Raw genomic sequence first — 57106 nt, forward strand, 5'->3', positions numbered from 1 at the left:
CTTATAGTGGAAAAGAAAATCTGAAAATTGCCAGCGAACAGGATATAAAAATTGTTGCAAAGTTAAATCCATCCATTACACAAGGATGTAGGAAAGAAAAAGACCAGTTTGATTACAATAAGGATGCTGACAGATTTGTTTGTCCTGCCGGGCATTTAGCCATCAGAAAAGCCCGTCAGAACAGAAAGAATGTCGGCAAAAATCAAGCTGATGTATATTATTTTGATGTTGAAAAATGTAAAGTTTGCCCATTAAGAGAAGGTTGTTACAAAGACGGAGCAAAATCTAAAACCTACTCGGTTTCTATAAAATCAGAATTACACCAAGAACAGATGGCTTTTCAGGAAAGTGATTATTACAAAGAAAAGTCGAAACACCGGTATAAAATTGAAGCCAAAAACAGTGAACTTAAAAATGTTCATGGTTACAAAAGAGCCACTTCTTATGGAATAGAAAACATGCAAATGCAGGGAGCATTGGCTATTTTCGCAGTCAATTTGAAGAGGATCCTGAAATTAATCTAAGAAAAAGAGAACAAAATCATCATCTTTAAAACTCAGCTCCAATTAAATCAAAACAAGCTTTACAAAACCCATTAAATTTAGAACTCCAAAAAATGTAAAGAGCTTATTACCGATTTTAAAGTCGTGTAATAAGCTCTTAATTCTTGTCTGAAATTAAATCTTATTCAAAATGAAGATGGTTTTTCAGTGACCTCCAAATCAGGTGGCTTTTCGTGTATAAGGCATTCACTATTATTTTGAATTAAGCTTCTTAAATTTCCAGTAGGATACCGCTGAAATCAATACCATAAAGGCTAATCCCAGATATACCCACAACGGAACAGGAACAGGATCTCCTTTGGCGTAAGAATGCAATCCGCTCAGGTAATAGTTCACCCCGAAATAGGTCATCACCATGGAGCAGAAAGCGAATAAAGTTGCCACATGGAAAGCCCAACGGCTTCTAAGTCCCGGTACCAACCTCATGTGAAGTACAAAAGCATAGACCATGATGGAGATAAAAGCCCAAGTTTCTTTGGGATCCCAGCTCCAATATCTTCCCCAAGATTCATTGGCCCAAACGCCTCCTAAGAAATTACCCACGGTTAAAGCAAAAAGTCCTATGGTCAATGACATTTCCGAAACAATACCCAATTCTTTCAAAGTAGTATCGTGGTGTTTGGTGTACAAACCTTTGGAAGAAACGATGTAGAAGAACAGGGAAATGATCGCTATAATCATGGAGAGGGCAAAGAAACCGTAACTGGAGGTAATGATGGCGACATGAATAATCAACCAATACGATTTAAGTACCGGAGCCAGCGGAGTAATCTGAGGATCCAAAGCCGAACCTCCGTGTGCAAATCCCATCATGATCACCGCAACCATAAATCCGGCTGCCGGAATCAAGGCATTGGAGTTGCGGTACAACATCAAACCGGCGGTGATACCTACCCAAGAGATGAAAACAATGGCTTCGTAACCGTTGCTCCAAGGAGCATGTCCGGAAATGTACCATCGTGCTACCAATCCGGCAAAGTGTGCCAAGTAACCGACTATACCTACTGCGATAAGAACATTCAGTACGGTTTTTAATATTTTATTGGATTTAAACAATTCTATAAATCCTAAGATCAACAACAAACCTCCAATTATCGAATAGAAAATAAGAAGTTTTAGATTGATGTTTACTTGGTTCATGAAAACCTCTACATCGACCTTGGTTTTGGAAGGGACAACATTTTTCCCCCATTTTTGTTGATAGTCGGATAGTTTTTGAAGGGCATCGTCGGCTTGCTTCCAATTGCCGTCTCTTGTGGCGTCCAAAACGCTCAAGAAATACGGAGCCATGGTGCTTTGTGCCTCGTCATCGGGTTGTAATTCTTCGTTCAGCCACGAGTTCCAACGGTGGTTAGGGTCGTTTTTCACGGGAATAATTCTCATGAACTGACCGGTGAAAAATTCGTTGAAAACCTGAACTCTGTCGTTCACGGCGATCACTTCTTTGTCGTAGTTGGTCTGCTCCGAAGCTTTCTTACGGAACGCCGTGTTGTAATCGTCTTCCAAGACATAATGCAAACCGCCGTTGGCATCGGGAGGGAAAAGATTCATGAGAGAGGTGTATCCGTCGGCATTGGCTTTTGCTTTTTTCAACAGTTCTTCTCCACCTTTACTTCCAATTTTGATGAGCGGTACCATGGACCAACTCGGCGTATCGGTAGATACGGACAAAAACCATTGGTTGGCGGTCAATACCTTTCCGCTTTCGGATTTGAATTCGTCTTTTTTGTATAATTTTCTAAGAACATCCAAAGCTTGAGTGTTCATAGGGACAATTCTACCGTCGTAGTTTTGCACCAAAAGGTAACTGAATTTATCGGCGTGTTCCTTGGTTATTTTGTTTCTGGAGATGATCTCATCTGCCGTAATCACTCGAGAGGCTGCCAAAGGTTTTGCCGCTTGTTTTTGCTCTGGCTGTGCTTGGCTTTGTGCCGCAGGGACATCGTGGTTGTGTCCGGAGTGATCTTGTCCATCGTTTGGATCATGAACTTCTGTCTTAGGATTGGCTTTGCCATCGATGGTACCGTGCATGTCAATTTCTTGCGCATTCAACACCAAACTGAACACCAACAACAGTACGGTAAGACCTCTTTTTTTACTTACATCTTTCAGCATTTTATTTAATTTCCAAAAATGAGTTCCTTTCCAGAAGAAGCTGACAAACATTCCTAAAAATAACAATCCGTAACCGATGTAGGTAATGAGAGTCCCCCAAAAATCGTGGTTTACAGAAAGTCGAGTACCTTTTCTGTCCGGGTCAAAGCTGGCTTGAAAAAAACGGTATCCGTCGTAGTTTAGGATGTGGTTCATGTAGATTTTATAAGGGGTTTGCTTGCCTTTGTCCACGATGCTTACATGACTTTCATAGGCACTTGGCGATTGGGATCCCGGATAGGTTTCCATCACAAATTTGTCCAATTTTAGGGAAAATGGTGTGGTGTACACTTTGGGACCGTATCCCACCATCATGTTCATACCGTCCATGGACACTTGTTTGTATGCATTGGGATTGCCTTTTTCTACAACGAGATCGACCATTTTTTTAGACTTAGGGCCTTCAATTTCAATGGTCAGCTGGTCGTTTAGGTTTTCGTCTTTTTTCTTGTCGCCTTCCACAGCGATCAATTTTCCGGTTCTGATGCCTTCTGGGACAACAATTTTCAGTTCGTTGATGGTGTACAAACTTCTCAACACCAAAGGTTGAAATTCATTGGCCTTGGTGTTTCCCGTTGCTTGGGTAGCCATGGTCATGAATTGCGATTCAACTGGAGTTTTCAGCAACAATTCGTTGTTTTCTTTTTCAAACTCGATGGCGCCTTCAATATTTCTATTGAAAGTAACCAAAGTCCCTTGGATGTTTTTGGCTTCACCGGATTTTAGGTAAAAATTCTCACGGCCAGACTGTCCGGCAACCACAAAATGCAGGTATTCTGTTTTTTCGGCACCGGCAACCAAGCTGTCTTTTTTTCTTTGAATATAATCAACGGCTCTTACTTTAATTTTTTTGCCATGAAAATCATAATTGGCTTTAAAGTTTTTATGAAGAGGCGTGATCAGGTACGGTATGTCTTGATAGCTGAGGACATCGCCCTTTTCTTCAATTTGAATTTTGAAAAAATCTTTACTCGATACAATTTCGTTAGAGGATTCGCCTTCGCGGATGTGCATTTGTCCTTCATAACTGATGTATCGCGTGATGGCTCCACCTATAAAAATAAGAATGAATGCCAAGTGGAAAGTCAAAACCGCCCATTTTTCCTTTTTCCAAAGTCGGTATCTGGCAATGTTCCCTACAAAATTGATGATCAGTAACAACATGACCAACTCAAACCATTTGGCTTCATAAATCAAAGCTTTGGCCGAAGGAGTCCCGTAGTCGTTTTCAAGAAATGTAGCATAAGCCATTGCAAAGGCGTAAACCAAGATGAGAACCGCCATGGTTCTGGTAGAAACGAGAATCTTGTATATCTTGTCCATAAGAAAAAAATAAAGATTTGTAAAATTTTTTGATGTGCAAAAATACAGAAGGAAAAACGATTAAAAGAATTTATAAGGTTAATTTATTCTAAATTAAACCGAATTATGTCAATAGTTTTTATCTATAATGAATTTTTAAGAAGTCTTAAAAAAGTAAAAAAAAGTCTTTTATGCTTTTTTTAATTCAGTAATCGAATGAAATTATTGATACCTTTTGTGCTCTTTATTCTTTGTGAATTTAGAAATAATGGGTTTGAATAGTGCTCTATATTTCTCAATATCAAAAAGTTGAGAGTCGGTGAGTGCTTTGTAGGTGAGCCAAGACCCGAACGGCAAAAGGATCATGTTGGGCAACCATGCCGCAAGATAAGGGTTGATGGTACCGTTCCAAGCGATATTCTCAACGGACAGGTTCATGATGTAGAAGATGATAAAAATCACAATGGCAATAATCACCGGAAGTCCCATCCCTCCTTTTCGGATGATGGATCCCAAACTGGCTCCAATTAAAAAGAAGATAACGCAAGTTACCGAATACGCAATGATGCGCTGTTGGTACATGATGACTTTTGAATAGTACTTTAAAATAGGAAGTATTTCGGCTTTCTTGGATTCAGAAGTCATTTTTAGCGTTTCAATTTTTTGATAGGCTGCAAGCAGAACTTCATTTTTTTTCTGTTGTTCTATTTTTTCTAAATCAAACTGTGGGGAAATTTGATTTTTGTTTTTGGATTTGGTTTTGTCGATGTATTCCACATAACTGTTGGTTTGCGCCACCAATTCGGTATTGATGTTTTTAAAATTCTGTCGACTGTCTTTTACCGTTTGTGCAATGGTACCGTTCAGTTCATTGTAGGTCTGAAAACGATAGTCATCGGTAATTTTTTCGTCATCAATGGCTTTCTTAAGAATTTCACTGATGTCGAAATGAGAAACCAAGGTGTCAAATTTTATGGCTTGATCGGGTTGCCTTCTTCTGGAATTTACGGTTTGGTTAGAGACCATATCCTCGAAAACATAACCGTTGTACAATTCCAATTTCAGGTAATTGCTGTTGCTGGCTGGCACAAATCGTCCTTTTTTAGCCAAAATAGATTGCTGGTTTTCAAAAGCATAGGCTTTTTTATGAATGAAAATTCCTTCCAATTCGGTAGCGTTTTCACCATAGACTTTGTCAAATTTTACCAAATATCCAGGAATTTGATCGATAAATTGTCCCGGTGTAAAGTTGAGAGCCGGTTTGGTCGATGCAATATTATACAACATGTTTTTCGCCTTTCTTTGGAAGTCGGGTATGATGTTGTTAGAAAAGAAAAACAGCAAAATGGACAGCAAGATAGAAACGAAAAACAAAGGCATCATCGTCCTGGTGAGCGAGGTCCCTGAGGCTTTTAGTGCGGCCAATTCGTACCTTTCGCCCAGATCACCAAAGGTCATGATGGAGGCCAAAAGTATGGTGAGCGGCATAACCAAAGAGATGACGCTGACTCCCAGATAAAACAAAAGTTTGATAATTTCCCAATAGCTCAACCCTTTGCCCATGAACTGGCTCAACTGTATCCAGATGATGTTCACAATAAATATGAAGAACAAAACACTGAATATGAAAAGAAAGGGACCAAAAAAGGTTTTTATGATGTATCGGTCGATTATTTTTAACATGGGGCAAAATTATAAAAAAAAGCCACAACGACTTGCTTTGTGACTTATACTTTTATGGAAAAAAATCTACAATTCTGTAATGATGTAGTTTTTGAATTTATTTTTATCAAAGCTGAACATGGCGGGCGACAACTTTTGATTTTCTTTGTAGCCTTGGATCTCTATCACGGCAATGTCCTTGTTTTTCCCGTGTTGTTCCAATTTTACAATCTGTTTTTTAGCTCCGTTGATGTAGAGATAGACGGCATCCAAACCGTTGGATTTTATGGGATCCAATTTGATGACATCCGTGTTGATGCCTTTCACCATTTTTTTGCCTTCGTAACTTACATTGTATTCTTTTCTGTAGTTGGAAAGGTAGTTGATGGGGGAGAACATTGCTGCATTGGCATTGGGCTTGGCAATGGTTACTTCCATGTCTTCTTCGTTGATGTTGTATATTTTTTGGCCATCGAAAATTTGTTCGGTGCCCATGATTTTCAACTTGTACTTGTCGCCTGAAGCGTAATAAATTCCCGGTTCGACTTTAGAAACCTTACCGTTGGTACCGGATCCAAATGAAAATTTGAAGTACGAATTTTTCTTGGCGTTGTAACTGGTCGTCACCGCATCGAGGATGGTTTTGGATTTGTCATCGATTTTTTGGGCAAAAGACCAAGTTGTCGCTCCGACTACCGATACCGTAAGGATTATTTTTTTGAAGAATGCTGTCATAATAAATTAAAATATCTGTTGTGGTTTTTCAAAAATCGTTCCACAAAAGGGTGGTGAGGGTAGTGTTTGTGATTATTTTAACATTTATTTTGTTTGAAAAAAATGCGATTAACCTTTTAGTTCCTCTAAGAAATTTTCCAAAGAATTCAGATCCGAGATCATCACCTCTCTGGCTTTGGCTCCGTTGAATCCTCCAACAATTCCAGAGGCTTCCAACTGATCCATGATTCTTCCCGCACGATTGTAGCCCAGTTTCAGCTGTCTTTGCAACATCGAGGTCGATCCTTGTTGGGTAGAAACCACTATTCTGGCTGCTTCTTCAAAAAGTGCATCTTTCTCGTTCGGGTCAAATCCTACGGTGCTGGCTTGGTTTTCTTCATTCGGAACTTCTGGCAATACAAATGCAGAGGCATATCCTTTTTGTTCCCCGATAAAGTCAACAATCTTCTCGACCTCCGGAGTGTCCACAAATGCACATTGCAAACGAAGGATTTCATTTCCATTAAAATAAAGCATGTCTCCTTTTCCAATCAATTGATCGGCTCCTGGAGAGTCTAAAATCGTTCTGGAATCGACCGAAGAAATTACTCTAAACGCAGCTCTTGCCGGGAAGTTGGCTTTGATCATCCCGGTAATTACATTTACCGAAGGTCTTTGTGTAGCCACAATCAGGTGTATGCCTACCGCTCTTGCCAGCTGTGCCAATCGGGCGATTGGATGTTCCACCTCTTTCCCTGCCGTCATAATCAGGTCGGCAAACTCGTCCACCACCAAAACAATGTAAGGCAAGTATCGATGTCCGTTTTCTGGATTGAGTTTTCTTTCGGAGAATTTTTTATTGTATTCTTTTATCGTTCTACAGAACGCATTTTTCAGCAATTCGTATCGGGTATCCATCTCGATGCACAAGGAGTTGAGCGTGTTGATTACCTTGTGGGTATCGGTGATGATGGCATCTTCGGCATCGGGCAATTTGGCCAAATAATGCCTCTCTATTTTTGAGTAGAGTGTAAGTTCAACTTTTTTAGGATCGACCATCACGAATTTCAATTCGCTAGGGTGTTTTTTGTACAACAACGAAGTAAGTATGGCATTGATCCCCACGGATTTTCCTTGTCCTGTAGCTCCTGCCATCAATAGGTGAGGCATTTTTGCCAAATCGGCCATGAAAATTTCGTTGGAGATGGTTTTTCCAAAAACAACAGGCAAATCCATATCGGTATTTTGGAACTTGTGCGAGTTGAGAACACTGCGCATGGAGACCATGGACGGATTTTTTCTTGGTACCTCAATTCCAATCGTTCCTTTGCCGGGCATGGGTGCGATGATCCTAATCCCAAGTGCCGAAAGGTTCAGAGCGATGTCGTCTTGTAATTTTTTTATGGAATTTACTCGGATTCCGTCTTCTGGGACTATTTCGTATAAAGTTACCGTTGGACCAATGGTTGCCTTAATTTGTTTGATGCCTACATTGAAATTCTTGAGAAGTCCAACAATTTTATTTTTATTTTCTTCTAACTCTTCTTGGTTGATGGAGATTTCCTCATTTCCATAATCTTTCAGTAAATCGGCGGTGGGGAATTGAAATCCAGCCAAATCCAAACGGTGGTCGTAAAGTCCGTGTTTTTCCACCAAATCGTTGGATTTTTGTTCGGGATCCAAAACCTCATCTTTTACTTCGGCAATTTCCACTTCGAAACCAACAGCTTCCGAAATGTTGGCAGCTTGTGGTTTTGGGTTGGTGTTTTGAGGTTCGGTTGTTTTTACAGGCGAAGGTGTCATTTCTACCACCGTAGAAGTTGGTGCAACAGCTTCTTCAAAAGAGGTGTTGTTGGGTGTTTTAATCTCGAAAGACGATGGACTTTCTTTTGTTTTGTCAAAAGGACTGGGTCTTTTTTCAACAATTTGCTGGGTCGTTTCAGATTCTTTTTCTTCAACATCATTTTCTTCATCCACATCAAAATATTCTTCAGTTTCGGATTTTGGCATCATGGATTTTACCCTTCCAACGGTTTGTTCATTGATATCGTCTAATTTTTGCTTAACGGTACTGGGTCTTAGATTGAATTCTAAAACAAAATACAAGAGAATGCTGAATACCAAAGCTACCCAAAGCCCTACGGAGCCAATGATGGACTCCAGGTAATCCATTATTTGATAGCCGTACACTCCACTGTAAGCGCCTTCGCCCTTGGTAATGGCTGCAATGAAAATGGGCAGCCAACAGATGAAAAATAAAGAATGTCCCAGGGTTTTCCAAGGTTTGAAGAAATTTTTCTTCATGATGAGGGTTCCCCATACAAACAGTAAGAAGGCAACAACAAAAGCGGCTAAACCAAAGGTGTCGAATACAAAGACATTGCCTAGCCAGTCGCCTAATTTGCCAAACCAACTGGTCGATCTTACCGTTTTATCCAATAATGCACCTCTCAAGCTTTGGTTGGCTTGCCAATTTTTCAGGAATGAAAAAAAGGAAATAACCATTACAACTGAGGTTGTAATTAAGGTTAAACCAAAAAATATTCTGGATTTCGAGAGGTAATTCGATGCCGTTTCGGCTTTGGTTTTTGTGGTAGATGTGTTTTTTTCCATAGTATCAATGATGGCAAATTTAAAGAAAAAATAACATGAAATTGAATTTGGAAATTATATTTTTTTAACTCTACGACTGTTGAAATAAAATATTTTTTGTTTTGATTTTTGGATAAAAAAACAAGTTCTTCACTTTCAAACTCATGCATCAAACATCGCGGATAAAATCTTCGTACTCCAAGAAAAACGCTTCGAAGGCGGACATTTTTTCGTTGAAAAATTCGAAAATTACAGGCCAAGAGTTTTTGTTGAAAACCGAAACCGAATCGATACCAATCCAAATTCTGGAGATGATTTTTTGATTGTTTAGGACATAAGTGTCGTCCTTTACAAACTCGCCAAGATAGTCTTGAAGTTGGTCTTCCAAAGACCAAATCTTATTATAATAAGCCTCCCGGAATAGTTCGTCCTTCATCTCTATGTCCAAAGAGACTTCGGCTTTTTTGTTATCGACATAAAACTTGAAAGCAAAATCTTTTATTTTGGTATCGTAGAGCATCCATTTTCTCGGAAAACTCTTTCCGAATGCGGTCCAGAACTCTTTTTTTAATTGTGCGGCTTCTTCTTTACTAAACATTTTGCAAATATTTTAAATAAATTTGAGTTTTCTATTACTTTTGCAAAAAATTTTCACATGCAGCATTTACACATTGTCGCTTTATTGCGTTTTAGGGAAAATCATTTAGAAGAAGCCAAAAAATTATTGACCCAATTGGTTACCGAAACCAGAAAAGAACCGGGTTGTTTGCAATACGATTTGATCGAAGACCGAGAGAAAAAAGCCACTTTTTTTATAGTTGAACGATGGGAGAGTCACGACCACCATGCCGAACATGGCAACGCTCCGCACCTGAGTTTTTTCCGTACTCAATCCATGCCGATGATCAAAGAAAGTACAGAAGTCTATCACGGTTACAAAATGTTTTAATGCAAGGGATATAAATAAGAACCCCTCCAACATCGTGTTAGAGGGGTTCTTTCTTTATAAAAAGTGTAGTGTGTCGTTCTTATTTTGCAGATACAGAGATTTGCATATCGATGTCGTCTTTTAGCAAGACATCTTGCATGGAGATTTTGTAAGAAACATCAAATTTTTGTCTGTCCCAAGCAAATTTGTTGGAAGCAATGGTTACAAGTCCTTTGTTGTTGGTAATGGTTGCAGGGAAAGAAACAACATTGGTTTTTCCTTTGATGGTCAAGTTACCGGTTACCAAATAATTGTATTTTTTATCGTTGTTTTTCTTTACAGAAGTAATTTTATAAGAAGCTGTAGGGTGCTTGTCAACTTCGAAGAAATCTCCGTTTTTCAAGTGGTTGTCCAATTTTGTTTTGTACTCACCGCTAAGGTCAGTTGTATTGATGGTATTCATGTCAAACACGAAAGATCCTCCCACTACTTGGTTTCCTTTCATCACAATGTTTCCGGATTTTACACCTAAAGTTCCGGTGTGAGAAGAGGCTTCGGTTTTAGCCAATTTGTAACCCCACCACTGGATGTTGGACGATACTACTTTTTTTGCTTGACCAAATGCCAAAGTTCCTGTAAGAACCGCTAGTAATGCTAACTTTTTCATTTTTTAATATTATTTTAATTTTTTTGTTGCCGCAAATTTATCAACTATTGTACGAATGCTCTGTTGATCTATGTTAAGAAATGATTTTTTGACATGACAAAAATCAAGTTTGATATGGATTTGATATGGCTAAAAGGGGTGGACGAAAAAATCCACCTCATATAAATAAGGTGGATGAATTGTTATCCGAATTGTATTTCAAGAGAACTTATTCCGGTTTGTAGGAGTCCTTCAAGGTTACCGTTCTGTTGAAAACCAATTTGTTGTCTGTAGAATCTTGGTCTTTGGTGAAATACCCAATTCTTTGAAACTGCAGAGGTTCTTCGACTTTTACATTTTTCAGTTCAGGCTCGGCATAGGCTGTGGTCAGCACCAAAGATTCTGGATTGATGTAGTCTAAAAAGTCGGTTTCTTTTTCGGCATCCGGTTGTTCTACCGTAAATAATCGATCGTACAATCTAACATCTACAGGCAAGGCGTGTTCTGCCGAAACCCAATGCAGCGTTCCTTTTACTTTTCTAAGGCTTTCTTCTGTACCGCTTCCGGATTTGGATTTTTCATCATACGATGCAAATATGGTCGTGATGTTGCCTTCTTGATCTTTTTCTACTCTTTCCGCTTTGATGATGTAGGCCGATTTCAAACGAACTTCGCCCCCCAACTTTAATCTGAAAAATTTATTGTTGGCTTCTTCCTTAAAGTCTTCTCTCTCGATGTACAACACTTTGGAGAAAGGTACTTTTCTTGTTCCTGCGTTAGGATCTTCAGGGTTGTTTTCTGTATCCAACCATTCTTCGTGGTTTTCAGGATAGTTTTCGATCACCAATTTCACGGGATCCATAACCACCATCATTCTTTTGGATACTTTGTTCAGGTCTTCTCTTACGCAGAATTCCAAAAGTTGAATGTCGATCAAATTTTCTCTTTTTGCTACTCCCACTTTTTCAATAAAATTGCGGATGGCTTTTGGAGTGTACCCTTTTCTTCTCATTCCGGAGATGGTCGGCATTCTTGGGTCGTCCCAACCGGTTACGGCATTTTCGGCCACCAATCGTTGCAATTTTCTTTTGGAAGTGATCATGTAGGTCACATTCATCCTGGCAAATTCTCTTTGCTTGTTTTTAACTTTAGATTCGTCATAGACCTGATCCAGATACCAGTTGTACAGAGGTCTGTGGTTTTCGAATTCCAAAGAACAAAGCGAGTGCGAAATTTGCTCCAGATAATCACTCTCTCCATGAGCCCAGTCGTACATCGGATAGATTTTCCATTCGGTACCCGTTCTGTGGTGCGGTCTTTTCAGGATTCTGTACATCACAGGATCTCTCATGTTCATGTTAGGGGAAGTCATATCGATTTTTGCACGAAGCGACATAGAGCCTTCTTCAAATTCTCCGTCTTTCATTTTTTGGAACAAGTCCAAAGATTCTTCGATCGGTCTATTTCTGTACGGGCTTTCAACTCCAGGTTCGGTAGGATTTTTTCTTTGTTCGGTGATCAATTCAGACGCTTGTTCGTCCACATAGGCTTTTCCGTCCTTGATCAGTTGTACGGCCCAGTCGTAAAGTTGTGAAAAATAATCTGAGGCATACAATTCTTTATCCCATTGGAAACCCAACCATGCGACATCTTTCTTGATGGAATCCACAAATTCTTGTTCTTCTTTCTCGGGGTTGGTGTCATCAAAACGAAGGTTGACCGGTGCATTGTATTTTAGTCCCAAACCAAAATTAATGCAAATGGCTTTGGTGTGTCCTACATGCAGGTATCCGTTGGGTTCTGGTGGGAAACGAAAACGCAATTGCTCTCTTCCCAAACCGTTGGCCAAATCTTCTTCTATAATTTGTTCAATAAAATTTAAAGGTTTTTTTTCTATATCCATGGATAAAAATATTGTAGCGCAAAGGTAATAAAAACAAGTTTGAAAGTGAAAAGTAAAATCAGGCTTTTTCCTAGTCAAAAAAACAGGTATAGCCTTTATATTTGTTAGAAACTAAAACCCATAACCATGTCTATTTTTATCCTCAGCAACCGAAAAATTGTTAGAAATAAAGGCGAAAAGCAAGATTCTTTTTCTAACGACGAATATTCTTTACCCAATTTTAGAATTGCACGATGCAACATTGATCAGATACCGGATTCGAAAAATATTAAAAAGAAGGATTATAAAAACCGAGCCATTTTGGATTATAAAATTCTCTCCGAACCCGAAGATTATGGATATTCTAAAGTTTTGGATCTTTTATTGAAAGAAAAAGGGCTCAAGAACAGCCCGATAATTGCCGATAACCTCGGCGGAACGCAAAGGATGTTTTACGAATTGTACAAATCCATGGTGAACGCAGGCAAGAAATCTCGTGATGTCATGATTTTTATTCATGGATATGCCTATACTTTCGATGATGAGCTAAAAGCAATTTTGGATCTCAAGAAAATGTTTATAGACAATAAAAATACACCGATTGAAAATATTATTTTCATTTCATGGCCGGCCTCCAGCACGGTGTTCCCATTGACTTATTTCGATGATAAAATGATGAGCATCAACAGTGGACATTCTCTAATGCGTTTGTTTTATTTGTACACCCAATTTTTGAAGGAGATTTTTTCCAATAAAGACTTGGTGCCGTGCAATCAAAAAATACATTTGGTAGCCCATTCCATGGGGAATAGAGTGCTACAAAGCATGCTGTACAGTCTGAAAACGGAAAACATCAGTCGTGTCATCGATCAGGTAATCTTGATGAATGCCGATGTTACGGCTCGAGTGTTTGAAGAGTCCGAAGAATCCTTTTGTAAACTACCCAAATTAGCGAATAGAATTTCTATCTATATCAACAAGAAAGATTTGGTGCTGAATATTTCGCAATTTTCTAAAAATATCCTCTCACCGAGATTGGGGAAATCCGGACCTAGCAATTTTGAAAAACTGAAAGATGTGGTTTCGGTCATCGATTGTACCCATGCCAAAAACGACCTCAATTCATCCCTGAAAATGGAGTTGGGAGAACATTGGGGATATCTTTCCAGTTCATCGGTTCAGAAAGATATTTATGAAAACCTGAAAGGCACAGAAAAAACGCTGATTGCGAATCGAAAAAATATTGACGGCTCTACATTCGAGTTGTTGGCTTAAATTATTTTTTTGAAATACAATTGATCGCCTTCCAAATCGAGTTTGGAATCAAAATTATTGGTGTACAATGCTCCTGTCCCTAAACCTTGTGGCATGGGATTGTTTTTGGTGAATGTGTACTGGGCAATGGCATTCAGTCCGATGTTGCTTTCCAAAGCCGAAGTGATCCACCAGCCGATGTTTCGTTTTTCTGCAAGACCAATCCACTCGTCACAACTGGAGAAACCTCCTACCAATGCGGGTTTTAGGATGATGTATTGGGGTCTGATTTCCTCTAAAAGTTTAATTTTCTGTTCAAAATTTACTATGCCAATCAATTCTTCATCCAATGCGATTGAGGTGGGAGTGGTCGCGCAAAGCTTCTGCATATCCTCGATCTGACCGGCTTTTATGGGTTGTTCTATGGAATGGATTTTCAATTCTGCTAAGTCGTTAAGTACTTCTTTGGCTTGTTCAACTGAAAATCCACCGTTGGCATCCACACGGATTTCTAAAATGTTTTTGTTGTAACGGTTGCGCAATTCCTTTAGAATTTTCTTTTCTGCAGGCCAATCGACCCCGATCTTTAGCTTGATGCAATCAAAACCTTTGGATAATTTATCTTCAATTTGTTCGGTCATAAAATCAACCGACCCCATCCAGATCAATCCATTAATTTTTATGGCCTTATTTTGGGTGGTGAATGCTGAAGGGAAATACAAATCTCCTCCGTGTTTTAGGTTGAGGAAGGCTTGTTCCCATCCGAAAATAATGGAAGGATATTGGATCAGCTCTTTTTGTATGAACGCCTTATTTTGATTGATGTTTTCGCAAAGCCACTGCAGTTTTTCTTCATAATCGGGTAGGTCATCGCAGCTCAATCCTCGGAAAAGAGCACATTCTCCAATTCCTCTTTTGCCTTCGTGTTCTATGGTCAGAATGAAGGTTTCTTTGGTGTGCAGGATGCCTCTGGAGGTGCCGCTGGCTTGTTTGAATTGTAAACTATAAGGTTGAAAACGGGCTTTCATTTGGATAAAATTTAAAAAGAATTTCCAAAGCCAAGCTTTGGAAATTTTGTATTGTAATGAGCAAATTATTAATCTTTTACGGCATCCATTCTCATGAACTCTTCTGCTTTTTCTACCATTTTTTTAGATCCACAGAAGAAAGGAACTCTTTGGTGCAATTCGCTAGGTTCAATTTCCATAATTCTGTTAAACCCATCGCTGGCAATTCCGCCGGCTTGTTCTGTGATGAAGGCCATAGGATTGCATTCGTACAACAATCGTAATTTTCCGTTTGGTGCATTGGCGTAAGAAGGGTAGATGTATATCCCACCTTTGATCATGTTTCTATGGAAATCCGACACTAAAGAACCGATGTATCTTGAGGTGTAAGGCCTGTCACCTTCCATCATTTGGCAGTATTTCAAATAGTTTTTCACCCCTTGTGGGAATTTTATGTAATTTCCCTCGTTGATGGAGTATATTTTACCTTCTTCTGGGAATTTCATATTCGGGTGAGAGAGGTAATAGGTTCCCAAGCCTGGATCCAGTGTAAAACCGTTCACCCCGTTTCCTGTTGTAAAAACAATCATGGTCGATGATCCGTACACCACATAACCTGCAGCTACTTGCTGGGTTCCTTTTTGTAAGAAATCTTTCAGTTCAACAGGAGTTCCGGGTTCAGTAACTCTTCTGTAAATGGAGAAAATGGTACCCACAGAAACATTTACATCGATGTTTGAAGATCCGTCCAAAGGATCGATAAGAACAACATATTTGCTCATATCACCGTTGGCAGTGCTTTTTATTTCAATAAAATCATCGTTTTCTTCGGAGGCAATTCCACAAACGACTTCTCTTTGAGAAAGGGCTGCGATAAAAATTTCGTTGGCAATGACATCCAGTTTTTGTTGTTGCTCACCTTGTATGTTGGTGTTTCCTGCAACTCCTATGATGTTGGCAATCCCGGCTTTATTTACTTCTCTGTTTACAACTTTCGAGGCCAATCGTATGGCTGAAAGCAATCGAGAAAGTTCACCTGTAGAGTATTGAAAATCCTCTTGTTTGTCAATAATAAATTCGCCCAGCGTTTGTAAAGAATCGTCCATGAATCGTTTTTTTTTCAGAATTTTCCAAAATTCGTAAAATTTCACAATACAAAACAACTTATTTTCTAACTAATGATACATTTCATGTCCTTAGACAAAATGAATGTCGGAGTAGCAGAGTCTAATTTGTTTTCGGAGTGCTGATTACTATGATCGATAAGAGTTGTTTGGGATTTAAACTTATTCGTAATTATTCGTTTTTTTTATAAATGTTTTTGCATTAATTGGTAATTTTTAGCTTAATTTTAAATCTAAATTTTTATTTTTGAAGATTAAATTAAAAATTTCAAATCCAGAAAGTCGCAAACAGGTGATTTGCAAACAACTACAATGAAAGTATTCAAATTTGGTGGTGCATCGGTTAAAGATGCAGAAAGTATTAAAAATGTATCCTTGGTTTTGGAAAATCAAGGATTTGAAAATTGTCTGTTGGTGGTTTCCGCAATGGGGAAGACGACCAACGCTTTAGAATCGGTTGTCGAACTTTATTTTGATAAGAAGGACTATCACGATGCAATACAAACCATCAAAGTCAAACACATTGAAATTGCCGAGGGCCTTTTCCCAAAGGAACATCCTGTTTTCTCGGAAATAGCCTTGTTTTTTGACGATGTCGAATCTTTTTTAAGAAGAAACAAATCCCCAAATTTCAACTTTGTTTATGACCAAGTGGTGAGTTGTGGAGAAATGATTTCTTCTAAAATATTAAGCGAATACCTGAACGATATTCAGTTTTCTAACCAATGGTTGGATGCTAGAGATTTTATAAAAACCGATAACAATTACCGTGAAGGAACCATTGATTGGGAACTGACCACGGAAAATATTGAAGCATTGAATCCCAATTTGTGCTATGTAACACAAGGGTTTATCGGATCCGAGGAGAATAGCTTTTCCGTAACCTTGGGAAGGGAAGGATCCGACTATTCGGCAGCTGTTTTTGCATATTGTATGAATGCCGATTCCATGACGATTTGGAAAGATGTGCCCGGTGTGATGACAGGAGATCCCAGAAAGTTTGATCGTGTGTCTTTGCTTTCAAACATTTCGTATGAAGAAGCCATTGAAATGGCATATTACGGTGCATCGGTTATTCACCCCAAAACCTTGCAGCCGCTGCAACAAAAAAACATTCCTTTTTATGTGAAATCTTTTCTGAATCCAACAGAAGCAGGGACTAAAATTGGAAATTCTGAAAACAACCAAAAAGAAGAGTCGTACATATTGAAAGAAAATCAGCTTTTATTTCATATCGATACCAGAGATTTTTCTTTTATCGCAGAAGAGCACATGAGTGAGATTTTCTCCTATTTGGCACAATACAAAATCAAGGTGTCACTGATGCAGAATTCGGCGATTTCTCTTGCACTTTGTTTGGAAGATAAATTTGGGAATTATGAGCTGTTTTCCAAGAATTTAGAAAATAATTTCAATATAAAAGTGTATAAAAATGTTTCATTATTCACGGTAAGAAATGTAAGAATGGAAACCATAGACCAATTTTACAAAGGAAAAACCATCTTATTGGAGCAGATTTCTAGACAGACCTTACAAATGATCATTCAATCTTAAACACAACGATGAGCCTAGTTACCAAACAAGACTTGATAAAAGCAGCCGGACTAAATAAAATAGGATTTTTAAAAAATCCTGTGGCTTCGGCATTGATGAAGTTATCCAAGATTAATGAAGTCAACACGCTTTACGACAAATTAAAAGACAAAAAAGGTAAAGATTTCTTTGAGTCTTTTGTAAAAGAAAGAGATTTACAATACATCGTTTTTGAGGAAGATTTGGCTAAAATCCCAAAAACAGGCCCTTTTATTCTGGTCTCTAACCATCCGTTGGGTGCGATTGATGGGATATTGATGTGTAAAATATTGAGCGAAATTCGACCTGACTTCAAAGTGATGGGGAATTTTTTATTGTCCAAAATAAAACCTATGGAGCCGTATGTTATTGCGGTAAATCCTTTTGAAGGAAGAAAAGAATTGCACAGCTCTGCCAACGGGATGCGCGAAACGCTAAAACACCTTCAGGACGGAGGTTGTATCGGGATATTCCCGGCCGGTGAGGTATCTAACAAAAACAATCCTTACGGTGAGGTTTTAGATAAAGACTGGGAAAAGCCAGCGCTGAAGCTGATAAAAATGGCGAAAGTGCCTGTGGTTCCTATGTATTTTCATGCTGTAAACTCTCCGTTGTTCTATAATATGGCCAAGTTGCATCCGGATTTGCAAACCCTACTTTTACCATCGGAAATGATGAATAAAAGAGAAGAACCGATCCGAGTTAGAATCGGTAAATCGGTTTCTGTAAAAGTGATGGAAGAGCAAGAAAGCATTGATGAACTGGGACAATTCCTGAAAGGAAAGGTCTATATGCTTCAATCTTATTTTGACCGTAGAAAGTCGGTTTCTGAAATATTAAAATTACCCAATTTGAAACTGAACTTTTCTCTAAATAAATCTGAAAATATCGTTCAGAACATCATTGACGAAACTCCTAAAGAAGATATTGTAAAAGAAGTCAATCGGTTGAAAAATACCGATAAAATGCTGTTTAGCAACGGAAATTACGATGTCTATTTTACCCGTTATGACGAAATTCCGTCCGTCATGAGGGAGATCGGAAGGCAGAGGGAACTTACATTTCGTGATGTAGGCGAAGGAAGCAATATGCCGTTTGATTTGGACGAATATGATAAACACTACCACCACATGTTTCTTTGGGACAATAACGAAGAAAAAATTGCGGGTGCTTACCGCATGGGATTGGGTTGTGAGATCATGAAAAAAATGGGTATTGATGGGTTTTATACCGCTTCTTTATTCGAATTTGATCAGGAATTGCAGCCGTTTTTCCGTAAGGTGATCGAGATGGGAAGAGCATATATTTCCAAGGAGTATCAGCAAAAGCCATTGCCTTTATTCTTGTTGTGGAGGGGGATTATTCATGTTTGTCTTAGAAATCCCGAACACAAATTCCTAATGGGTGGTGTGAGTATTTCCAATAAATTTTCAGAATTTTCAAAATCCTTGATTATTGAATTTATGCGATCGCATTATTACGATTCGGCAGTGGCTCAATATGTGCACCCAAAAAATGAATTCAAAGTAAAGTTAAGGGAAAGAGATCGTAATTTGTTTTTTGACGAATTGGAGGCCGATCTGAATAAATTGGATAGGATGATCGATGATCTGGAACCGGAAATGAGACTGCCGGTTCTTATTAAAAAGTATATCAAACAGAACGCAAAGGTCATTTCCTTTAATGTAGATCCCAGCTTCAACGATGCTATTGATGGATTGATGTACATTCGCATCAGTGAAATCCCTGAAAGTACTTTGAAACCGGTTTTGGAAGAGATAAGCGAACAGATTTCTAGAGAACAAGAAAATAATTCTGTTGATAATCAGTAGTTTTTATAAAATTTACAGAAAACAGTTGCAAGTTAGGGCAAAAGGTAATACTTTTGCCGCACGATAAATCAGAACAGGCTGTTTGTCTTAATGGTTTCTTAGCTCAGTTGGTAGAGCAACGGATTGAAAATCCGTGTGTCCCTGGTTCGATTCCTGGAGAAACCACAAACCACTCTTTTTTAAGGGTGGTTTTTTGTATTTTAATATATTCTAAAATTTGTAAATTCGCTCCTCGTAATAATAGTATGAAAACAGCAATAAGTGCATTAATGCTCATGGCTTCCGTCTGGAATTTCGCGCAAGGAATTAAATTTGAAGAAAATGCAAGCTTCAAATCCGTTTTAGAAAAAGCCAAGAAAGAGAAGAAAATCATTTTTATAGATGCTTACGCCTCATGGTGCGGTCCGTGTAAAATGATGACCAAAAATATTTTTCCACTAAAAACCGTGGGCGATTATTACAATAAAAACTTCATCAATTTGGCGATGGATATGGAAAAAGGAGAGGGAATGGGTATAGCACAAAAATACGGAGTAACCTCCTATCCGACTTATCTTTTTGTAAATGGAAATGGAGATCTCGTGCACAAGGATTTGGGCTATATGGAGGCCGATGCATTTGTAAAAGCCGGGGAAGAAGCGCAAAATACCCTAAAGCTTGGCAGTTTGAAAGAACGGTTCGAAAAAGGGGAATCGTCGCCGGATTTCTTAAAAAAAATAATCAAACAATATTACCAATCGGATTACGATTTGGCAAAAAAAGCATCCGAAAAATATTTTGCTCAAAAGTCGGGTGCACTCGATCAAGAGGAATTGGGATTGCTTTTTGGATTTATAAAAAATGAAGACGATCCGAATTTTATGTATGTTGAAAAACATTATTCTGAAATTGTAAAACTGGTTCCTGAACAATCACTGAAAAATTTTTTAACTCCATTGAGGTTAAAGGCGATCATTTCTAAGTCACTCAACGATAATAAAGAGGTGAATGAAGCGTATTTTTTAGAAAAAACCATCCCACTTCTTGGTAAGATAGAAGCAGAAAATTATCTGAACCAATTAAAACTGAATCTTTTTCTGGAAAAAAAGCAGTACGATCGATATGAAAAACTAGCCCTGAACTTGTACCAAGATCCAGAAGCTAAAAATGTAAATGATTTGGCAGCAGCAGCAAAGGTTTTTGCCCTTCATATCAAAAATCCCGTTTCATTAAAAATGGCGCAAGTTTGGGCAGAAAAATCGGTGATGGTCAACGAAACAGCTGAAAACACCTATGCGTTAGCGAAACTTCTTTTTTTGAATGGAAAAAAACAAGAGGCTCGAGATTATGCAAAATTATCTAAAATTATCGCCGAAAAACAACAACAAAACGCAGACGAGATTGATCTCTTGATAAAAGAATTGCAATAAAATGAAAAAAATATTTTTTTTAACTTTTTTACTTTCAGTACTATCTGTTGAAGCCCAAAATAAACTTTATGCTAAAGGCAATGCTCTTTTTGCACCATTTGGGATCATCAATATTGGATTAGAAAAGCAGGTGGCTCCAAAATATACCCTACAGGCAGAAGTTTTTGTCTCTCCTTGGAAATCTTTTGCGGGAAAAGACGCTCAGATTTTTATGTTCGGATTGGACGGAAGGTACTATTTTAACGAGGCTTTCAAGTCTTGGTATGTCGGGGCAAATGCAAGTCTAACTTATTTTAAAATTCAAAAATGGAATTATTGGAACGATAATGTTTTCCAGTTGGATGCTACAACAAAACCGTATATTAATTCCAACCTCTACCAAGAAGGTTTTGGCTTTATGTTGGGCGCTGTTGTAGGGTATCAGTTTCAATTGTCAGAAAAATGGCTTATGGATTTTTATGCAGGTTTTGGATCGGTTCAGGAGTTTTACAAAGGATACGATAAGATTTCAGGCGAACGATACGACGATCCTTACCATACAAGAGTGTGGAATAGAAGTGGAGAATTCTTACCCTACAAAGGTGGTGTGATGATCTCTTATCAACTAAAATAAATTTAAATAAAATTGTAAATCAATATGAATTTTAAAGGTGTAAAACTGTATCTCTCTATGCTAATCGCCTTTGTGGTGGTCTTTTTGATGAACTACTTGGGATCCGATGCCGACGATCGATTGTACAGAGCGTTGCTCAACGGATTGGCCGGTGGTATCGGTTTGGGTATTAGTTTGTGGTACATGAGCAGGAAGAATAACGATGACCATCATCAGATGGATTAAAAAAAAGAAAAATCCTTTTTCAGAAATTTGAAAAAGGATTTTTTATTAGCGATCGTTTTAGTTTATTTCAATCGTTCTGCAGTCGATTTTGAGAATTCCAGAAATTAGGCAAGTACCAAAGTGCAAACGATCTGTGGCGAAGGAAAATTTTATTTTCTCTTAGAGCCTGTTTAGAAACAATCGAATTATTATTTCGGTGAAATTTTAAACGGGTTCTTAATTTTTGTGGATTCTGGCTCTTTCATATTGCACAGGAAAATAGCAGTTTTCTCCGTTTTGTTGAGCGTTTTGACTGGCGAGGTACGGATTTCGAAGTAATTCTCGTGCTACGAATACCAAATCGGCTTCTTGTTTTTGTAAAATTTCTTCTGCTTGTTCGGCATTTTTTATCAAACCAACAGCGCCGGTCTTCATTCCTGTTTTCTCACGGATTTCCGCAGCAAAAGGAACTTGGTAACCATCAAACAAAGTAATTCTTGCTCCGTGGACATTGCCACCACTGGAAACATCGATCAAATCTACATTTTTAAATTTCAATACTTCGGATAATTTTACACTGTCGTCTAAGCTCCATCCGTTTTCGGTATATTCTGTTGCCGAAATCCGAACGAAAAGGGGGTGGTTTTCATCCAAAATGGCATTCACTTCATCCACCACTTCTATTAAAAAACGAATTCTATTTTCAAAACTACCTCCGTATTCATCGGCTCTGGAGTTGGAAAGTGGCGAGAGAAATTGGTGTAAAAGATACCCGTGTGCAGCATGAATTTCAATCACATCAAATCCGGCATTTACCGATCGTATAGCCGCATTTTTAAAGTCAATTGTTATTTGTGCAATTTCCTCTTTTGTTAGTTCGTGAGGGGGTCTTTCTCCTTCCAGATAAGGGGTTTTACTGGGAGCTACCGTTTCCCAACCTTCTTCCAAAGACAATTGTACCCCATTCCAAGTGGATGCTTTTCTCCCCGCATGCGCAAGCTGAATTCCGGTTTTAGATGAGGTGTTTTCGTGGATGTATTTGTTTATTCTTTTTAACGATTCGGCTTGTTCGTCGTTCCAAATTCCAAGACATTTGTGCGTGATTCTTCCTTCGGGAACAATGCCGCTGGCTTCTACCATGACCAATCCTATTCCGCCATGAGCTCTACTGATATAATGAACGAAATGAAAATCGTTGGCCACTCCATTTTCAGCAGAATACATGCACATGGGCGACATTACCCAACGGTTTTCCAGTGTTAAATTTCTAAGCGTTAGTGTTTCGTAGAGTTTCATAATGATTATTTTGGGTAAATATAACCAATATTGAGAGAGTTTTTTGTCGAAATTAAAGGAATTTTGGAAGAAAACATGCTGATTTTCTTAAAAGTGTTTTAAAATTTCAAATTAAATACAGTATTTTTACCCTCCGATTTTATTTAAGATGGAAAAAGAACTGAAAATCAATTTCGAGATTATTGAAGATAAAAATAGTTTGAATGCTATTGAAAATAAACTGTACAATGCCGCTATGGAAGCCCGAACCAAGGCATATGCCGTTTACTCCAATTTTTGGGTAGGTTGTGCCATTTTGTTGGAAAATGGCGAAGTGGTAACAGGAAGCAATCAAGAAAATGCTGCATATCCTACCGGTTCTTGTGCCGAAAGGACGGCTATTTTTTGGGCTTCGGCCAATTATCCAAATATGAAAATTGAGAAATTATTCGTTATTGGAGCTCCCAAAGATGCTTTGAAATCGGTTCCTATTCCGCCTTGTGGCAATTGCCGACAAACCATTTTGGAGTATGAGGTGAAGCAAGATGAAAATATTGAAATTTATTTTGCCTCCTTGGATGGGGAGATCTACAAAACCAAATCCATCCGAAGTCTTTTACCGTTTTCTTTTGACGCTTCGTATTTGTAAGAGCCACGGTATTCGCTTTTTAATAACTATGTGAAAAATTTATTTTCTATGATATCTTTTATTCATTATTTTACTTAAAAAGTCTATGAATCTATGGGGTTTAATATTTTCACCACATAGTCACATAGGTTTTTGGTATGTAATAGAGGATTCTCATAGAAGCATTGCTTTCACAATAGCATAAAATTTATATGCGAACGCCGTTGTAAAGAGCAAAATATTTTTTAGCATTCAATAATATAATCTATCTTTGCACAAGTTTTGGAAAAGGGAATGGTGTGCAATTCACCAACTGTCCCCGCAACTGTAAAAGCTGCTGCCATTTTTTGGTAAAGAACGACAAATAATCCACTGATTTTTTCGGGAAGGAGTCGTTTAGCTAAGTCAGGAAACCTTGCCATAACCTTTGATTATTACAACTTTCGGAGGAAAAGTAGATTTTTATGAAGACAAAATTAGCATTTGCAGCACTGCTCTGCGCACATTTTTTTTACTCCCAGGAGAAGGAAGTGAAAATTGATACGGTCGTTATTTTCGATAAAAAATTATCCGGACAAGATCGTTTTCACTCTATTCAAAAAATCTCTCCGGATCAAGTTCTAAAAAACGCCACCAACCTATCAGAAGTTTTACGATTCCAAACGCCAATTTATATCAAAGAGAACGGTAGAGGCTCTGTATCTTCGCCTTCATTTCGTGGGACCACAGCTCAGCAAACGGCTTTTTTGTGGAACGGGCTTAACATTAATTCGGTTTTTTTAGGTCAAGGAGATATCAACAACATTGGTTTTTTATTGGCCGATGAGCTCAGCGTGAAGTCCGGTGGAGGATCGGTGATGTACGGATCTGCAGCGATTGGTGGAAGCATTCACCTGAACAATACTTTGACTTTTAACAAAGGATTTAGAAATCAACTCTATTCGGAAGCCGCTTCATACGGTACTTTTCAAAATATTTTAAAAACTTCGTACAGCAACGATCAGTTCAGCGTTCAGCTCTCGGCTCATCATGGTGTTAGCGAAAACGATTACCATGTTGATGAAGTAAACTATACCAACTGGAACGGAAAATTCAGCAACGGAGCGGTTAATTTGGGTTTGGCGTATAAAATAAATCCTCAGCATCAAATTTCGTGGATCTCCGAATATTACAAGGGAAATCAACACTTTCCGATTTTTGATCCAGGACAAACGAAATCCAAATACCTGAGTACTAATTTTAGAACACTCGGGTTGTGGGATTGGACTTCTGAAAAATTCAACAATCATCTGCGATTGGCATTTACCGAAGACGAGTTTCAGTATTTTCAGGATAAAAATGGATTGCAAAGTTCCGGCGGTACCGCCAAGAATTTCATCCTGAAAAACGATTTTGATTTTGATTTTTCCAAACAAGTATCTTTAAATGTTGTGGCCGAACTTCAGCAAAATAAAGCCCAAGGTTATCTTTCCGGAATCGATGAGGTAAGCCGTTCGGTGTTTTCAGGAGCTGCGCTTTTGAGGTATCAACCCACAGCTGATTTTCAGTTTGAAGCAGGAACAAAAAAAGAATCTGTACAAAAAATAAAATCGCCGTGGTTGTTTTCATTTGCCGGAAAATGGTCGGCATTGCCGAATTTCCAAACAGCCATTTCGGTTTCTAAAAATTTTAGATATCCCTCGTTCAACGATTTGTATTTTCAACCCGGAGGAAATCTCGATTTGCAACCGGAAACTTCCATGCAATACGAATGGAAAAACGAATGGAAGAATAGAAATTTTTCCTTTAGCCTAACTCCATATTTTATGGATATTTCCGATATGATCCGTTGGTTGCCCACTTCTGAGGGATATTGGAAGGCGTTCAATACCAATAAAGTACAATCTTACGGTGTAGAAACTCTGTTTACTTTTCAAAAAAAATGGAACGATCATTCGGTGAAAGCTTCTTTGGGCTATGCGTACACAAAATCCATCAACCAAGAAACCCGTATGCAATTGATGTATGTGCCGTATCACAAAGGCAACGGAATGGTTGAATATCAGTACAAGAAAAATAAAATTTATTTGCAGGCTTTGGCCAACGGAAAAACCTATACCGATAGTATGCAAAAGGAGATGGATGCATTGCAACCCTATTTTATCCTGAATTCCGGAATCGAATTTCCTTGGACTGCGCATGTTGTTGTGGGTGCGAAAGTGAATAACATCTTCAGTGAGGTATATGCAACAACAGCGTATTATTATATGCCAACCAGAAATTTTTCAGCAACCTTGAAACTTAACTTTTAAAAAAATAATTATAATGAATTTCAAAAAAATTGTATCGATTGCCTTTGCATCGGCTTTGCTTTTTACGACTTCTTGTCGCAACGAATCTACATTTACCGAAGAGTATCCTAAAGGTAAATATGAAGACGGGATCTTAATGGCCAACGAAGGGAATTTCGGAACTCCAAACGCTGATGTAACCTTTGCCAGCAATGATTTGTCCTCTGTAGCTCAGCAAATCTTCAAAACCAATAACAACAATGAGAATTTGGGTGATGTTTTGCAACACATTGGTTTTTATTCTAAGTATGCATTTTTGGTACTAAACAATACCGATAAGGTAAAAGTAGTGGATCGTTTTGGATTCAACAAAGTTGCCGAGATTACCGAGCAATTGAACAACCCAAGATACATTGCTTTCAACAACAACAAAATTTACATTACCAACGATACGAAGTATGTAAACATCTACGATGCTAATAATTTGGCTTTCATTAGCCGTTTGAACATCAACGATACCGCAGAAAGAATTGTATCTGCGGGTAATAATATTTTTGTACAAAATGCAGCTTGGGGGTACGGTAACAAAATTACCTACATCAACGGATCCGATAGCACTGTCAACTCTCAGATCACCGTTCCTAACGGACAAATCCAAAAAATTATAGCCGATAACGGTTTCGTGTACGCTATAGCTTCCGACGCTGCTGCAGATTCGTACATTTATCAAATTTCTTCTACAGGTGCCATTACCAAAACCATCAATTTGACGGGTATTAGCAAAGCTGCCAACTTGACCATTGACGGTGGAAAGTTCTACTTTACATCTGGAATGAAAATTTATGGAATGAATGTGAATGCATCCACCATACCAACCTCACCAATCGTTACGGCTACCGAAAGTGCACCGTATTCCGGATTGTACGGATTTGATGTTATCGGAGGTCGTATCTATACTTCCGATGCTCAAGGATTTACCGCAGACAGCAAAGTAACTGTTTACGATGCCAACAACGGATCGATCATCAAGGTTATCGATGCGGGTAGAGGTACCAACGGTTTCTACAAAAACTAAAAACCCAATATTTTATTAAACTGAGAGGGAGTCGGATTTATTTCGATTCCCTTTTTTATTCAATTAAATTGGTCGTTTTTCCAGCTATCCCAATCCATACTTTTAGGATCTTCAAGTTCAGAGATTTTTAGAGCAACCCGTCCTGCTGTCCGCTGTATCTTTTGTGCCCAGGCTTTATCCCAAGGCATACAAAAGGATGCCGCTCCCATCAGGGATAGGACAAAGGGTTGGTTTTGTTTTCAAATTTTTTGCGATTCGTCGTTTTGAGGGCTCGCCGAAGGCGAGTCCCCATTTTATTGTTTCATCAATATTATTAACGGTTTGCGGTTATGTGAAGTGAGGACTTTGATTATCAAATATTTATACAATCTCAACCCCCTCGCTGGCGCGAGCATCATGCTCGTGCCCACATTAATTATTAACATCAATTTGTAAAATTTCATCATAATCATCACAATAATTCCTCGCACTGCTGTACTTCCATTCCCAAGGTTCCATGACAAAACCACTTTCTACAGGATTTTGGTGGATATAATTTAGCTTTTGTTCGAATACTTTTAAAGACCATATTTCAATTGGCTTATTATTTTGTTGCCATAATTGATAGTTTTTAACATTTGAAGTTCTTTCCCCTGCTTTTTTTAGCATCCACAGCAACCATTCTTTCCGACTTTCTTGATTGTTTTCTTGTATCGCTTCTATCAATTTTCGAGAAGTAAACCCTTTGAAATCTCGAATCAATTCTGATGGTTTTCCATCTGATGAACGGAATATCAAATGAATATGGCTGGGCATGATACAATATCCAAAAATTGCCATTCCTTTATTTTTTCTACAATAATCCAAAGAAGCAATTACAATATCAAAATACTCCATCCTCGTAAAAAGGTCTATCCAAAATACGGTAGCAAAGCTTATAAAATAAGCTCCATCTTTTTCTTTGAATTTATACTTTCTACTCATTTCTTATTGTTTATGGGTACGAGCGGGACGCTCGCACCAGCGTAGGGGCTCGCCTTCGGCGAGCCCCCATTTTATTGTTTCATCAAGAAAACCGACAATTAAACTTTCGAAACTACAACGGTTTCAACCCAAGAAGTTCCGCTTCTTTAATCACGAAAACTTTAGCTTGTTCAGCATTATTTTCGATATCACCTTCTAGGATGGCTTCCTTTACTTTTTCTTTCAGGATACCAATTTCTTTGCCCGGTTTCAGACCAAAAAGTTGCATGATCTCTTCCCCGGAAATGGGAGGCTGAAAGTTTCTAACCTGATCTTTTTCTTCCACCTCTTTTATTTTTTCCGCAACATAGACAAAATTGGTGATGAATTTCTTTTGCTTCGCAGCATTTTTTGTCGTGATGTCCGCTTTGCACAAGGTGAATAGATCTTCCATATCCTCACCGGCATCAAAAAGCATTCGTCTAAGCGCCGAGTCCGATGCGTCGTCGGTTACCAGTGCAATAGGTCTGGACGACAGCGTTACCATTTTTTGGACATACTTGAGGTCGGCTCCCAAAGGAAGTTTTAGGCGTTGGAATATCTTTTTAACCATTTTTCCACCCAAAAATTCGTGACCACGAAAAGTCCAACCCGTTCCTTCGATAAATTTTTTTGTAGGAGCCTTGCCAACATCGTGCATCAGAGCAGCCCAACGAAGCCAAAGGTTGTCGGTATTTTGCGAAATGTTATCCACCACCTCTAGGGTGTGGTAAAAATTGTCTTTGTGCTTTTGACCTTCAATTTCTTCAATCCCTTTCAGAGCCGTCAGTTCCGGGATAACCAATTTCATGATTCCTGTTTTTTCCATCAGAGCCAATCCTTTGGAAGGCTTTTCGGACATCATAATTTTGTTGAACTCCACCATGATTCTTTCCACCGAAACTATTTTTATTCGTTCGGCTTCACCAGAAATGGCAGCTAGGGAATTTTCCTCAATCATAAAATCCAAAGTCGAGGCAAAGCGTAGGGCACGCATCATTCTCAGTGGGTCGTCAGAATAGGTTTGTACAGGCTCTAGCGGTGTTTTTAGGATTTTGTTTTGCAAATCTTCTCTTCCGTTAAAAGGATCGATAAGCTCGCCAAAATTGTGTGCATTTAGTGAAATCGCCATCGCGTTGATGGTGAAATCTCTTCTTTTTTGGTCGTCTTCCAAGGTGCCGGATTCCACTTCTGGATTTCTGGAGTTTTCGGAGTAGCTTTCTTTTCTCGCCCCCACAAATTCCAAATCCAAGTCGTTGTATTTGAAAGCTGCCGTACCGTAGTTTTTAAAGACCGCTACTTTTAGTTTCGGGTTCAGGGTTTCGGCAACTTTTTGAGCCAGGTTAATGCCACTTTGTTCCGTGACAAAATCAATATCGGTAGGCATTTTTCTGTCCATCAACAAATCCCGAACATATCCACCAACAATATAGACCGATTGGTTTTGTTGTTGGGCAACTTCCGAAATGATTTTAAAAAGTTTTAGATTTTTATTCTGCTTGAGATTGATGAACATATCGTGGATATAAATTTGAACTTTAATTTTTTGTGAATTATGCTTTTTCGTTGTACGGCAAACGGTGAACAATGGATCGGCCCAGTGAGATTTCGTCGGCATATTCCAGTTCGTCGCCTACGGCAATACCTCTGGCAATGCTGGAGAAAACCAAATCGTAGGATTTTAATTTTTTGTAGATGTAGTATGCTGTGGTATCGCCTTCCATGGTAGCCGAAAGGGCAAATATCAACTCACGAACTTCACCGTGTTGGATTTTATTTTCCAAACCAGAAATGTTCAGTTGGTTGGGACCAATGCCTTCCATGGGCGAGATTCTACCGCCCAAAACCAGATACTTTCCGGTGTATTTTCCTGTATTTTCTATGGCCATAACATCTCGGACATCTTCCACAATGCATAAGATTTCGGGATTCCTTTTGGGGTTGTCACAAATGTCACAAATGTCAAAATCTGAAAAATTTCGACATTCTTTACAATATTTTATTTCGGTAACCAAGTGTTTTAGGGCTTCGCTAAGGGATAAAGCCTGACTCTCGGATTGCTTCAGCAGGTGCAAAGCCAATCGTAGTGCCGACTTCTTACCAATCCCCGGAAGTCCGGAGATTTCTTCAACTGCTTTTGCCAATACTTTACTAGGATAATCCATGGGGCAAAGATAATGGATTTAGGAGCATCATAAAAATTATAGAAAAACTAATTCACCTTCGATTACTCTTCTTTATTTTGTTATTTTTACATTCTAAATTTCACAAATGCTAACACAACAACTTCGCTATCCGTTGGATTTTAAATTCAATATTTTTACCATTTCCAATGATTTTTCTGTAACCGACGCTTTAGGAAATCCGGTATTTTATGTCAGATCCAAAATATTTAAACTAAAAGACGATGTGATTGTCTATTCAGATGCCTCTAAAACCAAGGAATTGTTCAGGATGAAAGCCAATCAGTGGATTGATTTCAATTCAGTTTTTAACATCACTTGTAAACAAAATGGTCAGCTTTTAGGAAGAGTTGGGAGAAGAGGTTTCCGTTCGATTTGGAAGGCTTCTTACCAAATTTTTGATCCTAACGGTCAACGAGAATTTCACATGGAAGAGACCAATCCGTTGATTAAGGTTTTGGACGGAATCTTTGGCGAGTTACCCATTATTGGAGGGTTGACTGGATATTTTTTCAATCCAAATTACTCGATAAAAGATAAAAATGGAATAGAAGTTTTTAAAATGCGAAAAATGCCCTCACTTTTTGGGAGAAGATTTCAAGTGGTAAAAACCGCTGAACTCTCGGAAGAACAAGAATCTTTGATATTGTTGTCACTAATGATGATGGTGTTGTTGGAAAGAAAAAGAGGGTAATATATTTTAGTTTTATGAAGAAAATAAGTGTTGTCATCCTCTGTGGATGGATGGTTTTATCATGCAAAAAAGAAGAAAAATTAAGCTCCGAAAACCAAAACGATAGCATTGCGGTGGTGCAGGACTCGGTGAGAACGACAGGTGAAGAAATGGTACATTTTGAAACTTTTTCTTTTCCAGAAAATATACAGGGTTGCTCATGTTCTTTTGCCAAAGACAAAACGGCTTTTGAAAAAGGCGAACTGCTCTTTGCAGACGATTATGGCAATGAAGCTACGATAAAAGTTGGTGGCGATTTTTTGAAATTCCCGATGGAAGAAGGCGACTTTGACCCGTCCAATTTCAATAGAATTCTGAAACATAACGGTTATACTTTGGAAATGAAAGCCAAAAAACTGAACTCGGATCCCGAAGCCATGATCTTTGAAGGAAGCATGACGCTGACCGCACCCCAAGGAAAGAGCATCCACAGTACCATCTATGGCGAATGTGGATGCTAAGTCTTTTTTAGTTTTACTTTTTTGGGCTTAAAAATAGTTGTAATTTTGAGAAAATTTAAATAATAATGGAAATTAATCAGTTAGAACCGCAACAGATTTGGAAGAATTTTTCCTTACTGAATGCCGTTCCAAGACCATCGAAAAAAGAAGAAAAGGTCATCGCTTTTATTAAAAAATTTGGTGAAAATTTAGGTTTGGATACCAAAGTAGATGAGGTGGGTAATGTCATCATCAGAAAACCGGCAACAGCTGGTATGGAAAATAGACAAACCATCGTTCTGCAATCGCACTTGGACATGGTTTGCCAAAAAAATAACGATGTCGATTTTGATTTTGAAACCCAAGGAATCATCATGGAAACCGATGGTGAATGGGTGAGAGCAAAAGGTACAACTTTGGGTGCCGATAACGGTTTGGGTGTTGCCACCATCATGTCCATTTTGGAAAGCGCAGATGTAGCACATCCGGCATTGGAAGCTCTATTTACCATTGACGAAGAAACAGGAATGACCGGAGCAATTGGTCTGAAACCGGGAGAGTTGCAAGGCAAAATTTTATTGAATTTGGATACCGAAGAAGACGATGAAATCGATATCGGTTGTGCCGGAGGTATAGATGTTACGGCTTCAGCAAACTTCGATGTTATTGGTAACAAAGGCGAAGTGGTAAAAATTTCGGTTAGCGGTTTGCAAGGCGGGCACTCTGGAATGGACATCCACAAAGGTTTTGGCAATGCGAATATCATCCTCGGAAGAGTATTGTTTACAGGAGTGGATGTACACGATTTGCAATTGATTTCCATTGATGGTGGCGGACTTAGAAATGCCATTCCAAGAGAAGCAGTAGCCTATATTTCTGTTCGAAATGCAAATGATTTCATAGAAGATGCTCAAAAATTAAGCAAAGATATTTTAGACGAATTTGCTTCTGTTGAAAAAGATTTGAAAATTATAATTGAAAAATCTGAAGCTGGGGATGATGCCGTATCAATTTCGGATTCTAAGAAGATTGTTTTGGCTCTGAAATCGGCTCATAACGGAGTGTACAGAATGTCACCTGATGTAGAAGGATTGGTAGAATCGTCCAATAATGTGGCGAGAGTAGAGCTAAAAGAAGGTGCTTTGAAGATTCTCAACCTCTCCAGATCTTCTGTAGAATCTACAAAGTATGCAGTAGCAGAACAACTAAAAGCGGTGTTTGAATTGGCCGATATGAATGTGGTGTTCAGCGGATCTTATCCAGGTTGGAAACCAAAACCGGATGCAGCCATTATAAAAACCATGGTAGAAATTTACGAGAAAGAATTTTCGGAAAAACCAATGGTGGTGGCTTGTCATGCCGGATTGGAATGTGGGATCATTGGAGCCAACTATCCTGAGATGGAAATGGTCAGCTTTGGTCCAACCATTCGTGGGGCACACTCACCGGACGAGAGAGCCCAAGTTGCTTCTGTACAGAAATTTTGGAAATATGTACAAGAAATTCTTAAAAATATACCGTTGAAATAAACCAAGAAAAAACTCCCAAAATTTTGGGAGTTTTAATTTTTTTTAGGCTAAGAGCCCGTTTAAAATTTTACCGAAATAATAATTCGGCTATTTCTTATCTTTCTTATCTGCTTTTTTGTATTCTATTTAGATATAAAATTTAAAAAGGCTCTAAAAATTGATCTTAAGGATACGCTGCCATTTGAACTTCCAAACCGTCCAATTCTTCGGTGATGAAGATTTGGCAACCCAATCTAGAATTGTCTTTTACATGGAAAGCTTCCCCCAACATGGCGTCTTCTTCGTCGCCCATTTCGTGTAGTTTTTCGCTTCCATCTACGATGTAAACTTGGCAAGATGCACACATGCACATCCCTCCACAAACGCCTATGGTACCTTCGTCTGCCAATTCATAAGACCTCATAACTTCCATCAAATTCATGGACATATCCGTAGGAGCAACCAAATCGTGTGTTACTCCGTTTCTATCGGTGATTTTTATATTAATATCAGACATGGTATTTTTTTAGAGATTAATCAATCTTTTTAACAACGGCTTTTTCTGCTTCTTTTCTACTTCCGTCAAAACCATCAACACCGCTTACAGTAGTATATTTCAAAACATATTTTTTACCAGGATTCAGTCGGTTGTACACCGATTGGCACATCATCGTTCCTTCGTGGAATCCGCATAAAATTAATTTTAATTTTCCCGGATATGTATTGATGTCTCCAATAGCGTAGATGCCTTCGATGTTGGTTTGGTAGTCCAAGGCATTGTTTACTTTGATGGCATTTTTTTCAATTTCCAATCCCCAGTTTCCAATGGCTCCCAATTTTGGAGTTAGTCCGAATAAAGGAATGAAATAATCGGTTTCTACATCAAATTTTTCTCCGTCTTTTTCAACGGTAATGGCATTAACAACGCCGTTTCCATGGATGGCGGTAACTTCTGCAGGAGTGATCAGATTGATCTTTCCTTGGTTCTTCAGTTCTTGAACTTTTTCTACAGAGTCCAAAGCACCACGGAACTCGTTTCTTCTGTGGATGAGGGTTACCTCGCTGGCTACATTCGATAAGAAAATAGACCAATCCAGTGCAGAGTCTCCACCTCCGGCAATCACAATTTTTTTACCACGGAAATGTTCAGGATCTTTTACAAAATATTCTACTCCTTTTTCTTCATAATCAAAAAGGTTTTCAATCTCCGGTTTTCTAGGTTCAAAAGTCCCTAAACCTCCAGCAATGGCAATGGCTTTAGCTCTGTGGACAGTTCCTTTGTTGGTGATTACTTCAAACCATTCATTATCGATTTTTGTTAAAGTTTCTGCCGTTTCACCTAGGGTAAATCCAGGTTGGAATTGTTTGATCTGTTCCATCAGATTATCCACCAATTCTCCAGCGTTTACCGATGGGTATCCCGGAATATCGAAAATTGGTTTTTTAGGATACAATTCTGCCAATTGTCCACCCGGTTGAGGCAATGCATCAATGATGTGGCATTTTATTTTAAGCAGTCCGGCTTCGAATACGGAAAATAGACCTGTTGGTCCGGCTCCTATGATCAGTAAATCAGTTGTTATCATGAATTGTTGTATGGATAAATTGATTATTAAAAATATTAAACACCGTTTTTGACATTCGTAAAGCTCGATGTAAAAAACGGTGCAAATTTAATGAAAATTAAAAGAATGACTCTGTAATTTTGATTACAATTGTTATAAATCATCATGTGAATTGGTCTATGATGAAAATTGCAATGTTATTTTTCCAAAAATGCCATCAGATCCATGTAGTTTTTTTGGTTGATGCCGTGCCCATTCATGTATTCTCGGAAAGAGAAATAACAACTCAAATCGTACAACAAGTCTGCCCCTTTTTTGCCCCAATCCATCGGGATAATGGCATCGTCTGAACCGTGAGAAACAAAGAAACGAAGTCGTTCTAATTTTTTTTTATCTTTTACCTTGTTTTTAAGGATTTTCTCTTCGGGATAGGCACTTAGAATAGCAATTTTATTGAACATTTCGGGTGCACTTAATGCCAATGCATAAGACAAAACACCGCCCTGAGAAAAACCACAAAGATGGGTCGGGTTGTCTGAAAGTCCGTAATGGTTAGAAATTTTCAGCATGCTTTCCAACAAGGCGTTCAGTGCTTGATTGGCTTGGGGCACATCAATAAATTTTTCGGGATCGTTCAAATCGATATCGTACCAGCTGTAGCCCTCAAAAGGCGTTTCTTTCGGCGCTCTATAACTTACGATGATCCAATCTTTGGGAAGTGTTGGGACAAAGGAGAATAGGTCTTGCTCGTTGCTGCCGTAGCCGTGCAACATGAATAGGATAGGGGTTTTCGAGGTGATGGTTTCCGGCTCTCGAACGATATATTTTAATTCCATTGGACAGGGATGGTATTTTGTTAAATTTTTTTTAGAATAACAAACCGCAACAATGGATTTGGTGCGGTTTGTTTATTTTTATCTTTTTTGAATTACCAAATTTTTACTCTTTGTTCAGGAGCTTTATAATGCTTATCTCCCGCTTGGATGTTGAAGGCTTTGTACCAGGCATCGGTGTTTTCTAACGGCCCGAAACTTCTAAAATATCCTGGAGAGTGCGGATCGGTTTTTACTTGGTTCAACATGTATTTTTCTGAAGAAAGCGTTCTCCAAACGGTTGCCCAACTTAGGAAAAATCTTTGGTCTTGGCTGTAACCGCTGATGTTTCCGGGGTTTCCATGATCTTTAAGATACATTTGAAGAGCATCAAAGGCAATGTTTACACCACCAAGATCGGCGATGTTTTCTCCGTTGGTAAATGTTCCGTTTACTTTTGTTCCTTTCACCGGTTCGTACTGATCGTATTGGGCAGCCAAGGCTTTTGTTGCTTTTTCAAAGTTGGCTTTATCTTCTGGAGTCCACCAATCGACCAAATTTCCATCAGCATCAAACTGTGCTCCGGAATCGTCGAATCCATGGGTAATTTCGTGACCGATAACCGCACCAATTCCACCGAAATTAATTGCAGCATCTGCATTGGGGTTGAAGAAAGGCGGTTGTAGGATGGCAGCTGGGAAAACGATTTCATTGTTCAAAGGGTTGTAGTATGCATTAACCGTTTGCGGGGTCATTCCCCATTCAGCTTTATCAACTGCTTTGCCCACTTTGTCCAGATCTTTTTGGTATTGCCATTCGGTAATGTTTTGTAGGTTTTTATACAAAGATCCACCGTCTTTTTCTGAAAGGATTACCAATTTAGAATAGTCTTTCCACTTGTCGGGATAAGCGACTTTTACTGTGAATTTGTTTAGTTTTTCAATGGCTTTTTTCTTGGTGGTGTCGGACATCCAGCTTAGGTTTTTGATGTGCTGGTCGAAGCTTTTTAGTAGATAATCGACCAAGACCACCATTTTTTGTTTGTCGGCTTCCGAGAAATATTTTTGAACATACAATTTACCAAAAGCCTCACCCAAACTTCCGTTGATTAATTGGTAAGCTCTCTTGTTTAGGGCTCTTTGTTCTTGTTGTCCGTTGAGGTATTTGCCATAAAAATCAAATTTTTTATTATCCAAATCTTGGGTCAGATAGCTGGCAGAACTGGATAATAAATGAAATTTCATGTAATCCTTGATGGTTGCAAGATTTTTCTCGTTGATGAGGGTGTCAAAATTTTCAAAGAATTTTTTCTCGCCAACAATTACCTTATCGGTTTTTACTCCTACTTTAGCCAGATAATCTTGAAGGTTGATGGTTTTAACCGTTTTTTTCAACTCGGCCATGGTCATTGGGTTGTATTGCAATGTCGCATCTCGAATTTGTTCGTTGTTCAGGTAGGTATTGGCAATTTTCTTCTCCAAATCCACAATGTTTTTTGCTACAATTTTAGGATTTTTGTATCCCAAAACTTCCAACATAGAACTTACGAATTCTGTATATTTTGCAAGAGTTTCTGTATTTTTAGCATTTACTTTTTGGTAATAATCTCTACCCAATCCCAATTCGGGATTTCCAAGATAGACGGCATTCATCTTGCTGTCTTTCATGTCGGCATCTACACCCCAAGCGTACAAAGTATTTTCACCATTTTTTGTGGCTTCTATCATGTATTTTTGCAAGTCGCTGATGTTTTTTATGGCATCAATTTTTGCTAAATCGTTTTTAATTGGGTTAATGCCATCGGCATTTCTCTTGTCCATGTCCATGTAAGATGCATAAAGATCTTGAATTTTTTTGCCTTCGCTTCCTGCATCAAAATGTTCTTTTAACAAGTTATTTAGGATGGTCATGGAGTTGTTGTCCGTGTCTTCGCCCAATTTGTTGAAGCTTCCCCAAGTGGATTTGTCTGCCGGGATTTTGGCGGTTTTCATCCAAGTTCCGTTTACGAAATTGTAAAAATCGTCTTGTGGTCGTACGGATTTATCCATTGCCGTAAGGTCCAAACCGTTTTCTTTGGGTTCTTCTTTTTTAGTTTCTGGAAGGGTGTTTTCCATGGCTTTTGTGTTTTGTGTTGTATTTTTTGGTGTCGTGTTGCACGAGGTAAATGATAATAAACCTGCAAAAGCAAGAATGCCGATATTTAATTTTTTCATGTAAATGATTTTACTATAATTTTGAAGAGCAAATTTACGGTAAAATAGTTTTCCAACATATTTTCTGTGCAAATCTCCACGGCGTTCGCATTTAAATTTTATGCTATTGTGAAAGCAATGCTTCTATGAAAAGAACTCTCTATTACAAACCAAAACCTATGTGGCTGTGTGGTGAAAATATAAAACCACACAGATTCATAGACTTTTTAAGTAAAATAATGGATAAAAGATATTATAGAAAATACATTTTTCACATGGTTTTTTAAAAGAGAATGCTGTGGCAAATCTCCAAATGCAAGAAGCGGGCTTATTTTATAAAATTGATTTTCCCACCCAAAACGGTTTTGGTATTTCTGTCTTTGGGATTCCCCAAAATGTCCACAACACCGCCGGCTCTGGTTTTTACGATAACGGATTCTTTGGCATAGATGCTGGCGTGTCCTCCTGCATTTGCAGTCGCTTCGGTTTCTTGTGAAATTAATTCTTTTCCGAAATATTTTGCTCCGGAATTGATGATAAGGTCTTGTTTTTCTGCGGTTCCCTTCAAGTGGATTTGGCCGCCGGAATTGGCTTTAATGCTCAGATTTTTAACATCCAAATCGAGCTTGATTACCGATCCTTCGTTGGCAGTAAGTTGTAGTCGATTGCCATTAACCGTTGCATTGGAACTGATGCTGGCACCTTGACTGCCTTGTATTTCTTGTAATTTGGTGTAATATACTTTTATTTTTGTATCGGCTCCTTGCATCAATAGCGTTGGGATCATTCGTATTTTTAGTTCTCCGTTTTTGTTGACCAATTCTACATCCTGGTCGTTGTTGCTGATGATTTCTACCTTAGAATCCTTTGAGGGTACGAGTTCTACTGAAATTTTATCGTAGGCTTTAACTGCTGAAAAATCACCTAGATTCTTTGTGCTTTGAGCGGTGAAAAATTGTACAAAACAAAGGGTGGAAACGGTTATAAGTTGTCGCATATTTTTATATTTTTTTAGTTAAACGATTTTTCCTGATTTTAAGTGTGAGGATTTGTATTTGTTTAACAAAATTCAAACCAAAAAAATATCCACCTCTGTTGAAAAGGTGGATGTAGTATTAATTTATAAGGGTTGCTTAGACCAATGTTCATTCAAGATTTCGTTGAGTTCTTCAGCGCTTTTTCCGTAATTGTCAGGGAGCATACTCTCGTTGTTGGTCAGCATTTTGGAAGCGTCGTAACCCAAGTATTTGCCTTTGAAATGGTCTGCAAATCGAATCATGACAAAGGTTTTTAAAAAGACTTTTTTGGTGTAAAATCCTTTAATGTCCGTCCATTTTAATTCTGAAGAACTGAATAGGGTTTTTACAAAAATTCCTCGATCCGAAATCTTTAAATAGGTGGAATTGGGAATCAATTGCAACATCGCCAATAAGGTAGATAGACCAAATAATGCTATGGTAAACCAACCGTAGTTGATGCCTTTGTTAACGAGGTTAATGCCTAAAATGACAAATCCAATGCTTAAAAAAGCTCCCAAAATGGGTTTCCATAATTTGGGTTTCAAAACAATTTCTTTCATAAACAATTATTTTACCAAACCTCTGGCTTTCAGTAAGGGTTGTATGTCCGGATCTTTTCCTGTAAGGTTTCTAAATGCGTGGTTCAGATCCAAAGAATTTCCAACGGAAAGAATTTCTTTTCGGAATTTGTCTCCGTTTTTTCTGGTCATTCCTCCATTTTTTTCAAACCATTCCAAGGCAGAGAAATCCAACATTTCGCTCCACAGATACGCATAATATCCAGCGGAATATCCGCCACCCCAAATGTGTGCAAAGTACGGAGAATGGTATCTTGTTGGGACTTCCTTCATCAGCAAGCCGTATTTTTTCAGTGCGTTGTTTTCAAATTCCAAAGCCGGGAGTATTTGTTTTTCATCGGTTACGGTGTGCCACGCCATATCCAAGGTTGCTGCAGCGACCAATTCGGTTACATTGTAGCCTTCGTTAAAGGTTTTGGAGTTTTTAATTTTTTGTACCAAATCGTTCGGGATGGGTTGTCCCGTTTGGAAATGCACGGCATAATTTTTCAAAACGCTAGGTTCCAAGGCCCAATATTCATTAATTTGTGATGGAAACTCAACAAAATCTCTCGGGGTGTTGGTACCGGAAAGCGAAGTGTATTTCTGATTGGCAAATATCCCATGGATGGAGTGTCCAAATTCGTGAAAAAGTGTGGTAACATCGTCAAATGAAATGAGTGAGGGTTTTCCGGCTGCCGGTTTTTGGTAGTTGTACACATTCACAATCACCGGTTTCTGACCAAGAGAGTAGGATTGCTCCACAAAATTACTCATCCAGGCACCACCGTTTTTGTTGTCTCTGGTGTAGAAATCCAAATAATATATCGCCAAAGATTTTCCATCGTGGTCAAAAACTTCGTACGCCACCACATCCGGATGGTAAACCGGAAGGTCTGGTCTTTTTTTGAAGCTTAAACCGTAAAGTTTTTCGGCAGCAAAGAAAACGCCTTTTTCCAAAACAGTAACCACCTCAAAATAGGGCTTTATTTGAGATTCGTCCAGGTCGTATTTGGCTTTTCGTACTTGCTCGGCATAGAAATTCCAGTCCCAAGGTTCAACCTTGAATCCGCCTTTTTGTTGGTCGATAATTTGCTGAATTTCTTGCGTTTCTTGTTTGGCTCTTTCGGTTGCTGGAGCTGCCAATTTTGCCAAAAGATCCATGGCTTTTTCAGGTGTTTTGGCCATTTGATCTTGAATTTTCCATTCGGCAAAATTTTTCTTACCCAAAAGTTGAGCCTTCTTCAGTCTGAGTGCAGCCAATTGTTGCAGGGTTTCTCGGGTGTCGTTGGCGTCACCTTTTTCGGCTCTTGTCCAAGACGCTCGGAAAAGTTTTTCTCGTGTTGTTCTGTTCTTCAGGTTTTGTAGAAGAGGTTGTTGCGTGGTATTTTGCAGGGCCAAAAGATAGGCTCCAGGCTTTCCTGCAAGTTTGGCATCTTCTGCTGCGGCAGCGATTTCGTCGGCAGAAAGTCCGTCCAGTTCTTTTGCATCGTTCACCAAAAGTCCACCGGCTTTTCTGGCGGCCAATAATTTGTTGGAAAATTGGGATTGCAAAGAAGCCATTTGCTCATTTACCTTTTTAAGTTCGGCTTTTTTGTCGGCACTTAGGTTGGCACCGGCAATTTCGAATTGTTGTTCGTAATGTTCAACCAATCTTAGGCTCTCTGCATCTAAATTCAGTTGATTTCTTTGGTTGTAAACGGTTTTTACTTTTTGGTAAAGAGCGTCATTCAAATAAATTTTATCGGAATGTGAGGCAAAAATAGGTGCAAACTCTTCGTCCAGTTTTTGCAAATAATCGTTGGTATTTGCAGAATTCAAATTAGAAAAAATGGTGGTGGCCCTTCTCAGGTTTTGTCCACTATTTTCTAAAGCAACTATGGTATTTTCAAAAGTGGGCTTCGCTTGGTTTTTTACAATCGCATCTATTTCTTGCAATTGCTCATTTAGACCAAATTCAAAAGCAGGTTTGAAATGTTCGTCTTTTATTTTATCAAATTCGGGTGCTTGGTATTGCAATGTGCTTTTTCTAAGTAAAGGATTGGAAGTCATTGTGTGATTCTCTTTTTGGGTGGTAGTACTTTCGGATTTATTGATATTTACAGTAATGCAACTGTTCAGGCTAAAACCAATAGCCGATAAAAAGAACGCCGTGGCAATATTTTTCATAAGATCGTAATGGAATTTTATTTTTTGTTGTTTTAACATTGATTTTCAAAGTTAATGGATTTATTTGAAAAGGATAAAAAAAAGCAGTTCAAACTTTTTTGCTTGAACTGCTTTTGGTCTATACAATATTTTAAGTACCCTACCAGCTTCCTGAAGCGCCACCACCGCCAAAACCTCCTGAGCCACCGCCACCGAAACCGCCAAAGCCACCGCCGGAGCTTCCTCCGAAACCTCCACCGCCAAAACTTCCCGGGAATGGGAAGACGCCGCCGGGATAACTTCTACGACCTCTTCTGGAGATGATTACATCTTCGTCATCATAATAGTTTCCGCCTTTTCCACCGTTATTTTTTGAAATGATGATGAGCAAGAAAATGATAAAGGCAACCACCAAGATAAAAGTAAAAGCATCAAAAGAACCCGCATCGGTATTTTCTTTTTTTATGGGTTGATATTTTCCTCGAACGGCGTCCATTATGGCATTGGTCCCTTGGTCTATTCCGGTGTAGAAATCTCCATCTTTGAAATGTGGAGTTACCAAATAATCCAAAATCTGTCCTGCAATGGATGCTGTTATGTATTGCTCGGCATCTCGTCCTTGTTGTATGGACATGGTTCTATCGTCTTTGGCAATAAGAAAAACGATGCCGTTTTTTTGATCTTTGTTTCGGATGCCCCATTTTTCTCCAATTTCCCAAGCAGCAAAATTAACATCTTCGCCATTGGTCGTTGGCAGTATGACCACCTCAATCTGTACGGATGTCGAATCGTTAAAACGAATGAGCTTTTCATTAAGTGTTGCTTTCTCGCGTTCATCCAAAGTACCGGTTTCGTCATAAACGGGATAAAGTGTTTCCGGTTTTTGCGGAACTTGAAATTGTGCATGCAAAATTGCCCCACAAAATAGGATGAATGCAAAAAATAAAAGTTTAGGAGAAAGTAATCTCATCGGAAAGTTCGTTAGGGTTTTCTCCCAAGATGGGGAAATGTTTTTTTAATTCGATGCCGGTTTCAAGAATGGCTTGTCTTAGGCCTTCTAAATAATTTCCTTTGGCAAATTCGCTCGTTGTTTTATCGTGCAACTGATCCCAAAAGTGTTGGGTTACTTTTTCATGAATACCGGTATCACCAATGATGGTGAGGTAATGCTGATGAAAATTGATGTGGAATAAAACTGCATTTTTTTCTTTGGTTTTTCCCATGCACAAAGACTTGAAAACATTAAAAGCCACAGTCGCATTGTCTGTGGCATTGGTACTTTGGTTGTCCGTGGTTTGGTCGATATGCACACGAATCTCACCGGTAGATTTGTTTTCAGCGATACGAACGGCTTCTACAAGAGTCGCCAATTGTTGGTCTGTAAATATCGTGTTCATTATTCACTAAATACTTCTGGAGCTTTTTCGGCTCCGGCTTCAGCCTTGAATAGTGGCTTTTCTTTGAAATTGGTGAAATTGGCCAAGATGTTGTTTGGGAAAGTTTTTATGCTGACATTGTAGTCTTTAACGGATTCGTTATAGTTCACAGTTTCGGCACGAATGCTGTTCTCAATCGCTACATATTCTCTTTGGAAGTTGATGTACTGTTGGTCTGCTTTTAGGTTAGGATAGCTCTCTACCACAGCCATTAATTTACTAAGTGCTCCACTCAATTCTCCTTGTGCAGCTTGGAATTTGGCCAAATCGGCTTCGGTCAAATTGGTAGGGTCAATGGTTACAGATGTCGCTTTGGATCGTGCATTGATCACATCGGTAAGTGTGGTTTTTTCGAAAGTAGCATAAGATTTCACCGTTCTTTCCAAGTTAGGAATTAGGTTGGCCCTTTTTTGATAAACGGTTTCTACATTGGCCCATTTGGTGTTCACATTTTGTTCTTTTCCTACAAAAGAATTGTATCCGTTTTTACCCCAGAAAAAGAGAATTCCTAAAATAATGATCAGAGCGATACCCAAAGTACCTGCGCTTAGACAGCCCTTATTGTTCATAGTTTGATTTTTTTTAATTAATGTTTTGAAATCAAATATACAAATAATCTTATTAAATTTGTAAAATTGCAAAAAATAATAGAAAACGGATGATAACATTGGTCGTAGCCATGGGCAAAAAAGGTGAAATAGGTTTGGATAACCAGTTGTTGTGGCATATGCCTAAAGACTTGAAACATTTTAAAGAAATCACTTCAGGACATCCTATTGTCATGGGACGAAAAACCTTCGAAAGCATCGGAAAAGCGTTGCCCAATCGTACCAACATCGTGGTTTCGAGAAAAGAAAATTGGTTTGAAGAAGGAATTTTGATTGTTGGCAGTCTAAAAGAAGCCTTGAAATTTGCTCAAAAAATTGATGAAAATACAATGGTCATCGGTGGAGCTGAAATTTTTAAACAAACCATAGAATTGGCAGACCGATTGGAAGTTACTTTTGTCGATTCCGAATTTGAAGCCGACACCTTCTTTCCTAAAATTCAACCCAAAATTTGGAAAATGATTGCAGAAGAAAAGCACGAAAAGGATGAGAAAAATCCTTATGATTTTTCTTTCAGAACTTACGAGAGAATTAAAACAAAGTAATAGTGCTCAATAGTCCAGAATTACAAGATATTGACTTTTGGTATCCGAGCGAAATTAATATCTTTGCACTTCAAAAAAATAAAGAATGAATAAATACATAAAACTCGTATTTGCAGGTTTATTAATGGTATTGGGAATTTACATGATGTTTTTTACCCGTAACTTAGGATGGGGGATTGTCGTATTCCTTTTATCCGCTCTTCCCATTGCCTTGTTTTTTAAAAACGAATACATCTTATTGGCTTTTTGGCAACTGAGAAAACAAAATATGCCTAAAGCTGCCGTATGGTTGTCTTCTATCAAAAATTACAAATCCCAATTGCACCGCTCTCAGTACGGGTATTTCCATTATTTGCAAGGACTTACACTGGCTCAGGATCATCCGAAAAAAGTTGAACCTTTGATGAGAAAAGCCTTGGAGTATGGATTGAACATGAAGCAAGATCGTGCTATGGCTACTTTAAATTTAGCCGCAACGGCAATTTCATCCGGAAGAAAACAAGAAGGACAAAAATTGTTGGAAGAAGCTAGAAAATTGGACAGTGCCGGTATGATGACCGATCAGATAAAAATGATGAAAGACCAGTTGAAAATGCCATCCATGCAAAAACACATGCACAATCCCAACATGAGACAAAGAGGAAAGTTTTTCTAAAAAATTAGACAAATAAAAATCCTGAGAAAATAAATTCTCAGGATTTTTTTATGCTTCAATATTTTCAGAACCCCTGTCGTAGAATTTTGGCATTTGCCATTGCAATCGTACTGCTAAAGTTCGGATAACGACAATCAGTAAAATGGTAAAAATCTGAATAAAAGTGTACGAGAAAACAGAGAGTTTTGCTAAAAGCAAAAATGTAGATCCACCCAAAATACACGCCGTTGCATAGATTTCTCTCCTGAAAATGAGTGGAATTCTGTTCAAAAGAATATCTCGGATAATACCACCAAAACAACCGGTTATGGTACCCAATGTAATGCAAATCAAAGGGTGCAATTCGGCATTCAATCCTTTTTGTAAACCGATGATGGTGAAAAGCCCCAAACCAAAACTATCGAAAATAAATAAGGTAACCCGGAATTTTTTCTCTAAAGATTTAAAAATCATGGCAAGAATTGAAGTAGAAAAAATCAAAACACACATCCAAAAATCGTGCATCCAAAAAACAGGAACATCCAATAGCAAGTCTCTTACAGTACCACCACCAACCGAGGTAACGAAGGCAATGATGAGAACGCCAAATGGATCCAACCTTTTTTGCATGGCTGCAAAACTTCCGGACATCGCAAAGGAAATGGTGCCCAAAATTTCGATAATCTGATTGAGTTGTTCGTGCATTATATTCTATTACTTTTTGACCCTCACGGCATCCGGAACCAGAAGTTCGTATTCGCCACCGTGAGTAATGATTTCTCGAACAATACTGCTGCTGATAAACGATTTTCCGGATGAAGTTAAAAGGAATACGGTTTCCAATTTTTTGTGTGCCAATGTTCTGTTGGTGTGTGCAATGGCTTTTTCAAATTCGAAATCGGCGGGGTTTCTTAATCCTCTCAATATAAATTGAGCATCTTTTTTTAAACAGTAATCAACGGTTAGACCTTCGAAAAAATCCACTTCGATATTCCCGAAATGTTCGGTAGATTTTCGGATGAACTCCATTCGTTCTTCCAACGGGAACATGTATTTTTTCTGAGAATTTTGCCCAATAGCGATGATCAATTTGTCAAACAAAGGAGCTGCTCTTTCAATAATATCGTAATGTCCTAGAGTGATCGGGTCAAAAGAACCCGGAAACACGGCTATTTTCATAATCTGTTGGTTGGATTATTTGGTTAATGCTTTTTCGACTTCATTTCCACAAAGATCTTTTATGGAGATGCCGTATATTTTTGCTTGCTGAGGAAGGATGCTTGCCGGGGAAAATCCAGGATTGGTGTTCATTTCCAACATGTACGGCGTTCCGTTCATGATGATGTATTCGCTTCTGGAAAATCCGCTCATGCCCAAAGATTCATACGCACGAATAGCGATTTCTTCTACTTTTTTTCGGGTTTCATCATCCAATCGTGCTGGGGTTATTTCCTCGGATTCGCCTTCGTATTTGGCTTTATAATCGAAAAATTCATTTTTAGGTACAATTTCAGTAATTCCCAAAACGATGGTTTTTCCACCAAAATCGACCACGCCCACAGAAACTTCGGTTCCGTTAAGGAAGCTTTCGATCAGGATTTCATCGTCTTCGGCAAAGGCAAAATCAAAAGCGGCTTTTAGATCTTCAGCATTTTTAACTTTAGAAATTCCCAAAGAAGAGCCACTTTGGTTGGGTTTTACAAAAAGTGGAAGTCCCAATTCTTCAATAATCTTTTGTTCATCAATAGGATTTCCTTTTTTCAGGTATATGCTTTTTGCTGCAGGAACGCCGTATTTTGAAAGTACCGCTAAAGTATCTTTTTTGTTAAAGGTTAATGCACTTTGATAGAAGTTGCAGCCGGTATATTTCTGTCCGATGGTGTCCCAATAGGCTTGTAATTCGCCATTTTCTCCAGGTTTCCCGTGGATGATGTTAAAGCATACATCAAATTTCAACGCTTCTCCATTTTCTAAGTTTACGGAAAAATCTCCTTTATTGATGGGATGTTTCTTTTCGTTTTCATCAAGAAAATACCATTCGTCTTTTAGGATAACCACTTTGTAAACCTGGTACAAGTCACGATCCAATGAGTCGTAAATCAATTGTCCACTTTTTAGCGAAACTTTATACTCGTCGGAGTAGCCACCCATGACTACTGCTACATTCTTCTTGTTCATGATGGGAAAAATATTTTTTCGTTATATTCACAAAAGTAATCATTTTATACTTTGTACTTAAAATTTTTAAATAAAAATAGATTCATTAAATTCCAAACAAAAGAAAGAATAAAAATTCATAATTTTCTATATATTTGCCTATTGTTTTAAAGACAAAAAAATATGCTTAAATCACTTTTCCACTGGAAAGTTTTCCTTAATATCATTATTGCAACTCTGGTTTTTTTAGGTTTGGTTTGGCTTACCTTTCGCTGGTTAGAGATCCATACCAATCACGGAAAAGAAGTGGAGGTGCCCAATGTTATGAATAAATCCGTGCACGAAGCCATTAAAATTTTAGACGACTCTGGCTTGGAATATGAGGTGGACAGCTTGCAGTATGATCCAAAATTCAAACCGTATCAGGTGCTTAAAATTTGGCCTTATCCGGGCTCTCATGTGAAAAATGGAAGAACCATAGAAATTCGTGTAAACCCAAAAACTTGGGCTCCTGTCGCAGTTCCGGATATTTTGGATCGATACAAAGGTTTGGCATTTAGACAATTGGATCGTGTGGGGCTGAAGGTTGGAGATACGCTTTTTGAACCAAGCATACAAAGAGATGCCGTCATTAGAATGACTTACAACGGTCAGGATTTGAAACCGGGAACTTTATTGCCTCGTTTTGCATCCATCAATTTGGTGATCGGAGCAGGACCCAAAAGAAACATTCCCGTTCCGAATTTGGTTGGCCTAACGGTAGCAGAAGCCAAGGCGGTCATCAAACAAAATTTATTCGAATTGGGATTGGTAGAGCATGAAGACGGTGGCAAAGACGATGGTGATATTGTCTATTACCAAGATCCTGGAGCAATGAGTACCAGGGATCAAGGAATGCAAATCGACTTGTGGGCCAGTAAAAAGACACCTGCTGAAATGCACAATAAAATTAAAGAACTGAATTCTATCTATAGAATGAAAATAGATACGACATTGCCTCCGATTCGGTATGATGAGGTGATCGTAGCTCCAGAACCTAAGTCTGAGCCAACGCCAGAACCAAAGCCTGAGCCATCGGTTGCTAAACAAGAAACCAAAATAGAGCCTGCAAAACCGGTGTCAGCAAGTGCGCCATCAAAAGAAAAAACGCAAACTAAGGTGGAGGAGAAAAAGGTAGAAAAGCCAAAAGCTAAAAAGATTATCGTAGAGTAAATAATATAAAGCTACGGCTTCAATGTTAAGTTGAAGCCGTTTTAATTTTGAATAGAAAAAGATGGAAGAAAATGAAGATTTTTTAGAAGAGAATTTTTCATTGGAAAATGCTGCTTTGGAAGACGAAAATACCGGACTCTTTGAGCATCTGAATATTGTTGTTGATAAAAATACGGAACCCCAAAGGATTGATAAATTTTTATTAATTTACCGACAAAATTCGTCTAGAAATAAGATTTCACAAACCTGCAGAGCAGGAAATGTTGTGGTGAATGGCAATCCGGTAAAACAAAATTACCGTGTGAAACCTGGCGATCAAATTTCGGTTTTACTGGCACATCCACCACGAGAAAATGTCATCGTACCTCAGGATATCCCTGTGAATATCGTTTATGAAGATGAGGACTTGGTAGTCGTCGATAAAGAACCGGGAATGGTAGTCCATCCTGGATTTGGAAATTGGGACGGAACTTTGGTGAATGCATTGGCATTTCATTTTGAAAAAAATGGCGAAAAATCGGATCTGGATAGGGTAGGCTTGGTGCATCGAATTGATAAAGATACCTCCGGACTTTTGGTAATTGCCAAAAACGAATATGCCTTGAGTTTTTTGGCCAAACAATTTTTTGATCGTACCACCAAAAGGCTCTATTGGGCTTTTGTTTGGGGCAATTTACAAGATGATGAAGGAGTCATTCGTGGACATATTGGGAGGCATCCCAAAAATAGAATGCAAATGTCGGTTTATGAAGACGGCAGCCAAGGAAAACATGCCGTTACCCATTTCAAAGTCTTAGAACGATTTCGGTACATGACTTGGGTGGAATGCAAATTGGAAACCGGTAGAACGCATCAGATTCGAGCGCATTTTCGTCACATTGGTCATACCTTGTTCAACGACGAGCGTTATGAAGGTCATGTGGCACTCCGTGGTGTGAATTTGCCTAAGTATAAGCAGTTTATACAAAATATGTTCGAGGTATTGCCGAGACATGCCTTGCATGCTCATACTTTGGGTTTTGTACATCCAACCACCAAAAAAGAAATGTATTTTGAAAGCAAAATGCCGGAGGATATGGAGAATGCCGTAAAAAAATGGAGAAAATATTTAGAAAATTAAATTTATATCAAGTTTTTGTTTATATTTGTTGAATTGAAATTCAGATTTGTTATGAAAAAACTATATGCTATCGTATGTTTAGCCTTCATGTCGGGGGCCTATCAAGCTCAAGAAACATTGCCCTACTATCAACAATATCTTTTGGACGGTGATTTCTTGTTCAACCCCGCACAATACGGTAAGACAGATGACATTCATGTAAACTTAAATTACCAAAAACAATTCTCAAAGTTTGATGACTCCCCAAATGTGCAATCCGTGGGGGTTCATGCAAATATCTATGATAGATTAGGTGCCGGTATTTCCATTTTTAGAGATGCGAATGGACCTATTTCTTCGGGTGGACTGACAGCAGGTTTGTCTTATTTTATTCCGATTTCAGATGAAGGAGAAAGAAAAGATCAATTCTCATTCGGTACAAGTGTTTCTGCATATAATATGAATTTTGATTACACAAAAATCAATGTAGAAAACCAAAACGACCAATTGTTGCAAGGAGATGGCAGCAACATCTTCATGGTTTATGCCAATTTAGGTTTAGCAGCTTCTTATAGAAATTTATTCGGAGGTGTTTCCGTGAATGACATTGCTCTTTCCAACGATCAATCCATCGTTAATGGTATTGAACCTTCACCAATCAAGATTTTCTTAAACTTAGGATACGATTGGCATTTTGCGGATAACATGTATGTGACTCCACAAGCGATGATTAACCTGAATACCAACTCTTCCAGAACAATGGATGCCAGCTTGTTGGGTACATTCTATAACGACAATACTTCATTTTCTGCAGGTGCAAGTTTTAGATATGTTCAAAACAGATACGACAACCAATCTCTTGAGATTTCACCGGTTATTAAAGCAAAATTCAACAAGTTTGTTTTCGGTGCTACTTACAACATCGGATTGTCAGATATTCAAAAATACGGTGGCAACAGCTTTATGTTAGGCGTTGGTTACAACTTCGAGAATGTTTTGAACAGAAGAGGTTTCAGATACTAAGAAAAAAATCAATAATTTTGAGCTCCGAAATATTCGGAGCTTTTTTATGATATACATTCACATTCCTTATTGCAAACAGAAATGCAGTTATTGCAATTTCCATTTTTCAACCTCAATTCACTCCAAGGACGATTTTCTATTGGCGCTCCATAAAGAAATCGATCTTCGCGAGAAAGAGTTGGAGAGTAAACGGTTAAAGACTTTGTATTTTGGTGGCGGTACACCTTCTCTTTTGTCGGTGGATGAAATAAAAAGAATCTTGGAAAAAATTCAAAAATATTTTGATTTTGACTCCAATATCGAGATTACTTTAGAAGCCAATCCGGATGATCTAACAGCAAAATATGTGAAAGAACTTAGTACTTCAGGAATTAACCGATTGTCGGTTGGTGTGCAAAGTTTTTTTGATGAAGATTTGAAACTGATGAATCGTGCTCATAATGCTTCAGAAGCCGATTCGGCCATCAAAAGAGCTCAGGATATTGGGTTGGAAAACATCAGCATCGACCTTATTTATGGCAGTCCAACTTCCAATTTAGAAATGTGGAAGGAAAATCTTAATAAAACCATTGTACTTCAGGTGCCTCATGTTTCGTCCTATGCACTGACCGTTGAACCTAAAACCGCTTTGAACCAATGGATAAAAAGTGGAAAAATATCGTCTCCCAACGAGTCGCATCAAAATGAAGAATTTTATTGGATGGTCGATTTTTTGAAAAATCAAGGTTTTGAACATTATGAAATTTCTAATTTTGCCAAACCTGGATTCCATTCCAAGCACAATGCGGCGTATTGGAAGTACCAACCCTATTTAGGACTCGGACCGTCTGCGCATTCTTACGATGGCCGTAATACCAGAAGTTGGAATGTATCCAATAACATCCATTACATCCGAGATCTGAACCAAGAAAAATTACCGAAAGAAGAAGAAACGCTTTCGGACTACGACCGATACAACGAAGCCTTGATGATAGGTCTAAGAACGAGTTGGGGACTCAGCTTGAATTGGATGAAATCCAATTTTTCCGATAAGTTTATGGAGCATTTGGAGCAATCCATTCAACCCAAAATGGATCAAGGAATTTTGGAAATAGAAAATGGATATCTAAAAATCCCAGAAAAGCATTGGTTCATGGCCGATGGTATTGCTTCGGATCTGTTTTTGTTGGAATAATTTTCTACACTTTTGAATTTGAATCGACCTTAATTCATTAATTTTGCACAAAATTTTCATTTTGAAAAAAAATACCAAAGATTACAGCCATCTTTCCGCACAGCAACCCATCGGGATTTTTGATTCCGGTGTTGGTGGACTTACCGTAGCCAAAGAAATAAAACGATTATTACCGAACGAAAACTTTATTTACTACGGCGATACCAAGCATTTGCCGTATGGAGAGAAATCCAAAGAAGCCATTGTGGGGTATGTAACCAAGATCACCAATTTCTTACTCGAAAATAATTGTAAGGCCATTGTGATTGCTTGTAATTCGGCAACGGCAAATGCTTTGAAAGAGGTTTTGGATTTGGTAGTCGATAAAGTACCTGTTATTGATGTCATCAATCCTGTTGCTGAAAAAGTAGCTTTCGAGTTGCATAACAATATTGGAGTTATTGCCACCAAAGCAACCGTAAATACGGGCTTGTACAAGAAAACCATTCGTAAACACAACAAGTTTATAAAAGTGGACGAGCTTGCAACTCCGCTTCTTGTCCCTGCGATCGAAGAAGGATTCAGAAATCATCCGATAACTCATGCTATTATTTATAATTATCTTAGTAGCAGTAAGTTGAAAGATATTGAGACGCTAATTTTGGGTTGCACCCACTATCCGTTGTTGTTGGATGAAATAAAACAATTCTACGGAAATAGAGTTCGTGTTATTGATTCTCCAAATATTGTTGCTAACGAATTAAAGCAGATTTTAGAGAAAAACAATCTTCTAAATTCTAGAAATAACCAACCGGAATATCAGTTTTATCTGTCGGATCTGACCAAGAATTTTGAAAAAATTTCTAAGAAAATATTTGGAAATTCCATACAGTTGGTTCATAAATTATTGTAGTAACAAACTGTAATTCAATAAAATACTCCTCAGATTTTCTCTAAGGAGTATTTTTTATACGGTAATCTATTGGAGATTAATTTTCTTTTTTTACAGCTTTTTTAGCTTTAGCTTTAGGAGCTGCTTCTTCTTTTTCAGCTTTAGGTGCAGCTGCTTTTTTAGTTGTTTTCTTAGCCGGTTCTTCAGCAACAACCTCAGCTTCAGTAACGGTTTCTTTTACTTCTTCCGCTTTTACAAAGCTTTCCGGAGTGATGTATCCTGCTTTTTGAAGTAGGTTGTACCATTGTGCCAATTTTTTGATATCCGAAATGTACACTCTTTCTGTATCGTAGTTAGGCAACGCTTTTTCCATGAAATCCTTTAAATCAGCATCTTTCGATTTGTGGGGAATGGTTTCTTTGAAATCTGTTACTTTTGCAATGTTTTCGAATACTTCGAACAAAGGAACTTCTTTCTCGAAAGTGAACATGGCGATATTATCCAACAAACTCACTTGTGAAGAGTTTCCGATACTTACTTTTTTTCTAGTTGTAATGTCTTCAATAATGAATCCGTTTCTTACTTGAGAAACAAGTTTGAAAAGCCCTGGTTTACCAGAAATTGAAATGATTTTCTCTAACTGCATAATGCTTTATTTTTTGTAATATTTTATTAATTATAATTATTTGGGGAATCTCATTTTGTACGATACTCCAACTTCCCCTTGTGTTATTTTGCTAAGTTTTCCTTTTACCAATTTCTTTTTCAGAGGAGAAAGATGATCGGTAAAAAGCACTCCTTCGATGTGGTCGTATTCATGTTGAATAACACGGGCACGAATATCCGAATAAGTTTCGGTTTTTTTAACGAAATTTTCGTCATAATATTCTATCACGATGGTTTCTTTTCTCTTGACATCTTCACGAACATCAGGAATAGAAAGACAACCTTCATTAAACTTCCATTCTTCGCCGCTTTCTTCTAAGATTTGAGCATTGATGAAAACCTTTCTAAAAGATTTCAACTCTTCGGCAATATCGGCATAATCTTCATCTTCCGCCAATGGAGAGACATCTACGATAAACAAACGAATGTCTAAGCCAACTTGTGGCGCTGCCAATCCAATGCCGTTGGCACCGTACATGGTCTCGTACATGCTGTCTATCAAAGCGTTCAGTTCGGGATAGTCGGCGTCTATGTTGTGGCATATTTTTCTTAAAACCGGATCCCCAAAGGCTCTTACTGGTAATATCATCTTGTTCTAACTTCTAAAAAATTTTGTAAAATTATTGTAGCACTCATTTTATCAATCAGTCCTTTATCTTGTCTGGCTTTCTTATTCTTTCCGCTCTGGCTTATGAAAAATGAAGCCATCTTAGAGGTGAATCTTTCGTCCATCCTTTCTATTTTTATTTCTGGAAATTCCATCGAGAATTTATTAATGAATTCTAAAATGTCATTTTCTACCTCCGACATATTTCCTTTTAAATCTACTGGTTGGCCAACCACCAAAATATCGATCGTATTTTGGCTGTAGTACTTTTTAAAAAAGTCCATCAAGCCTTGTGTGGCAACGGTTTCTAATCCGCTGGCAATCATTTGCAAATCATCCGTTGCTGCAAGACCACATCTCGCTTTTCCGTAGTCCAGTGCTAATATTTGTCCCATAGATTTGCAAATGTACTAAATTTTAAAAAATATGGAGTGCATGATTTATTTTAGTCCGCATTTCGAAAATTATTTTTAATTTAGTTTATTCTAAAATACCATGATATGAAAAAGCTAATTCTCGTTCGGCATGCAAAAAGCGATTGGCCCGAAAATACTGAAGATATCGATAGACCTTTAGCTGAATCCGGAGTAGATGAGGCTCAAAAAATGTCGGAATTTTTAAAAACTCGAGGATTAGAATTTGATAAATTAATATCCAGCCCCGCAAAAAGGGCTCTGAAGACTTGTGAAATTTTCAACGAAATTTTCGAAACAGACTCAACAATTAATTCAAAACTTTACAATCCTTCAGAAAATAATTTCCTGTCTGTGATCTACGATTTGGACGATAGCGATACTTCCATCGCCATGTTTTCGCATAACAACGGGATTTCTAATTTTGCCAATTACCTTACCGAAGGACTCTTTCATTTCCCAACCTGTGGTGTTGCAGGCTTCGAAATCAATTGCAACAAGTGGTCGGATTTTGATGCAGCAGACAAAAAAATGATCTTCTTCTACGAACCTCAAAATATTTAATTTTTTTGGGATGATGCATTCCTCTTCTTTACCGGCACTTGTCAAGTTCCATTCCAAAACCTGTGGTTCTTGCCAAACCATGGAAAATATCATCAAAGAATTAAAGTTAAAATTCGGTAACAGCATCAACTTTATTTCCATTGATGTAGATGAGCATCTTCCCATTGCCGAATATTTTGATGTGAAGTCGGTACCCACTTTTATTCTTATAAATAATGAAGTTCAGATTTGGCGAAAATCCGGACTGATTTCTAAAAAAGAATTTTCAGATCTGCTAAAGCAGCAACTCGATTTGTTGTAAAAATATTTTGAACTTGTATTTTGTATAATTTTGGTTAATTTTACCCCCATCATGACCAAAGTTTTACTTCTTTCAGATACCCACTCGTATATCGATTCTAGGATTTTAGAATATGCCAAACAAGCAGATGAAATCTGGCATTGCGGAGATTTTGGCTCCGGAGTTATCGATGAACTGAAGAATATAAAACCTCTGAGAGGAGTTTATGGCAATATTGATGATGCTGGCGTGAGAGCTGAATTTCCTGAAGTATTGAGTTTTTTCTGCGAAAATGTTAAAGTTTTGATGATTCACATTGGTGGATATCCCGGGAAATACACCGCGCTTGCAAAATCTGAACTGAAAAAACACCAACCTAAGATGTTTATTTCTGGACATTCTCATATTCTAAAAGTGATGTACGATCAGAATAATTCGTTGTTGCACCTTAATCCTGGGGCTTGTGGTAATGTTGGTTGGCATAAGATGAGAACCCTGTTGCGGTTTGTAATCGATGGTGATGAAATTAAAGATTTGGAAGTGATCGAATTGGGAACAAGATAATTTTAAGATGAAAATTGGAGATGTAGTTTCGGTATTGGATGAAGATCTGGAGGGGATGGTCACCTCTTGTCAGGGAGATGTAGTCTGTTTTAAAGACGAATTTGGCTTTATTCATCGCTATCCCAAAAAAGAAGTGGTACTAAAAGACAAATCGTTGTATGCGGATATGACGGTTAATAAAAAAAACGAAACGGCAAAAAAGATAGTATCCAAAAAGCACAACAAAAATCATTTGGTTTTGGATCTTCATTTTGAAAAACTGGTGGATAATCCCATAGAATTTAGCAGTTTTGAGAGGTTGTTTATCCAAAAAAAGAAACTGATGGACACTTTGGATTTCTGCAGAGAAAATCGTTTGAAAAAATTGGAAATTGTCCACGGTATCGGAGATGGTACACTGCAACAAATGGTCGTTCGTGTACTGGAAAATCAGGTCGGACTAGAAATACATCACATGGAAGTCCTGAAGCAACAATCGGGAAATATTATGGTGTTTTTTCAATAAAAAAAACTTCGATAAAAGTACATTTACCTTCATCGAAGTTCTATTTAACAATATAATTTGGTTTACTTTTTCTTTGGCTCTTCGGCAACAAAGCTGAAGCTGGTGGCGTAGAACTTGTTGTTTTTCAACTCTCCACTCACCAATGCTTTTTTAGTGATATTGCAATATCCATCATCTGCATGAGCATCGCCAAGGGATTTTTTGCTTACTCCTTCAACATAATAAGGTTTACCGTCAATTTTCACAGCTATGGCGCAACCTTTATCGCTTTTCATGTTGTAGATGCACATTCCGCATCCGGATTCAACCACTTGTTTGTCCAATTTTTTTTGAGCGAAAAGCATTACGGAAAACAACATTAAAAATAATCCTACTAATTTTTTCATTGTACTTAATTTTGTTGGGTTAAAGGTACTTATATTTCTTGTCATGCAACAAATGATATTGCTCACTTATTTTTATCATGAATTTTATAAGACGGATTATTTTAATAAATTTGCGTTTTCAACCTATGGAGAAATTAAAATTGTTATTTACAAAAGACGGACTTCAGTACCAAATTTTAAAAAATAAAAGCGTATTGGAAGAGCAATCGTTTTTGCCAGCACCAGATCAGGAAATATTTTCTGTTTCTGAAAAATTAGATGAGGTTTTAGCTAAAAAGGATTTCAAAGAAATCTCTGTAGTTTCTGCGCTCAATCACTTTTCGATAACACCGGATCACTTTAATCAGCACGATTTGGGTTACGATTTGTTGGCTCTAAACGCTCCTGTAGATCAAGAAAATGAAGAGTTGATGCTATCCATCAATAAAAAATTCAGAGTTCAATTTTATTATTCCTTTCCACAGAATTTATATCAAAAACTAAAAAGACAATCTGCAGAAGTCGCTTTTAATTTTTCCGGCGAAAAGTTTCTCAATACCCTTGTGCACAAGCATAAGAAAGAAATACACATCAACTTATACCACCAACAATGCGAGTTTTTTGCCCTTAGCGAAAAGCAAGTGGTTTTGTACAACAATTTGGATGTCAATTCAGAGGTCGATTTCTTGTATTTCATCATGTTTACCCTTAGTAAAATTGGTTTTGGTACCCAAGATACTTACTTTTATGTCTATGGAGAAACTACAGAAAACGATACTTTTATTTCTGAACTTCGAAAGTTTGTGAAACACCTGAAAATTATCTTTGATAATCTTCCGGGAAAAAATTTCATTTTAAATTAAGCTTTATCTAAAGCCTAATAAATACAATTATTTTTATGTACAGAATCATTAGTGGTCAATGGAAGGCCAAAAAAATAGCTGCACCAAAACATTTTGAAGTAAGACCCACTACGGATTTTGCCAAAGAAGCCTTGTTCAGTATTTTAGATAACCGATACGATGTCGAGTTTTGCTCGGTGTTGGATCTCTTTGCCGGGATTGGATCTATTTCCTTAGAATTTGCCTCCAGATATTGTCAGGATGTAACCTCTGTTGAAATGAATACCAAACATGCGGGTTTCATCCATTCAACTGCAGCAGATCTAGGACTGTCTTTAGCTTTGAACATCCAAAGAGCCGATGTTTTTGAATGGCTAAAAAAACAAAGAGGTAAAAAGCAATACGACATAGTATTTGCAGATCCTCCGTACGATATGGAAGTCGAAAAATACCATGAATTGGTTGCAACGGTGATGAACAATCCTTTTCTTAAAGAAAACGGAGTGTTTATCTTGGAGCATCAAAGTCGTATGAAATGGGATCATCCTTTGTTGATGGAAACCAGAAAGTACGGCAATGTGAGTTTTTCTTTTTTTAAAAATGAACAACAAGAAGAGCAATCTGAGGGCTAATTTTTTTTGATGATGAATACCAAAGAACAAAAATTAGAAGCATTCGGTAAATTGCTGGATATTAT

General features: G+C 38.1%; 58 protein-coding genes, 1 tRNA gene and 1 riboswitch (1 of these 60 cut by a window edge). Of the genes, 29 read left to right on the forward strand and 30 right to left on the reverse strand.

Features of this window, described 5'->3' with window-relative positions; translation table 11 throughout:
- Nucleotides 1–524, forward strand: a 524-nt coding sequence (locus tag EIY84_RS01385; RefSeq protein WP_206428184.1) for a transposase, incomplete at its 5' end; no start/stop codon positions are given.
- Between the two features lie 231 nt (nt 525–755).
- Here EIY84_RS01385 and ccsA read toward each other — a convergent pair.
- The 5 genes from ccsA to EIY84_RS01410 form a co-directional block, all read right to left on the reverse strand.
- Nucleotides 756–4040, reverse strand: coding sequence for a cytochrome c biogenesis protein CcsA (gene ccsA, locus EIY84_RS01390; RefSeq protein WP_124639747.1), 3285 nt, complete (start codon nt 4038–4040; stop codon nt 756–758).
- Between the two features lie 201 nt (nt 4041–4241).
- The gene (locus EIY84_RS01395) at nt 4242–5702 is read right to left on the reverse strand and encodes an LptF/LptG family permease (protein ID WP_124639749.1); all 1461 of its coding nucleotides are present in this window, start codon (nt 5700–5702) and stop codon (nt 4242–4244) included.
- Nucleotides 5703–5768: 66 nt separating this feature from the next.
- Nucleotides 5769–6416: a LolA family protein gene (locus EIY84_RS01400; protein ID WP_124639751.1), complete on the reverse strand. Its 648-nt coding sequence runs from the start codon at nt 6414–6416 to the stop codon at nt 5769–5771.
- Between the two features lie 108 nt (nt 6417–6524).
- Nucleotides 6525–9008, reverse strand: coding sequence for an FtsK/SpoIIIE family DNA translocase (locus tag EIY84_RS01405; protein ID WP_124639753.1), 2484 nt, complete (start codon nt 9006–9008; stop codon nt 6525–6527).
- 148 nt (nt 9009–9156) lie between these two features.
- Nucleotides 9157–9585 (reverse strand): DUF4268 domain-containing protein, encoded by a 429-nt coding sequence (locus tag EIY84_RS01410; protein WP_124639755.1) that lies wholly within the window; start codon nt 9583–9585, stop codon nt 9157–9159.
- Nucleotides 9586–9642: 57 nt separating this feature from the next.
- Here EIY84_RS01410 and EIY84_RS01415 point away from each other — a divergent pair, with 57 nt between their 5' ends.
- Complete coding sequence (locus EIY84_RS01415) at nt 9643–9936, forward strand: putative quinol monooxygenase (RefSeq protein WP_124639757.1); 294 nt, start codon at nt 9643–9645, stop codon at nt 9934–9936.
- Between the two features lie 79 nt (nt 9937–10015).
- Here the strand turns inward: EIY84_RS01415 and EIY84_RS01420 are convergent, their stop codons facing one another.
- On the reverse strand, nt 10016–10582 hold the full coding sequence (locus EIY84_RS01420; RefSeq protein ID WP_124639759.1) for a YceI family protein: 567 nt from the start codon (nt 10580–10582) through the stop codon (nt 10016–10018).
- Between the two features lie 208 nt (nt 10583–10790).
- Complete coding sequence (locus EIY84_RS01425) at nt 10791–12464, reverse strand: glutamine--tRNA ligase/YqeY domain fusion protein (protein ID WP_124639761.1); 1674 nt, start codon at nt 12462–12464, stop codon at nt 10791–10793.
- A gap of 126 nt (nt 12465–12590) precedes the next feature.
- Between EIY84_RS01425 and EIY84_RS01430 the strand changes: the two genes are divergently transcribed.
- Complete coding sequence (locus EIY84_RS01430; RefSeq protein ID WP_124639763.1) at nt 12591–13718, forward strand: alpha/beta hydrolase; 1128 nt, start codon at nt 12591–12593, stop codon at nt 13716–13718.
- On the opposite strand, the gene EIY84_RS01435 is transcribed toward EIY84_RS01430, so the two are convergent.
- The gene (locus EIY84_RS01435; protein ID WP_124639765.1) at nt 13715–14725 is read right to left on the reverse strand and encodes an o-succinylbenzoate synthase; all 1011 of its coding nucleotides are present in this window, start codon (nt 14723–14725) and stop codon (nt 13715–13717) included. The genes EIY84_RS01430 and EIY84_RS01435 overlap by 4 nt on opposite strands.
- A gap of 68 nt (nt 14726–14793) precedes the next feature.
- Nucleotides 14794–15810: a class 1 fructose-bisphosphatase gene (fbp, locus tag EIY84_RS01440; protein WP_124639767.1), complete on the reverse strand. Its 1017-nt coding sequence runs from the start codon at nt 15808–15810 to the stop codon at nt 14794–14796.
- A 330-nt stretch (nt 15811–16140) separates the two neighbouring features.
- Here fbp and EIY84_RS01445 point away from each other — a divergent pair, with 330 nt between their 5' ends.
- The 6 genes from EIY84_RS01445 to EIY84_RS01470 all read left to right on the forward strand — a co-directional run bounded on the left by EIY84_RS01445 (nt 16141) and on the right by EIY84_RS01470 (nt 21479).
- Nucleotides 16141–17382, forward strand: a complete 1242-nt coding sequence (locus tag EIY84_RS01445) for an aspartate kinase (RefSeq protein WP_124639769.1) — start codon at nt 16141–16143, stop codon at nt 17380–17382.
- 8 nt (nt 17383–17390) lie between these two features.
- Entirely contained in the window at nt 17391–19232 is a 1842-nt protein-coding gene (locus tag EIY84_RS01450) for a lysophospholipid acyltransferase family protein (RefSeq protein WP_124639771.1), read from the forward strand.
- A 92-nt stretch (nt 19233–19324) separates the two neighbouring features.
- Nucleotides 19325–19397 (forward strand) — tRNA-Phe (locus EIY84_RS01455).
- An 80-nt stretch (nt 19398–19477) separates the two neighbouring features.
- Nucleotides 19478–20641, forward strand: coding sequence for a thioredoxin fold domain-containing protein (locus EIY84_RS01460; RefSeq protein ID WP_124639773.1), 1164 nt, complete (start codon nt 19478–19480; stop codon nt 20639–20641).
- Between the two features lies 1 nt (nt 20642).
- On the forward strand, nt 20643–21254 hold the full coding sequence (locus EIY84_RS01465) for a DUF3575 domain-containing protein (RefSeq protein WP_124639775.1): 612 nt from the start codon (nt 20643–20645) through the stop codon (nt 21252–21254).
- Nucleotides 21255–21278: 24 nt separating this feature from the next.
- Nucleotides 21279–21479: a hypothetical protein gene (locus EIY84_RS01470; RefSeq protein ID WP_124639778.1), complete on the forward strand. Its 201-nt coding sequence runs from the start codon at nt 21279–21281 to the stop codon at nt 21477–21479.
- Nucleotides 21480–21695: 216 nt separating this feature from the next.
- Here the strand turns inward: EIY84_RS01470 and namA are convergent, their stop codons facing one another.
- The gene (namA, locus tag EIY84_RS01475; RefSeq protein ID WP_124639780.1) at nt 21696–22754 is read right to left on the reverse strand and encodes an NADPH dehydrogenase NamA; all 1059 of its coding nucleotides are present in this window, start codon (nt 22752–22754) and stop codon (nt 21696–21698) included.
- A gap of 148 nt (nt 22755–22902) precedes the next feature.
- Between namA and EIY84_RS01480 the strand changes: the two genes are divergently transcribed.
- The 3 genes from EIY84_RS01480 (at nt 22903) to EIY84_RS01490 (ending at nt 26706) form a co-directional block, all read left to right on the forward strand.
- Nucleotides 22903–23382, forward strand: coding sequence for a cytidine deaminase (locus EIY84_RS01480; protein WP_124639782.1), 480 nt, complete (start codon nt 22903–22905; stop codon nt 23380–23382).
- A gap of 223 nt (nt 23383–23605) precedes the next feature.
- Nucleotides 23606–23798: riboswitch (cobalamin riboswitch) on the forward strand.
- A gap of 27 nt (nt 23799–23825) precedes the next feature.
- Nucleotides 23826–25652 (forward strand): TonB-dependent receptor plug domain-containing protein, encoded by a 1827-nt coding sequence (locus EIY84_RS01485; protein ID WP_124639783.1) that lies wholly within the window; start codon nt 23826–23828, stop codon nt 25650–25652.
- Between the two features lie 13 nt (nt 25653–25665).
- Entirely contained in the window at nt 25666–26706 is a 1041-nt protein-coding gene (locus EIY84_RS01490; protein ID WP_124639785.1) for a hypothetical protein, read from the forward strand.
- 411 nt (nt 26707–27117) lie between these two features.
- On the opposite strand, the gene EIY84_RS01495 is transcribed toward EIY84_RS01490, so the two are convergent.
- The 3 genes from EIY84_RS01495 to recR all read right to left on the reverse strand — a co-directional run bounded on the left by EIY84_RS01495 (nt 27118) and on the right by recR (nt 29852).
- A complete protein-coding gene (locus EIY84_RS01495) occupies nt 27118–27669 on the reverse strand; it encodes an REP-associated tyrosine transposase (protein WP_124639787.1) in 552 nt (183 codons plus the stop codon).
- Nucleotides 27670–27781: 112 nt separating this feature from the next.
- On the reverse strand, nt 27782–29203 hold the full coding sequence (locus tag EIY84_RS01500; RefSeq protein ID WP_124639788.1) for a CCA tRNA nucleotidyltransferase: 1422 nt from the start codon (nt 29201–29203) through the stop codon (nt 27782–27784).
- 37 nt (nt 29204–29240) lie between these two features.
- A complete protein-coding gene (gene recR / locus EIY84_RS01505; protein WP_124639790.1) occupies nt 29241–29852 on the reverse strand; it encodes a recombination mediator RecR in 612 nt (203 codons plus the stop codon).
- 106 nt (nt 29853–29958) lie between these two features.
- Here recR and EIY84_RS01510 point away from each other — a divergent pair, with 106 nt between their 5' ends.
- From EIY84_RS01510 to EIY84_RS01520, 3 genes are all read left to right on the forward strand, one after another.
- Nucleotides 29959–30564, forward strand: a complete 606-nt coding sequence (locus EIY84_RS01510; protein WP_124639793.1) for an LURP-one-related/scramblase family protein — start codon at nt 29959–29961, stop codon at nt 30562–30564.
- Between the two features lie 14 nt (nt 30565–30578).
- Entirely contained in the window at nt 30579–31064 is a 486-nt protein-coding gene (locus EIY84_RS01515; protein ID WP_124639795.1) for a hypothetical protein, read from the forward strand.
- A gap of 65 nt (nt 31065–31129) precedes the next feature.
- Complete coding sequence (locus tag EIY84_RS01520; protein ID WP_124639797.1) at nt 31130–32572, forward strand: aminoacyl-histidine dipeptidase; 1443 nt, start codon at nt 31130–31132, stop codon at nt 32570–32572.
- Between the two features lie 163 nt (nt 32573–32735).
- Here EIY84_RS01520 and EIY84_RS01525 read toward each other — a convergent pair whose 3' ends face one another.
- From EIY84_RS01525 to EIY84_RS01570, 10 genes are all read right to left on the reverse strand, one after another.
- The gene (locus EIY84_RS01525; RefSeq protein ID WP_124639799.1) at nt 32736–33068 is read right to left on the reverse strand and encodes a 2Fe-2S iron-sulfur cluster-binding protein; all 333 of its coding nucleotides are present in this window, start codon (nt 33066–33068) and stop codon (nt 32736–32738) included.
- A gap of 16 nt (nt 33069–33084) precedes the next feature.
- The gene (locus EIY84_RS01530) at nt 33085–34137 is read right to left on the reverse strand and encodes an NAD(P)/FAD-dependent oxidoreductase (protein ID WP_124639801.1); all 1053 of its coding nucleotides are present in this window, start codon (nt 34135–34137) and stop codon (nt 33085–33087) included.
- Between the two features lie 176 nt (nt 34138–34313).
- On the reverse strand, nt 34314–34952 hold the full coding sequence (locus EIY84_RS01535) for an alpha/beta hydrolase (RefSeq protein WP_124639803.1): 639 nt from the start codon (nt 34950–34952) through the stop codon (nt 34314–34316).
- Nucleotides 34953–35044: 92 nt separating this feature from the next.
- Nucleotides 35045–37141, reverse strand: coding sequence for a M13 family metallopeptidase (locus EIY84_RS01540; RefSeq protein WP_124639805.1), 2097 nt, complete (start codon nt 37139–37141; stop codon nt 35045–35047).
- Nucleotides 37142–37448: 307 nt separating this feature from the next.
- The gene (locus tag EIY84_RS01545) at nt 37449–38117 is read right to left on the reverse strand and encodes a head GIN domain-containing protein (protein ID WP_124639807.1); all 669 of its coding nucleotides are present in this window, start codon (nt 38115–38117) and stop codon (nt 37449–37451) included.
- A gap of 123 nt (nt 38118–38240) precedes the next feature.
- On the reverse strand, nt 38241–38699 hold the full coding sequence (locus EIY84_RS01550) for an STM3941 family protein (protein ID WP_124639809.1): 459 nt from the start codon (nt 38697–38699) through the stop codon (nt 38241–38243).
- A 6-nt stretch (nt 38700–38705) separates the two neighbouring features.
- Entirely contained in the window at nt 38706–40865 is a 2160-nt protein-coding gene (gene dcp / locus EIY84_RS01555; protein WP_124639811.1) for a peptidyl-dipeptidase Dcp, read from the reverse strand.
- Nucleotides 40866–41004: 139 nt separating this feature from the next.
- Nucleotides 41005–41814, reverse strand: a complete 810-nt coding sequence (locus EIY84_RS01560) for a TPM domain-containing protein (protein ID WP_124639813.1) — start codon at nt 41812–41814, stop codon at nt 41005–41007.
- A complete protein-coding gene (locus EIY84_RS01565) occupies nt 41795–42241 on the reverse strand; it encodes a TPM domain-containing protein (RefSeq protein ID WP_124639815.1) in 447 nt (148 codons plus the stop codon). Before EIY84_RS01565 ends, EIY84_RS01560 begins: the two co-directional genes overlap by 20 nt.
- Nucleotides 42241–42849, reverse strand: coding sequence for a LemA family protein (locus EIY84_RS01570; protein ID WP_124639817.1), 609 nt, complete (start codon nt 42847–42849; stop codon nt 42241–42243). Before EIY84_RS01570 ends, EIY84_RS01565 begins: the two co-directional genes overlap by 1 nt.
- An 89-nt stretch (nt 42850–42938) precedes the next feature.
- Here EIY84_RS01570 and EIY84_RS01575 point away from each other — a divergent pair, with 89 nt between their 5' ends.
- Both EIY84_RS01575 and EIY84_RS01580 read left to right on the forward strand, forming a co-directional pair.
- Nucleotides 42939–43433 (forward strand): dihydrofolate reductase, encoded by a 495-nt coding sequence (locus tag EIY84_RS01575; RefSeq protein WP_124639819.1) that lies wholly within the window; start codon nt 42939–42941, stop codon nt 43431–43433.
- An 85-nt stretch (nt 43434–43518) separates the two neighbouring features.
- On the forward strand, nt 43519–44088 hold the full coding sequence (locus EIY84_RS01580; protein ID WP_124639821.1) for a tetratricopeptide repeat protein: 570 nt from the start codon (nt 43519–43521) through the stop codon (nt 44086–44088).
- A 48-nt stretch (nt 44089–44136) separates the two neighbouring features.
- Here the strand turns inward: EIY84_RS01580 and EIY84_RS01585 are convergent, their stop codons facing one another.
- From EIY84_RS01585 to EIY84_RS01595, 3 genes are read right to left on the reverse strand one after another with little or no spacing between them, the layout of a single operon-like run.
- Nucleotides 44137–44772 (reverse strand): trimeric intracellular cation channel family protein, encoded by a 636-nt coding sequence (locus EIY84_RS01585; protein ID WP_124639823.1) that lies wholly within the window; start codon nt 44770–44772, stop codon nt 44137–44139.
- Between the two features lie 9 nt (nt 44773–44781).
- Nucleotides 44782–45246 (reverse strand): pantetheine-phosphate adenylyltransferase, encoded by a 465-nt coding sequence (gene coaD / locus EIY84_RS01590; protein ID WP_124639825.1) that lies wholly within the window; start codon nt 45244–45246, stop codon nt 44782–44784.
- Between the two features lie 15 nt (nt 45247–45261).
- Nucleotides 45262–46245 (reverse strand): D-alanine--D-alanine ligase, encoded by a 984-nt coding sequence (locus EIY84_RS01595; protein WP_124639827.1) that lies wholly within the window; start codon nt 46243–46245, stop codon nt 45262–45264.
- Between the two features lie 162 nt (nt 46246–46407).
- On the opposite strand from EIY84_RS01595, the gene EIY84_RS01600 reads away from it, so the two are divergent.
- From EIY84_RS01600 to murI, 5 genes are all read left to right on the forward strand, one after another.
- The gene (locus tag EIY84_RS01600; RefSeq protein ID WP_124639829.1) at nt 46408–47436 is read left to right on the forward strand and encodes a PASTA domain-containing protein; all 1029 of its coding nucleotides are present in this window, start codon (nt 46408–46410) and stop codon (nt 47434–47436) included.
- A gap of 61 nt (nt 47437–47497) precedes the next feature.
- Entirely contained in the window at nt 47498–48556 is a 1059-nt protein-coding gene (locus EIY84_RS01605; RefSeq protein WP_124639830.1) for an RluA family pseudouridine synthase, read from the forward strand.
- A gap of 51 nt (nt 48557–48607) precedes the next feature.
- Nucleotides 48608–49558, forward strand: coding sequence for a PorP/SprF family type IX secretion system membrane protein (locus EIY84_RS01610; RefSeq protein ID WP_124639832.1), 951 nt, complete (start codon nt 48608–48610; stop codon nt 49556–49558).
- Between the two features lie 46 nt (nt 49559–49604).
- Nucleotides 49605–50732, forward strand: coding sequence for a radical SAM family heme chaperone HemW (hemW, locus tag EIY84_RS01615; protein ID WP_124639834.1), 1128 nt, complete (start codon nt 49605–49607; stop codon nt 50730–50732).
- Nucleotides 50733–50793: 61 nt separating this feature from the next.
- On the forward strand, nt 50794–51624 hold the full coding sequence (gene murI, locus EIY84_RS01620) for a glutamate racemase (protein ID WP_124639836.1): 831 nt from the start codon (nt 50794–50796) through the stop codon (nt 51622–51624).
- 76 nt (nt 51625–51700) lie between these two features.
- Here the strand turns inward: murI and EIY84_RS01625 are convergent, their stop codons facing one another.
- The 3 genes from EIY84_RS01625 to ruvX are packed head-to-tail and all read right to left on the reverse strand — an operon-like array spanning nt 51701 to nt 53271.
- Nucleotides 51701–52249: a DUF5606 family protein gene (locus EIY84_RS01625; RefSeq protein ID WP_124639838.1), complete on the reverse strand. Its 549-nt coding sequence runs from the start codon at nt 52247–52249 to the stop codon at nt 51701–51703.
- Between the two features lie 36 nt (nt 52250–52285).
- Complete coding sequence (def, locus tag EIY84_RS01630) at nt 52286–52858, reverse strand: peptide deformylase (RefSeq protein ID WP_124639840.1); 573 nt, start codon at nt 52856–52858, stop codon at nt 52286–52288.
- Nucleotides 52855–53271 (reverse strand): Holliday junction resolvase RuvX, encoded by a 417-nt coding sequence (ruvX, locus tag EIY84_RS01635; protein WP_124639842.1) that lies wholly within the window; start codon nt 53269–53271, stop codon nt 52855–52857. The genes def and ruvX overlap by 4 nt, the downstream gene beginning before the upstream one ends.
- Before the next feature lie 105 nt (nt 53272–53376).
- On the opposite strand from ruvX, the gene EIY84_RS01640 reads away from it, so the two are divergent.
- From EIY84_RS01640 to EIY84_RS01655, 4 genes are read left to right on the forward strand one after another with little or no spacing between them, the layout of a single operon-like run.
- Nucleotides 53377–53853 carry a SixA phosphatase family protein gene (locus EIY84_RS01640; protein WP_124639844.1) on the forward strand — a complete coding sequence of 159 codons (477 nt, stop codon included), beginning with the start codon at nt 53377–53379 and terminating at the stop codon, nt 53851–53853.
- Nucleotides 53854–53863: 10 nt separating this feature from the next.
- Nucleotides 53864–54154 carry a thioredoxin family protein gene (locus EIY84_RS01645; RefSeq protein WP_124639846.1) on the forward strand — a complete coding sequence of 97 codons (291 nt, stop codon included), beginning with the start codon at nt 53864–53866 and terminating at the stop codon, nt 54152–54154.
- A 51-nt stretch (nt 54155–54205) separates the two neighbouring features.
- Entirely contained in the window at nt 54206–54697 is a 492-nt protein-coding gene (locus tag EIY84_RS01650; protein WP_124639848.1) for a metallophosphoesterase family protein, read from the forward strand.
- Between the two features lie 7 nt (nt 54698–54704).
- Nucleotides 54705–55202: a Smr/MutS family protein gene (locus tag EIY84_RS01655; RefSeq protein ID WP_124639850.1), complete on the forward strand. Its 498-nt coding sequence runs from the start codon at nt 54705–54707 to the stop codon at nt 55200–55202.
- A 62-nt stretch (nt 55203–55264) separates the two neighbouring features.
- On the opposite strand, the gene EIY84_RS01660 is transcribed toward EIY84_RS01655, so the two are convergent.
- Nucleotides 55265–55588 carry a DUF6370 family protein gene (locus tag EIY84_RS01660; RefSeq protein WP_241154715.1) on the reverse strand — a complete coding sequence of 108 codons (324 nt, stop codon included), beginning with the start codon at nt 55586–55588 and terminating at the stop codon, nt 55265–55267.
- A gap of 125 nt (nt 55589–55713) precedes the next feature.
- On the opposite strand from EIY84_RS01660, the gene EIY84_RS01665 reads away from it, so the two are divergent.
- The 3 genes in view from EIY84_RS01665 to mazG are tightly spaced (at most 35 nt apart) and all read left to right on the forward strand, a layout consistent with a single transcriptional unit that may run on beyond the window.
- Complete coding sequence (locus EIY84_RS01665) at nt 55714–56430, forward strand: DUF3822 family protein (RefSeq protein ID WP_124639852.1); 717 nt, start codon at nt 55714–55716, stop codon at nt 56428–56430.
- A 35-nt stretch (nt 56431–56465) separates the two neighbouring features.
- Nucleotides 56466–57041, forward strand: coding sequence for an RsmD family RNA methyltransferase (locus EIY84_RS01670; RefSeq protein ID WP_124639854.1), 576 nt, complete (start codon nt 56466–56468; stop codon nt 57039–57041).
- Nucleotides 57042–57053: 12 nt separating this feature from the next.
- Nucleotides 57054–57106 carry the 5' end (the start) of a nucleoside triphosphate pyrophosphohydrolase gene (mazG, locus tag EIY84_RS01675; RefSeq protein WP_124639980.1) on the forward strand. 718 nt of this gene lie beyond the right edge of the window, so 53 of the gene's 771 nt are visible here — the first part of the coding sequence; its start codon is at nt 57054–57056; the stop codon falls past the right edge of the window.

Source organism: Amniculibacterium aquaticum (assembly GCF_003852705.1).
Taxonomy (GTDB): Bacteria; Bacteroidota; Bacteroidia; order Flavobacteriales; family Weeksellaceae; genus Amniculibacterium; species Amniculibacterium aquaticum.

Excerpts from the sequence above, each read along its gene's own strand:
- EIY84_RS01515 (WP_124639795.1), top strand. The coding sequence starts at position 30,579 with ATGAAGAAAATAAGTGTTGTCATCCTCTGTGGATGGATGGTTTTATCA.
- EIY84_RS01465 (WP_124639775.1), top strand. The coding sequence starts at position 20,643 with ATGAAAAAAATATTTTTTTTAACTTTTTTACTTTCAGTACTATCTGTT.
- EIY84_RS01610 (WP_124639832.1), top strand. The coding sequence starts at position 48,608 with ATGAAAAAACTATATGCTATCGTATGTTTAGCCTTCATGTCGGGGGCC.
- EIY84_RS01470 (WP_124639778.1), top strand. The coding sequence starts at position 21,279 with ATGAATTTTAAAGGTGTAAAACTGTATCTCTCTATGCTAATCGCCTTT.
- EIY84_RS01530 (WP_124639801.1), bottom strand. The coding sequence starts at position 34,137 with ATGATAACAACTGATTTACTGATCATAGGAGCCGGACCAACAGGTCTA.
- EIY84_RS01485 (WP_124639783.1), top strand. The coding sequence starts at position 23,826 with ATGAAGACAAAATTAGCATTTGCAGCACTGCTCTGCGCACATTTTTTT.
- ruvX (WP_124639842.1), bottom strand. The coding sequence starts at position 53,271 with ATGGGACAAATATTAGCACTGGACTACGGAAAAGCGAGATGTGGTCTT.
- EIY84_RS01540 (WP_124639805.1), bottom strand. The coding sequence starts at position 37,141 with ATGAAAAAATTAAATATCGGCATTCTTGCTTTTGCAGGTTTATTATCA.
- EIY84_RS01405 (WP_124639753.1), bottom strand. The coding sequence starts at position 9,008 with ATGGAAAAAAACACATCTACCACAAAAACCAAAGCCGAAACGGCATCG.
- EIY84_RS01575 (WP_124639819.1), top strand. The coding sequence starts at position 42,939 with ATGATAACATTGGTCGTAGCCATGGGCAAAAAAGGTGAAATAGGTTTG.
- EIY84_RS01660 (WP_241154715.1), bottom strand. The coding sequence starts at position 55,588 with ATGAAAAAATTAGTAGGATTATTTTTAATGTTGTTTTCCGTAATGCTT.
- namA (WP_124639780.1), bottom strand. The coding sequence starts at position 22,754 with ATGAAACTCTACGAAACACTAACGCTTAGAAATTTAACACTGGAAAAC.
- EIY84_RS01655 (WP_124639850.1), top strand. The coding sequence starts at position 54,705 with ATGAAAATTGGAGATGTAGTTTCGGTATTGGATGAAGATCTGGAGGGG.
- EIY84_RS01430 (WP_124639763.1), top strand. The coding sequence starts at position 12,591 with ATGTCTATTTTTATCCTCAGCAACCGAAAAATTGTTAGAAATAAAGGC.
- EIY84_RS01645 (WP_124639846.1), top strand. The coding sequence starts at position 53,864 with ATGATGCATTCCTCTTCTTTACCGGCACTTGTCAAGTTCCATTCCAAA.
- fbp (WP_124639767.1), bottom strand. The coding sequence starts at position 15,810 with ATGGACGATTCTTTACAAACGCTGGGCGAATTTATTATTGACAAACAA.
- EIY84_RS01420 (WP_124639759.1), bottom strand. The coding sequence starts at position 10,582 with ATGAAAAAGTTAGCATTACTAGCGGTTCTTACAGGAACTTTGGCATTT.
- EIY84_RS01565 (WP_124639815.1), bottom strand. The coding sequence starts at position 42,241 with ATGAACACGATATTTACAGACCAACAATTGGCGACTCTTGTAGAAGCC.
- hemW (WP_124639834.1), top strand. The coding sequence starts at position 49,605 with ATGATATACATTCACATTCCTTATTGCAAACAGAAATGCAGTTATTGC.
- EIY84_RS01425 (WP_124639761.1), bottom strand. The coding sequence starts at position 12,464 with ATGGATATAGAAAAAAAACCTTTAAATTTTATTGAACAAATTATAGAA.
- EIY84_RS01640 (WP_124639844.1), top strand. The coding sequence starts at position 53,377 with ATGAAAAAGCTAATTCTCGTTCGGCATGCAAAAAGCGATTGGCCCGAA.
- EIY84_RS01415 (WP_124639757.1), top strand. The coding sequence starts at position 9,643 with ATGCAGCATTTACACATTGTCGCTTTATTGCGTTTTAGGGAAAATCAT.
- EIY84_RS01395 (WP_124639749.1), bottom strand. The coding sequence starts at position 5,702 with ATGTTAAAAATAATCGACCGATACATCATAAAAACCTTTTTTGGTCCC.
- EIY84_RS01545 (WP_124639807.1), bottom strand. The coding sequence starts at position 38,117 with ATGCGACAACTTATAACCGTTTCCACCCTTTGTTTTGTACAATTTTTC.
- ccsA (WP_124639747.1), bottom strand. The coding sequence starts at position 4,040 with ATGGACAAGATATACAAGATTCTCGTTTCTACCAGAACCATGGCGGTT.
- EIY84_RS01585 (WP_124639823.1), bottom strand. The coding sequence starts at position 44,772 with ATGCACGAACAACTCAATCAGATTATCGAAATTTTGGGCACCATTTCC.
- EIY84_RS01625 (WP_124639838.1), bottom strand. The coding sequence starts at position 52,249 with ATGCAGTTAGAGAAAATCATTTCAATTTCTGGTAAACCAGGGCTTTTC.
- EIY84_RS01525 (WP_124639799.1), bottom strand. The coding sequence starts at position 33,068 with ATGTCTGATATTAATATAAAAATCACCGATAGAAACGGAGTAACACAC.
- EIY84_RS01480 (WP_124639782.1), top strand. The coding sequence starts at position 22,903 with ATGGAAAAAGAACTGAAAATCAATTTCGAGATTATTGAAGATAAAAAT.
- EIY84_RS01445 (WP_124639769.1), top strand. The coding sequence starts at position 16,141 with ATGAAAGTATTCAAATTTGGTGGTGCATCGGTTAAAGATGCAGAAAGT.
- def (WP_124639840.1), bottom strand. The coding sequence starts at position 52,858 with ATGATATTACCAGTAAGAGCCTTTGGGGATCCGGTTTTAAGAAAAATA.
- dcp (WP_124639811.1), bottom strand. The coding sequence starts at position 40,865 with ATGAAAAATATTGCCACGGCGTTCTTTTTATCGGCTATTGGTTTTAGC.
- EIY84_RS01580 (WP_124639821.1), top strand. The coding sequence starts at position 43,519 with ATGAATAAATACATAAAACTCGTATTTGCAGGTTTATTAATGGTATTG.
- EIY84_RS01400 (WP_124639751.1), bottom strand. The coding sequence starts at position 6,416 with ATGACAGCATTCTTCAAAAAAATAATCCTTACGGTATCGGTAGTCGGA.
- EIY84_RS01560 (WP_124639813.1), bottom strand. The coding sequence starts at position 41,814 with ATGAGATTACTTTCTCCTAAACTTTTATTTTTTGCATTCATCCTATTT.
- EIY84_RS01510 (WP_124639793.1), top strand. The coding sequence starts at position 29,959 with ATGCTAACACAACAACTTCGCTATCCGTTGGATTTTAAATTCAATATT.
- coaD (WP_124639825.1), bottom strand. The coding sequence starts at position 45,246 with ATGAAAATAGCCGTGTTTCCGGGTTCTTTTGACCCGATCACTCTAGGA.
- EIY84_RS01670 (WP_124639854.1), top strand. The coding sequence starts at position 56,466 with ATGTACAGAATCATTAGTGGTCAATGGAAGGCCAAAAAAATAGCTGCA.
- EIY84_RS01570 (WP_124639817.1), bottom strand. The coding sequence starts at position 42,849 with ATGAACAATAAGGGCTGTCTAAGCGCAGGTACTTTGGGTATCGCTCTG.
- EIY84_RS01410 (WP_124639755.1), bottom strand. The coding sequence starts at position 9,585 with ATGTTTAGTAAAGAAGAAGCCGCACAATTAAAAAAAGAGTTCTGGACC.
- EIY84_RS01535 (WP_124639803.1), bottom strand. The coding sequence starts at position 34,952 with ATGGAATTAAAATATATCGTTCGAGAGCCGGAAACCATCACCTCGAAA.
- EIY84_RS01450 (WP_124639771.1), top strand. The coding sequence starts at position 17,391 with ATGAGCCTAGTTACCAAACAAGACTTGATAAAAGCAGCCGGACTAAAT.
- EIY84_RS01665 (WP_124639852.1), top strand. The coding sequence starts at position 55,714 with ATGGAGAAATTAAAATTGTTATTTACAAAAGACGGACTTCAGTACCAA.
- EIY84_RS01435 (WP_124639765.1), bottom strand. The coding sequence starts at position 14,725 with ATGAAAGCCCGTTTTCAACCTTATAGTTTACAATTCAAACAAGCCAGC.
- EIY84_RS01595 (WP_124639827.1), bottom strand. The coding sequence starts at position 46,245 with ATGAACAAGAAGAATGTAGCAGTAGTCATGGGTGGCTACTCCGACGAG.
- EIY84_RS01650 (WP_124639848.1), top strand. The coding sequence starts at position 54,206 with ATGACCAAAGTTTTACTTCTTTCAGATACCCACTCGTATATCGATTCT.
- EIY84_RS01490 (WP_124639785.1), top strand. The coding sequence starts at position 25,666 with ATGAATTTCAAAAAAATTGTATCGATTGCCTTTGCATCGGCTTTGCTT.
- EIY84_RS01500 (WP_124639788.1), bottom strand. The coding sequence starts at position 29,203 with ATGTTCATCAATCTCAAGCAGAATAAAAATCTAAAACTTTTTAAAATC.
- EIY84_RS01495 (WP_124639787.1), bottom strand. The coding sequence starts at position 27,669 with ATGAGTAGAAAGTATAAATTCAAAGAAAAAGATGGAGCTTATTTTATA.
- recR (WP_124639790.1), bottom strand. The coding sequence starts at position 29,852 with ATGGATTATCCTAGTAAAGTATTGGCAAAAGCAGTTGAAGAAATCTCC.
- EIY84_RS01460 (WP_124639773.1), top strand. The coding sequence starts at position 19,478 with ATGAAAACAGCAATAAGTGCATTAATGCTCATGGCTTCCGTCTGGAAT.
- EIY84_RS01600 (WP_124639829.1), top strand. The coding sequence starts at position 46,408 with ATGCTTAAATCACTTTTCCACTGGAAAGTTTTCCTTAATATCATTATT.
- EIY84_RS01550 (WP_124639809.1), bottom strand. The coding sequence starts at position 38,699 with ATGAAAGAAATTGTTTTGAAACCCAAATTATGGAAACCCATTTTGGGA.
- EIY84_RS01605 (WP_124639830.1), top strand. The coding sequence starts at position 47,498 with ATGGAAGAAAATGAAGATTTTTTAGAAGAGAATTTTTCATTGGAAAAT.
- EIY84_RS01520 (WP_124639797.1), top strand. The coding sequence starts at position 31,130 with ATGGAAATTAATCAGTTAGAACCGCAACAGATTTGGAAGAATTTTTCC.